This window comes from Domibacillus tundrae (assembly GCF_000970675.1).
GTDB lineage: Bacteria > Bacillota > Bacilli > Bacillales > Domibacillaceae > Domibacillus > Domibacillus tundrae.
Window position 1 is genome coordinate 115,344 of record NZ_LAJA01000006.1, and the last position, 56,640, is coordinate 171,983.

Consider the following 56,640-nt stretch of genomic DNA (forward strand, 5'->3'; position numbering starts at 1 on the left):
ATCCAAAATAAAAAGTACGTACTTTTTTGTATCATAGGAACTTTAAAGTACCTATAGTCATTTATGATCTTTTGTTTCATTCCTGTGTATGCTATTATGAAAGCAATCAAACAAAAAGAGAAGTACGTACTTTAAAGTAATGCAGGTACTTTTTAGTGCCTATAAGGAGGAAACAGCGTGGCTTACAACATTCCGGTTGAGGCGACACTCGACGTCATCGGCGGTAAATGGAAAGTCGTCATTATGTGCCATTTAATTAAAGGAGAAAAGCGTACGAGTGAGCTAAAAAAGTTAATGCCTGGCATTACGCAAAAAATGCTCACGCAGCAGCTGCGTGAGCTTGAATCAGACGGCGTCGTGAATCGAACCGTATTTGAACAGGTGCCGCCAAAAGTTGTTTATTCATTAACCGAATACGGCTGGTCGCTCCGCCCGATTTTAGATGCGATGTGCGCCTGGGGTGAAGGGCACATTGAATTGACTGGTGAGGAAGTTGTTCAATAATATTCACCTGAAAAAAGGCTGTCTCAAATACAAATTGAGACAGCTTTTTTCTTTACCTTCATAGCACATCCGCAGACTCGCCGCCCGTATAAACGGCAATAAGCACAATCGCGGTACCTTCTCCAACGTTTTGAACAAAATGCGGCACGCACGCATTCCAGCTGAAGGCATCGCCTTCCTCAAGTACAACCGAGTCTTCTCCCTGCTCCGCTAAAATCTTTCCTTGCAGTACAAGGTGGCATTCTTCTCCTTCGTGGGCATGGGAGGCATCTCCCGTTGAGGCTCCTGGCGGAAATTCAACCCGCTGCATCGTCAATCCCCCTTTAGACGTTAAATGCTCTACTTTAATTTTTTCTTTTGAATACGTTGTATATTGGCGCTCTTCTTTACGGACTACCCTCATCTTCTGTTCTTTTTCTAAAAGCAGATAAGGCAGTGGAATGTTAAGAAACTGCGCCACTGCCTGCAGCGATTGAATGGAAGGTGACGTATTGTTGTTCTCCATATTGCTGATAAACCCTTTGGATAAGCCTGTTCCTTCGCTCATCTGGGCAATAGTAATATTTTTTCTGTTACGAATGGCGCGAATAGTTGATCCAATGTCCATGAATATCTCCTTCTTTGTTTACTAATAGAAAACTTAATTACATATTAACAAAAAAACGCTTGACTTTCTATAGCGAAAGTTGTTATCTTATAATAAATAATTATTCATATCAGAAAACAAAGGAGGTTTGTATGATATGAATTATGCGCTTCGCACACCGGCTCATGTGGAAGAAGGAAAACAATATCCAGCTATTTTTTTAATGCATGGTCTTGGAAGCAATGAGCAGGATCTTTTGCCTCTGCTGGATGAACTTGAAGATGTTTACGTGTTTAGCATACGCGGTCCGCTTTCACAGCCGCCCGGGTTCGCTTTTTTCACCATTCAAGGGTTTGGCAATCCACATCGTCCCGTATTTGAAGAAACGGTAGAAAAGATTACGGATTTTATTGATTATGCCTGCAGTCATTATCCGGTTGATCCGGGGTGCCTTTATACGATGGGCTTTAGCCAGGGGGCTATTTTAGCGATGACACTCGGTCTTTCATTAAACGGGCGCATTAAAGGCGCAGCGGCGCTGAGCGGGTATATTCCATCTTTCGTTCAAGAGGCATATCCGGAGAAGCTAGCCTATCCGCTGTCACTATTTATTTCACATGGCGAAACAGATCCGATTTTCCCACTGTCTTGGGGAGAAGCGAATACCAAATTCTTCGAGAAACGCGAAGCTGATGTGGTCTTTCACATCGATCCGTCTGGCCACGCTGTGTCACAAGCTGTACAAAAAAATCTTATTCAATGGTTTCAAGCCATTAATGATGGAGGAGAAAATTAATATGAATCGTTATGCAGAATGGAGCACTTTTATTATTCGTCTTGTTTTAGGAATTACGTTTTTTGTTCATGGAGTGGTGAAATTTCAAGGGGGAATCGCCAACACAGCGGGCTGGTTCGACAGTATCGGACTGCCCGGCATGCTTGCTTATGCTGTTGCTTTTATCGAAACAGCTGGCGGTTTGGCGCTTATTTTAGGCGTCGGCACGCGTGTTTTCTCCGCACTATTAGCGGTTGTGATGGTTGCCGCTATCTTTAAAGTAAAACTTGCAGCCGGTTTTCTCGGAAATGGACAAATGGCCGGTTATGAACTAGATCTTGCTTTGCTTGCGATGTCGGTTTCTCTTGCTTTGACAGGCAGCTCTTTCTTGGCGCTTGATCAGTTTTTTGGCAAAGACAGTGATGAAACAATTGAAGCTCGCTAACTAAAAGAAAAACAACCGGAATCAGCATTCCGGTTGTTTTTTCGCTTTCATAAAAATCGGCCAAACAATAGTGAAAAGACATGCGATAATACTCACTGCGGCACTACCGTATAAAATGGTTTCCTCATTCGCATTAATCCGCTCCATAAAAAATGCCGGCCCAAACATAACAAGTGGAATGATGATACTGAACCACGTTTTACTCCAAATGGATGCAGCGATAAATATAAGTACAAATTATCGATAAGTTGCTCGCTTTTCGCTGACAGTACATCCATCCCATTAAAATAACTGGTTCATAGCCGATGAAAGCTCAAACCATTTTTCTTTAAACTCCACCAGCTCTTCCTGTCCTTTTCCGGTAATCGTATAATACTTTCGCTTCGGGCCGCTTGGCGATTTTTTCATCGTCGTCTCCACCAGCCCCTCTTTTTGCATCCGGATCAGCACCAGGTAAATAATTCCTTTATCTGGTATAACAAAATACCGGGGTTATCGTTTTTGAATGCGTCATGCCTCTGTTACACTAAAAGAAACAAATAGAGGAGGAATTTTGATGCGGCTACAGGATAAAAAAGTCATTGCGCTTGTCGAAGAAGAATTTGAAGATTTAGAGCTGTGGTACCCGATTTTGCGGCTTCAGGAAGAAGGAGCAACGGTGCATCTTGTTGGCAAAAAAGCCGGGAAAAAATACATTGGCAAGTACGGGGTGCCGGCGGAAGCGGAGTATTCATTTGAAGAGATCAACGTGGATGATTACGATGCGATTCTTGTGCCAGGCGGCTGGGCGCCGGATAAATTGCGCCGCTACCCAGAAGTTCTTGATTTTGTCCGTTCAATGGATGCAGCGAAAAAGCCAATCGGGCAAATTTGCCATGCAGGATGGGTATTGGTTTCAGCAAATATTTTACAGGGTAAACGAGTAACTAGTACCCCGGGTATTAAAGATGATATGACAAATGCTGGCGCTACATGGCATGATGATCCGGTAATCGTTGACGGCCATATTATCTCCAGCCGACGCCCGCCGGACCTGCCTCCTTATGTAAAAGCATTTGCCGATAAATTGGCTGAGTGACCGGCTTGTTCATACTATACTTTTCAACTAAATGAAATAACTGCTTTTTATTTGTATACCTTTTCACAATTATTGTTAGATAATCTAACAGAGAAGGCAACATTTCTTATCTGTTACTTTATGATAATGAAAGACAAAAATTATATAAAAGGCGGGGTTAGATGAAGAAGTTAAAGTGGATTAGTTTATTTCTGGTTTTCACTCTCTTTTTAGCTGCTTGTGGCAATAGTGAAAGTGAAACTTCAGACGAAGGTTCAGGTTCAAGCGGCGAAAACACTGTGTATAAAGTAGGGATTGACACAACCTATCCTCCATTTGAATTCGAAGAGAATGGAGAATACACAGGTATTGACATTGATTTAATTACTGCCATTGCGGAAAAGCAAGGCTTTGAAATTGAATTTTCACCGATGGACTTTGGAGGGATTATTCCCGCTATGCAGGCAGGTCAGCTTGATGTGGCCATTGCCGGAATGAGTATTACCGATGACCGCAAGAAAGTTGTGGACTTTTCAGACCCTTATTTTGATGCAGGTCTTTCTCTCGTTGTCCAAGAAGGCAATACAGATATTGAGTCGGCAGATGATTTAAAAGGCAAAAAAGTTGCTGTTAAAAAAGGCACAACAGGTGCTACTTATGCAACAGAAAATACGGAAAAACTGGGCATTGAAGTTGTTCAATTTAATGACAGCCCGGCGATGTTCCAGGAAGTAGCGAATGGAAATGCAGATGTTCTGATTGAAGATTATCCGGTTATTGCCTACGCGATTGCCCAAAAAGACCTTGGTTTGAAAATCGTTGGGGACCGCTTGAATGGTGATCAATACGGAATTGCTGTACTAAAAGGTGAAAATACGGAATTGCTCGAAAAAATCAATACAGGTCTTGCAGAAATGAAAGAAGACGGATCATATGATGAAATTATCAACAAATATTTAGGTGAATAAATGATTTTAAAAAGTTGGGCGCGCAGTTCCCTTGCGCGTTTTTCTTATGAAAGGAGCTGAAGTACGTGGATACAATTATTACAATCCTTCCGTACTTACTGGAAGGTCTTAAAACCACCCTTTATATTTTCATCGTCGCTGTTATTCTTGGATTTGCTATTGGTCTCGTTATCGCTTTGTTTCGTTTATCCCCAATTAAAATTTTAAATTGGATCGCTAAAGCATTCGTTAATATTATTCGTGGAACACCGTTTATTGTTCAGTTGTTTTTCATTTATTTCGGATTAAATTCGCTGCAAATTTTTTCAATGGATAATACAACAGCCGGTATTGTCACAGTAGCCATAAATGCAGGTGCTTATTTTGCGGAAATTATCCGGGCTGGGATTCTATCTGTTGATAAAGGCCAGACAGAAGCAGCCCGTTCGCTTGGAATGACCAGCACGCAAAACATGGTTTCTATTATTCTCCCACAGGCGTTTAGAAGAATGCTTCCAACCATTACGAACCAGTCCATCATCAGTTTAAAAGATACTTCCCTTCTTTCAGTCATCGGTATTGCCGATTTAACCCAAAGAGGGCAAATTCAAGCTTCTGCTACCTTTGAAGCATTCAGTGTCTGGATTACAGTCGGTGTCTTGTATTTTATTATTATTTATTTGTTAACACTGCTGGCTAATTTCCTGGAAAGGAGATTTGAATTAAGATGAGTATAATCTCAGTGAAAAACTTAAAAAAGTCATTCGGTCCCAATGAAGTGTTGAAAGACATTAATGCGGAAATTCAAGAGCGAGAAGTAGTGTGTGTCATTGGTCCTTCCGGATCAGGCAAAAGTACATTTCTGCGGTGCTTAAACCGTCTTGAGGATATAACCGGCGGACAGGTTATCATTAACGGACAGGATATTACCAGTCCAAAAATCAACATTAATAAAGTCCGGCAGCAGGTCGGCATGGTATTCCAGCAATTCAATTTGTTTCCGCATAAAACAGTGTTAGAAAATGTCATGATTGCTCCTATTAAAGTTCATTCTCTTTCAAAAGAAAGCGTGAAGGAAAACGCGCTCGCCTTGCTTGGAAAAGTAGGTTTGCGTGAAAAAGCGCAGCAGTATCCCGGGGAATTGTCCGGCGGCCAGAAACAGCGTGTCGCCATCGCGCGTGCACTCGCCATGAATCCAAAGATTATGCTGTTTGATGAACCAACATCGGCCCTTGATCCTGAAATGGTTGGAGATGTACTTGAAGTAATGAAACAACTCGCAAAAGAAGGAATGACGATGGTTGTCGTCACACATGAAATGGGGTTTGCCCGTGAAGTAGGCGATCGCGTCCTTTTCATGGACGGCGGGTATATTGTGGAGGAAAATGAACCGATCCAGTTATTCAGCAATCCACAGCATGAACGTACAAAAGCCTTTTTAAGCAAAGTGTTGTAAGGCAGTAGGAATAAGAAAGTGTAAAACTGGTCGTTCACTTTTACCGGCTGAGATTTTTTATTTTTAAGAAGGTTCCCTCGACTCTTCCATTACGTCAAGAAAAGAAGACTATGTACAAATAACTTCTCATTTCCCGAAAAAAAAAGCAGCATGCTTGATTCCCGGAAAATGAGAAGTTTAATCGTAATAGCGTTCTGCCAAATCAAAAAATAGACTTATTTTTATTTGTTAAAATAAGATTTTACCTTATCGTTCATTGTCCACGATTAAAAAGTTGTTCCTCTCACAATTAACTCCGATGGAAGGACAACTTTTTTCGCAATCCGCTCTTCTTTCAGCTTCTCGACCAGCAGTTCGACGGCCGTTTCACCCATAAACTCAGTATGCACTTTGACCGTTGTAAGCGGAGGATACACGTATTTTGATACACTAATATCGTTGACCCCGATGATGCTTACCTGCTCCGGAATGCGAATTTGCGCTTCATTCAGTGCACGCAGCGCGCCAATGGCAAGCGTATCACTTGCCGCAAAAAATGCTGTTGGTAAATCGTTCAGGTGATGCTCAATAAACGTCTTCATCATCTTATAGCCATCGGATGCACTGTATGTCCCGACAAGCATATCTCCGCGATTCAGCGCCTCTTTTTCTGTCATATACTGCTCGTACGTCTGCTCACGCATATCCGTAATCGGACCGGATTTATCTTGAAATCGTTCGTGTCCACCAATATAGCCGATTCGGCGGATTCCTTTGTTCCAGAGGTAATTCAATGCTTTTTCCGTTACTTTGGCAAAATCCGTGACCACACTGTCAAATGCTTCACTTTCTGGCGAAAAATCGACGAATACAAGCCGTCTTGCCAGCTTATTAAGTACTGCTACCTGTTTCTCGCTATATTTCCCGACTGCGATAATGCCTGTTATCTTCTCCGTCTCCAGGCTGTCTAGTTCGTCATAAAGCACTTTTTGCAGATAAAGCCCTCTTTGCTGACAGCTGTTTTCAATACCGAGACGGATTGACATATAATACAAATCATTCAGCTCTTCTTCTTCCGTATACCAATGAACGAGAGCCACCGTCTCCTGCGCTGTTTTTTTAACGGTCCGTTTTTTCTTGTACTCCAGCTTCTCGGCAGCTTCGAAAATTTTCTGCTTTGTTTCCGCGCTCACCGACAACTGTGGATCATAATTGAGAACCCGGGACACCGTCGCGATCGAAACACCTGCCTGTGCCGCGATATCTTTTATCGTCGCCATTTTTTTCATTCCAATCGTTTAAAGTCTTTCTAAAAAACGGACGAATCCAGCTTTGCCTTCTTTCGTTTGCTTGAAAACGCCGCAGTCTTCCAGGCCACGTAAAAATTTCGCGGCGACCGCTTGACGGACGAATTCTTCTGCATTCTCTTGCCCATCATATACACTGCGCAGCTCTTCCGCCCATTCTTGATGTTCTTCTTTCACTTGCCCAATTCCACCAGAAACAAAAGCTTTCACTGCGGCTAAATCTTCTTTTAAGCGAGCTGGCAGGACCGCCAGCCCCATGACTTCAATTAACCCAATGTTTTCACGCTTAATGTGATGAATGTCCGCGTGTGGATGAAATAATCCCAGGGGATGTTCGTCCGTTGTCCGATTGTTGCGCAGCACTAAATCTAATTCATACAGCGAGCCGCGCTTTCTCGCAATCGGTGTAACCGTATTGTGGCGGGTCTCCCCAGTGAAAGACTCAATGCCACACGCTTCGTCATCATGCGTTTTCCAGCTCGTTAACACATGATCTGCGGCAGCCGCCAGCTCGCTTTGGTCTTCACTTTTCAGCCGGATAACAGACATTGGCCAGTATAATGTCACGCCTTCCACGGTCGGAAAATGTTCCATTGAAAACGACATATCTTCTCTCGCTCTCGCCATTGCGAATTCGTACCGGCCGCCTTGATAATGGTCATGGGTCAAAATAGACCCGCCGACAATCGGCAAGTCGGCATTGGACCCCGCGAAATAATGTGGAAATTGACGAACAAAGTCAAGGAGGCGGTCAAATCCAGCCCGGTCAATTTTCATATCGCGGTGTTCACCTGATAATAAAATACAATGTTCATTGTAATACAAATAAGGAGAGTATTGAAGAAACCATTCTTCACCGCTAAGCGCAGCCGGAATAATCCGGTGATTGGCACGAGCGGGATGATTCGCATGACCTTCATATCCTTCATTTTCCACACAAAGCAGGCACTTCGGATAATTTGTTTCTGGTTCCGGGCGCAATTTTGCCCGGGCGATTTCAGCTGGATCTTTTTCCGGCTTCGACAAATTAATGGTAATATCAATCTCTCCATAATCCGTTGAGGCTTTATAAGAGACATTTTTGGCAATCCGCTTTGTTTGAATGTAATTAGACGATTTACTCATGTTGTAAAAAAAATCGGTTGCCTGTTGTGGAGAAGCTTGATAGCTTTCCCAAAACATATCGGCAATTTGGGACGGCTTGGAAACAAAAATATTCATGATGTCCGCCGCAAAAATCTCTTTATCTTCTAAAAATGGCTGTACAATCCCGCGTTCAATTGCGTCATCAGTCAGCCCTTCCACAAGATCCGGAATTGATAAATCAGACACATCCTTAACAGGTTCCGTAAAATCATCTCTCTTTAATAAAGCGAGCAGCTGATTTCTTGTGTACATATGATCACGCTTTTCAATTAATCCCGCTTTTTGCGCTTTATAAATAAGCTCCTCCACATAAGCAAAGATCATCCTTGATTCGTCCCTTCATAGCCATGTGGATGATGTTTGTGCCAATTCCAGGCGTGTTCAATAATCGTTGTAATGTCTGTTCGGGATGGAGACCAGCCTAACGTCGTCCGGGCTTTTTCGGAAGAAGCGATCAAAACCGCCGGATCGCCCGCGCGTTTTTCACCGATGACAACCGGAATGGTCTGTCCGGTAACCGTGCGGGCTGTTTCCACAATTTCTTTTACTGAAAAGCCCTGGTTGGAACCCAAATTGAAAATGTTGCTTTCGCCGCCTTCTTTTAAATAATCAAGCGCCAAAATATGGGCATCGACTAAGTCTTCAACGTGAATGTAATCACGAATGCACGTCCCATCTTCTGTCGGATAATCTTCGCCAAAAATCGTAATATGCTCGCGCTGCCCGTTGGCCACCTGCAAAACGACCGGAATTAAATGGGTTTCCGGATTATGGTCTTCTCCGATGACACCGGATTCACTCGCACCAGCCACGTTAAAATAGCGGAGTGAAACAAACTTTGTTCCATGCGCTGCATTACACCACTTCATCATCCGTTCCATCGCCAGCTTCGTTTCGCCATATGCACTTGTCGGATCGGTTTGCGCTTTTTCCATAATAGGCATCTCTTTTTGCTCGCCGTATGTCGCAGCAGATGATGAAAAGACGATGTGCTTCACACCATGTTTAGTCATCGTTTCAAGCAAAACCTGTGTGCCAAATACGTTATTATCATAGTATTTCAACGGATTTTCCATCGACTCGCCAACAAGTGAGTTCGCTGCAAAATGAACAATCTGCTCAATTTGTTCATGTTCGAATACTTTATTTAAAAAGTGACGGTCCCGAATATCCCCTGTGTAAAACTGAACACCATCCGGTACCGATTCCGCGTGTCCTGTTTCGAGGCTGTCGATCACAACTACGTCACGATTTTGTCCTATCAGTGCTCGAACCGCATGAGATCCGATATACCCTGCTCCACCTACAACTGCAATACTCATTCCATTTCCTCCCTCATCAATTCACGAGCACCGCCACCGATGTTCGCCATGTAAAATTCCGCTTCGATTCCGCACTTTTCTTTATACCGGTTTCCAACTTCCCTGATAAACGATTCCACATTCTCATCTTTCACAATTGCAATGGCGCAGCCGCCAAATCCGGCCCCAGTCATACGGGCGCCGATAACGCCAGGCTGTTCCCAAGCTGCGTAGACAAGTGTGTCAAGCTCTTTTCCCGTCACTTCATAGTCCCGCTCCAATGAACGATGTGATTCATTCATGAGCTGGCCGACTGCTTCCACGTCTCCTTCTTTCAGCTTGTCCAGTGCTTCAATCGTCCGGGCATTTTCATAAACCGCATGCTGCGCTCGTTTCTCTAAAACGGCATCCCCGATTGCTGTCCGGTGCTGTTCAAATTGCTCTGGTGTCAGCTCGCCCAGCGACTTTACATTTACTTGCTTTTGAAGTCTGCTTAACGCTTCTTCACACTCACCGCGCCGTTCATTGTATTTGGATGAAGCAAGCTCGCGGCGCTTGTTTGTATTCATTATAACAATGCTAGCGTCCGGGAGCTCGATTGGCGCATATTCATATTCAAGTGTTTCGCAGTCCAGCCAAATCGCCGCCCCCTCTTTTCCCATGCCAATCGCAAACTGGTCCATAATGCCGCTGTTCACACCAATGTAGTCATTTTCAACTTCCTGCCCGATTTTGACCATCTCGATCCGGTCTATCGCCAGCCCAAATAATCCTTCAAGCATAACACCCGTAGCAAGTTCAATGGATGCGGAAGAAGAAAGGCCTGCCCCATTCGGAATATTACCGTAAAATAGTACGTCATAACCTGAATCAATCGGAAAACCTGCTTCGATCATCAGTTTCGTCATCCCTTTCGGATAGTTCGTCCACCCATCCGTCCCTTTGTATTCGAGCCCTTGAAGCGAGCCTTCTATAACACCCTGCTTGTCAAAATTAATTGAATAAAAGCGAAGCTGGTCATCTTCTCGCTTTGCTGCCAATGCATACGTGCCAAATGTGATCGCGAGCGGAAAAACATGGCCGCCATTGTAATCCGTATGCTCCCCGATTAAATTAATCCGCCCCGGCGCAAAAAAGATCCGGTCTGCCAGTCGTCCAAAGACCTCTTCAAATGTTTGTTTTAATTGGTTCAGTTTCATGAAAGCGCCTCCTGTTTTACTTATATTTTAAATTATTTTTACTAAAAGTCAATTTGTTTTTAGTAAAAATAAAAAAGGATTTATCCCGCCTCGATGACGAAATAAATCCCTTTCGTTAAAATCTAAACTTTTGAACCGTTTCCTGCAATTCAGACGCCATGTTGCTGAGCATTTCAGAAGAAGTGATTGTATCAACAAACTGTACCATTGATTGTGACCGAGCACTTACTTCCTCGATGACCGCCGACACTTCTTTAGACTGCATCGCCACGGCTTCCACCATTTCCACAATTTCTTTAAATGTATTGCCTGTCTAGTTTACAAGTTGAATGCTTGACAATGATTTTTAAAGAAAAAACCGTCTTTTAAAAAGACGGCTCTTACCATTACGGGTTCATAGTCGTCCAGCTGCCGACATGATGAACCGCTATTCCATTAAAACCTTTAGAAGGGGCATAGTAGTTTTGCACGGCTGATAATTCCTGATTCATTGAGGCTTCACCTTCTTCAAAAAAGGAAATAGCATCTCCTTCACTCGTTTGACCCGTCTCAACACCAATCACAATGGATTTTCCATATTTTTCAGCTATAACAATTTCATTCTTCACAACTTCGATAACAAGAGGCGCGCTGTCGCGGTACGCCATAATAGTAACGCTGTTTGTATTGGCGATCACCCATTCTGCCAGCTTCCCTTTTCCGTACGTATTTTTATAGGAAATTTCATCAAACCAGAATGGCATATCCGCTTCAAGAGGTAATGTTAAAGAAGCGGCGCTGCTTTTTGCTTTCGTTAAAAGCGATTGATACGACTTAATAGTCGCAGCTTGATTTGTCGTCCAGCCGCTGTATAAATAAGGCTCAACATCTAAGTGAATTCCTGTGAATTTTTGTGTGGCTGCTGAACCACTTTGATAACGGCTGAGCCAGTTCATAAGTTCATTCTGATTTATATACCCTTTTGGTGCCGCCCAATCCGGAGCGCCGTCCAGTGCATAAATACGTATCCCTTTCGCAGATGCTTTATCAATAAAGCTGCGGTATACATTCACAGGGATGTCCCGGTCAATTTGCACGTATACTTTATTTACTCCTTTGCTTTCCAGAAATGTGAGTGTTCCTGCTTCATCACTGACAATCACCCATGGATTCCAAAGCCATGTCGCCTGATCGTTTGGGACAGATGCTTCCGTCTCAACCTGCGGAATTCCTGCTGCCAAAAGCATGATCAGCAAAATCGAAGCACGTATTTTTTTCAACATAAAAAGCCCTCCATTCTGTCAGCCTGGACTCACAGAATGAGAGCCTGGCAGCCTGACGACCATATGCTTTTCAGCATTTAGGCTCATAGCTTTGCGTCCTTTCCTTTCGGAGAAGTTTGCCTTTTTCAGATTATTTTGTCCTTTTATTATAGTTTATAGAGTGCCTTTTTGCCCAGCGTTTTTTCAAAGCTGATAAAGAGCCAAAAAACACTGGCGGGACATTCCCGCCAGCTTATCTTCACATCCTATAATAGCTCTTATCAGCCATAACGGACTGCGGTGCGCTGATTGTTAAACTTCGCGGTGGATTTTGCGGATCCAGTGTAATAATACCCGCCGTATATAATTTAACTGTTACTAAAAACGTGATAAAAAATAATAATTTTTTTCGCCTATCTATGTCCAACTCTTACTTGTTCTTCCCTTCAAAATAATATTCATCATCAAAAATCAGCCCAATATCAGATCCGAAACACTCCTTTTTAATAAACAAAAAACCTTCACCGGATGCGGCAAAGGTTTTTTCATCTATTATCCGTTACCACGCAGGCAAAGGTCTCGCAAACAACATACCTGTTGCCAGTCAAGCCGGCGGCCAAAAGACCACGTATTGTCGACATAACTGTAAGCTACTCCCCTTTGGAGTTCTATAAGCCCCGAAAATGAGCAATAGTTTTAACTCTTAAACTATATATCTTCATTATATCCCAGCTTAAGTCAGCCCGCTACTATTTCACTCAAGACAAAAAAAAGCTTCCTGTATTTTTTTAAAAAAGCAATAAAACAGCTGCTGTCGGCGTTAAAATAATGGCCGATTTCAGCACAGGCTTTGGCACAATGTTCGTAAATTTCGCCCCGATGTATGCGCCGCATGCGGTGCCGATCAGCACTTTCAGCAATAAGAAGACATCAATAAACCCTTCGGAAAAATAACCGATTCCGCCGCCAATCGCAAGCGGCACAATCACAAGCATCGTCGTCCCGACCGACTGCCGGATGGTTAAATGAAGCAAAATCATCAGGCCAATTTGAATAAAAGGCGCTGATCCGATTCCGAATGTGCCAGACAAGGTACCTGCCAGCAGGCCCAGAAAAATACCCTTAATCCAGATTACATGGCTTTTTTCATCAACCGGCTTTGATGTATCTTTCAAAAATAATAATTTTATAAACAGCAAAAAAGCGGATAAAAACAGCATACCCGCAGTAAGCCAGTGCAGGGATTCTTCTGGTATGACTGCCGCCAGTTTAGCACCGCCAAATGAACCGGCCGCCGCAAATCCACCGACAATCAAGCCTATTTTCACATGGGTATTTCCTTCACGGTAATGGCTATATGCACCAGATATGCTTGTAAACGCCATTGCCGCAAGCGATGTGCCGAGCGCCATATGAATCGGCACGCCAAAAAAAACGGTCAGTACCGCAATCACAAAACCTGCTCCGCCCGCACCGATAAAACCGAACAGCGTGCCCAGCAAAAACATCATCAATACAATTAACATACTTTCAACTCCAGCCTCTTGCCTCTTCCTTCTATTGTAACAAAGATTGACTATTTTATTTTTAAAAAAGGGCTGTGCCAAAAGTGAGTTCCTTTTGCACAGCCCCTTCATTTTGGATTCCCCTTTTTATCTTGCTTTCAGCCGGGCGATAATCTCGTCTGTTACTTCTTTCGTCGTATGCTTACCGCCGATATCACGCGTTAAGAACCCGTCGCTTGTTACACTTTCTACTGTATCAAGCAGCACGCGTCCCAATTCTTCTTCGCCAAAATGGTCGAGCATCATTTTGGCTGTCCAAATTTGCCCGATTGGATTGGCCATTCCTTTACCCGCAATATCCGGTGCGGATCCATGAACCGGTTCGAACATGGACGGGTATTTTCCGTTCACATTAATATTAGCGGCCGGCGCAATGCCAATGCTGCCCATAATCGCCGCGCCAAGGTCGGTTAAAATATCTCCGAATAAGTTGCTGGCGACAATGACGTCGAACCGGTCCGGCTGCGTCACAAAAAAGGCCGCCAATGCGTCAATATGCCGCGAGTCGGTCTCGATGTGCGGATAGTCTTTTGCCACGTCTTCAAACACACTGTCCCAGAACGGCATCGAGTAAATAATCCCGTTTGATTTAGTTGCACTCGTCACATGGCTGCTCCGTTTTTGCGCTAGTTCAAATGCAAAACGCATTGCACGCTCGGTTGCTTTTCGTGAAAAAACTGCATTTTGAATGGCGATTTCGTCGTCGCCCTGATACATGTTGCCTCCAATTGAACTGTACTCGCCTTCACTATTTTCCCGGACGACCATAATATCAAAGTCTTTAGGATTGAGAAGGGGCGAGCGAATGCCTTTTATCACTTTCGCGGGACGGAGGTTAATCGACTGTTCGAATTCTCGACGGATTTTAATAAGCAAACCCCATAGTGATACATGATCCGGCACTAGATTCGGATCGCCAATTGCTCCCAGGAAAATACCATCAAATTGAGTAAGCTGGTCCATCCCGTCTTCCGGCATCATCGCCCCATGCTTCAAATAATAGTGGCAGTTCCACTGGAAATCTGTAAATTCAAACGTCAATCCTCCGTGAATTTCTGATACCGCTTTCAAAACATCTGTTGCGGCTGTCACAACTTCCGTGCCAATCCCATCGCCAGGAATGTTGGCTATTTTCAATTTTTCCATTTATGTATTCCTCCCTTTTTCTTCTTTATTATAGAGTTTTTTCATTTTTAATGACATTAATATTCTTTTTCAGAAAATTATGGTATAGTATTAGTATCTAGTACTAATCCTTTCATGCAGGAGGAAACAATATGCAGCGATACCGGAGAAGAAATACCCCAGCTTTTACGTTTTTGGCCTATTTTACATTGATTGCAGGTGTTGCCTTGTTTTCGATCGGTCTTTTCAACGCGGACATGGAGCTTAACGAAAAAGGTTATTATATTGCCGTTATGATTCTTGTGGCGGTTGGTGCTATCTTAACGCAAAAAGTAACACGTGATAATGCGGAAGACAATGAAATTATTGCGGAAGAAGAAGAACGAAGACGCGGAAGCATAAAGCCGCCTTCTGAATAATATTTATAAAAGATGCCATCTGCGCATCTTTTTTTTGTTTCACGTGAAACAATTTATCCAAAGCAGATGGTTAGACGGAGACGCGCCGCCGCTATATAATCAACTGCAAGGATTAGGAAAGGAGAGGTTCATTTTGACTGTAAAAATCAATGTGTACTCCGATTATGTCTGCCCATTTTGTTTTTTGGCGGAACAGCCGCTTTATGAGGCAATTGAAGGAAAAGACGATATAGAAGTCGAATGGATGCCGTATGAACTGCGTCCGTATCCAAATGAAACACTTCGTCCGGAAGACAGCTACCTGCAGACGACATGGAAGCAGTCCGTATACCCGCTCGCAAAAGAAATGGGGATTCCAATCGTCCTGCCGAATGTATCACCTCAGCCTTACACGCACCTTGCGTTTGAAGGCTATCAATTTGCGAAAGCAAACGACAAAGGAAATGAGTACAACGATCGGATGCTGCGTGCTTTTTTTCAGGAACAACAGAACATTGGCGATGTAGATGTGCTGACAAAGCTTGCCGGTGAAATTGGCTTAGATGAAGGAGCATATCGTGCAGCAATTGAAAATCGTACGTATAAAGAGGCGCACGAAAAAGCGTTGGATCATGCTTATAATGAAGCAGAGATTACAGCTGTGCCGACATTTATGATCGGAAGCACAAAGGTGTCTGGTATTCGCTCAAAAGAAGCACTGGAGCAAATCATTGAACAAGAACGAAAAAAACAAACGAAAAAAGTGACACTGCTGATGGATGGCCAGTCTTGCGGCATTGATGGCTGCTCATAAGAAAAGCGCAAGGCGCACAGCTTTAGACGAGCGCTGGCGGAGGCGTTTTGTGCCTCCAGAAGGGCTTGGCTTTTTGAAGCAAAGACTAAGAGCACAGCATCCTGCTGCAATGCCTTCTTGACTCACATCCTGTGAGCCCTCGAGCCAATGGCGCCTGAAGCTGGACACTGTCTAAAGGTATACACTTTCTTAATTTCATAAAAAAACCGTCCAATTCAGTTTGGACGGCTGCGCCACTTGTGTCCGACCCTCCGTATGCGGTGAGTCGTTCATGGCGTTCTTTTTTTTGATTAAAAACATGATAAACTCTCCTGTTTGTTATCTATTAACCGGCAAGCGAATATAGAAGGTTGTGCCTTCTCCAAGCTTGCTGTCAACCGAAATATGGCCGCCATGTTCGTGAATAGTTGTATATACCTGTGTCAGGCCAAGTCCCGTCCCGTCCGCTTTGCTTGAGAAAAAAGGTGTGCCCAGCATATTCAACTTCTCTTTCGGAACCCCGACTCCTGTGTCCGTGACTTGAATATGAATCCACTGATTCTCGCAGTAATGAATAATTTTAATTTTTCCTTTTTCACTAATCGCTTCCAGGGCGTTTTTTATTAAATTAAAAAATGCTTTTAAATATAAGTTCTTTTTGCCAAGAATCCATTTTTCGGGATCCCGCAAGTCCATTTCCACTTCTACATTATACAGTTTGTCTTGAAACAACAGCATTAACGATTCCAGTTCCTTGTAAAAATAAATCGGCACGAGCGGTTCATCCTGCAGGTCCGGTTTCGATACTTGCAATAAATTTTGCAGTGTCATGAGCGCTTTGTCCAGTTCATTTTCCATCGTTTGCAGATACGGGTGTGAATGAGATTCTTTCAATAATTGCAAAAATCCTTTCACCGCTGTTAGCGGGTTTTTCACTTCATGTGCAATCCCTGCTGTAATTTGCCCAATTGAAGCAAGTTTTTCCCGGTCGCGCAGTATTTTTTCCGTTTCTTTGCGGATGGAAATATCCCGGAAGACCGTTTGCATGGCTTTTCTATCGCCAAATATGACTGGACGACAGTAAAGCTCCACTTCCACCGTTGTACCGTCAGCCCGAATCACTTTCTCTTCGATGAGCGGTGCCAGTTCATTGCCAGTCATGCCTTTTTGAATACGCTTTTTAATCATCTCATGTGATGCCGGCTGGAACACAGAAAGAACATCTCTGCCGATTAACAATTCTTTTGACGCACGAAAAAAAGCAGCACCCGACTCATTAATATACACAATCTCATAATCAACATGAATAACAATCGCCTCGACCGAATATTCAACAATATTTCGATACATTTCTTCTTTTTCTACGATGGCCCGATTGGTTTGGTTAGGTAATACATCTGTCAATTGCCTCCCTCCTCTTTCTCCAGATTCCCCTGTTTCTTTCTTCAATTCGCTGTTGATAGCGCTTTTTCCTTTTTGAACAGAAAAAAACCATGCTTAGTCTATGACCGCATGGCAGTTAACAACATATTTAATTGGTTAGATAAACGTATCTTCTCCTAGAATATCCGGGATCTGAAGTAAATCAAAGACGATTTGAACATTTTCTTTTACATTCACAATTTTCCTTGTTCGTTGAGTGAATGCACGATATTTAATAACAAACTCATACCAGAAGAATCTACAAAACGATGATAGAGATAAGTTTATTATTGACTGCTGCTTTTTCAACCGCAGGAAGCAGCTAGTAGATGGCGGCTGTTCCGCGCATTTCTTTCCGAAATGAATATTAATTGAATAAAGAGGAAATTTTAAGATTTGTTATAAACGCTGCTTTTCATAACGTTTAAATTTAGTCATCGACACCATTCCTAAAACTGGACCGATTCCAAGTAGAATAAATACCCACTCCCATCCCATATAAGGCTGCAGGAAAGAAATAAGGTTAATAGATAGAATCGTGATCAGAAATCCGATACTCATTTGAAATGTCAGCGCGGTGCCAACACATTCCGTTTCTGCAAATTCAGAAACTGCTGCGGAAAACTGAGCGGAGTCCGCAATAACAGAAAAACCCCAAATCATCGCAATGATGATCGTTAAAACGACCGATTGTCCAAACACTAATCCAATTAACAGTGAACAGGCAGCACTAATGCCCATTGACCATATTGTTAAACGGGCTCGTCCTACTTTGTCTGCTAATACACCTCCGACTATACAACCAGCTGCACCAGCGATGCCAATCGCCAAAAATGAAAGCATGGATGAATGAACCGAGCCGCCCGCTGCCAAAAAAAGCGGCAGCCACGTCCACATCGCATACAATTCCCACATATGGCCAAAATAGCCGTAGTTCGCCAGCATGACAGGCTTATTGCGAACAACTTTGCTGATCATGTTGAACGAAAAAATAGATGGTGTTCCTTGCTGAGGCGCATCTTTGACAAAACCGATCATGATCATCGCTGCAAAAGCGGATAACCCTGAGCTCATACCAATCACAATTTCCCAATTTACATCTGACGCGATCAGCGCAAGCATGTGAGGCAGCGCCGAACCGAGCGTTAACGCACCGATCACAAGACCGATTGCAAGACCCCGCCGCTTCGGAAACCAAAGCGTCAGCACTTTCACAGCGGTCGGATAGACGCCCGCAAGTGCCGCACCGGTCAAAAAGCGCAGAGACACACCTTGAAAGGCATTGTCCGCAAATAAAAGCATGCTATTGAGCACTGCCCCGGCCAAAGCGGATACCATAAATAACTTTCGCGCATTAAAGCGGTCTGCCAAGCCAAAATAGGAGCTGGTTAACGCGCCTGCCGTAAATCCCGCCGGCACGGCCGCGGATATCCAAGGTTTCGCTGCATCTGTCAGCCCCCATACCTTTGTTAATTCATCAATAACGACTGAGGCGCTGAACCAAAGGCTTAAGGCAAATAAAACCGCGGTCGAAATCCAGCCCAATGCGCTCCATTTTGATTGTTTCATTTCGTTCATCCTCCGTGTAAGTACCATATATTCATTTTACACACAAAAAAGATATGGTGTTGAGCAGAAATGGTTTTCGTCAAAATATTTTGTTATAAAATCTAACATGTTTATTGCACCACTTCTTTTTTCACCGTATACTCCGGAATATCAAACACATACAGGCTCTCATTATCGTAATCGAGAACAAAATTGCTCTCTAGGGTTCCGGTTGAAAAACGTCTGGTCCGAGAGAGAGCGTACAGTTTTACTGTATACACGGAGGGATAAAAGCCCGGGAGAATTTTTTTATAAAATTCTCCCGGTTTTTTTATTTTTCCGACAAATCCGGAAAAGAGGGTGAATGAACATGAACGAACAACCGGCACTGGTCAAATCACTAAAGCTGCACCAAGTCGTTTTTATGGGTCTTGCTTGGATGACACCGATGATTTTCTTTACGGTGTATGGCGTCGCATTTGAAGCGGCAGGTGGAATGATGGCTGCTGCATATGTGACAGCATTTATCGCAATTTTCTTTACTGCCTATAGCTACAGCCGTATGGTTAAAGCATATCCAACCTCAGGTTCTGCTTACACATACACGAAAAAAGCGATTCATCCGAAAGTTGGATTTTTAGTCGGCTGGGCTTTGTTGATGGATTACATTTTTTCACCGATTATTGCCGTTTTGACATTCGGCATTTTTATGAATACAGAGTTTCCAGCAATCCCGATTTTCGTCTGGATCATCGTCATGAATGTTGTCCTTGCCATTGTGAATATTGTCGGCATTAAATCTGCTGCACGTGTAAGCGGAATATCTGTCCTCGTGCAGATCGGCTTTATTCTTCTCTTTTGTACGCTGATTGTTAAAGATGTTATCATCGGCGACACTGGAACAAGCTCTTTATTCTCGCTTGCACCATTTTTCGGAGACCATGTCGCATTTGGCGCTGTATTTTCAGGCGCAGCGCTCATTTGCTTCTGCTTTCTCGGGTTTGATGCGGTTACGACTATGGCAGAAGAAACAATTGATGCCAAAAAAACGATTCCTAAAGCGATTTTCCTGATTGTATTAATTGCCGCATCGATGTACATTGCCATTTCATATTTAACACAAATTGCTTATCCTGATTTCACCTTTACAAATCCAGATAATGCGGCGTACAGCCTTGTACAGCTTGTTGGTGGAAACATGCTAAGCTCGCTGTTTATTATGGTTCTGATGGTCGCGACATTTACACAAGGTGTTTCATCTGTAACAAGTGTCAGCCGATTCCTTTATGCTCTTGGACGCGAATCCATTTTGCCGGAAAAATTTTTTACATCTCTTCATCCGAAATATAAAACACCGGTTGCGAATATCCTATTTGTTGCCGCTGTATCATTATCTGCTGTATTTATTAATCTCGATACAGCTGTTATGTTTGTCAGCTTCGGTGCCCTGACCGCTTTTACATTTGTCAACTTATCAGTCATCGCTCATTACTATGTAAAGCTGAAAAAACGTTCGTTGAAAGAAACATTTTTGTATCTAATCTTCCCGCTGATCGGCGCTGGTTTTATCGGCTGGCTGCTCACTCTTTTGGATAAACATACCCTTATGTATGGAGTCACTTGGGTAATCGTCGGATTTATTTATCTAGCCTTCAGAAAATCATGGAGTTCATTCAAAGAAGATAAATTAGAGGTTCCAGCAGAATCATTGGCTCAAAGAAAAACAATGTAAGATAATCTAACATAATGATTGTTTTCAATTTTTCCAGACTGTTATACTTTATTTATAAATCAATAAAGGTTTCCACACTGCGTTGGAAACGAAAAGCTGTCTAGGGTTCCGTTTAAAGAGTCATTCTTTAAAGTCTGGTCCGAGAGAGAGCGTGCAGCTGCTGTTGCATACACGGAAGGATAAAAGCCTGGGAGACGACAATCTCTCATGCTTTTATCCTTTTTTATTTTCCAGCTTTAGGCGGACGGCCGCCTTGCGCTTTTCTAATTTTAAAAGGAGGCTGTTTAACATGACTGCTATTTCAACAAAACTAATTCCTGCCGGGGGCAAATGGTCCGGCCGGATCAGCCGCGGCAAATCGATCACGTTTACCGCAATGGAAGACGGCGCCAACATTTCTCTTCTTTTATATAACGCACACGATACAGCTGAACGATACAATATGCCTGATACGTTAAAAGCACAGTATACCGCTCACTTGACGAAAGGAAATGTCCTCATGAGCGATAATGGCCGTGTACTGGCAAGCATTGCAGATGACTCGCTCGGCTGGCACGATGCGATTTCCGGCTACACATCCCGCAACATGATCGATGCACGCTACGGAAAGACGACGTATCAGGAAAAACGAAACGACTGGTACCGAAGCGGCGAGGAAAACTTCGCAGTCGAGCTGTTTCGAAATGGACTAACGACGCGTGATCTCGTTCCCGTTATTAATCTTTTTTCAAAAATATACTGCACAGAAGACGGCGCCATGCATTTTGTTTCCGGTCACTCAAAAAAGGGCGACACGGTTACTCTACGGACCGAAATGGACGTCTTGCTCATTTTATCGAATACACCGAATCCGCTTGATCCGAGCACTTCTTATCCATCCGTGCCTGTTGAAGTAACGATTACGGATGCAGCTCCGGTTCAGGAAGACGACTTTTGCTTGAACCACCGCCCGGAAAACCGGCGCGCGTTTGAAAATACGTGGGATCACACACTGCTCACTGAAGGAGGCGTTCGATAATGGCTGTTTTACATCATGTTGTAAGCGAACGAAAAGCGGAAGCGGCTTTTTATAACGAAATCATTCCTGCCGGCGATGGCTGGACGTATACGTTAGAACCCGGCCAAGTGCTTCGCATCGTGGACCTTGAAGGAAATCAAGCAGCAGATACGCTCTTTTATGACGCAGATAATCCTGCTGATCATTATAGTGCAGTAAATACCATTCAGCGTCAGGGCAATGTTTATTTAACAACCGGGTCTGTCCTTGTCTCTGAGTCAGGCAAAGAGCTGGTAAAAATTGTGGCCGATACGTGTGGAAACCACGATACAATCGGCGGTGCCTGTTCTGCACAAAGCAATACTGTGCGTTATTCACACGATACACTGCCAATGCACAACTGCCGTGATACGTTCATGCTTCAGCTTTCGAAGAATGATCCGCTCTTTACAAAGCGCGACCTGGCACCAAACGTCAACTTTTTCATGAATGTACCAGTTACGCCAGACGGCGGTCTGACATTTGCGGACGGCGTATCCGCTCCCGGCTACTACGTAGAAATGCAGGCAGTGCGCCGCACACTCGTGTTAATCAGCAATTGCCCGCAGTTAAATAACCCTTGTAACGCTTATAACCCGACACCGATTCAGCTATTGGTCTGGGACAACTATTAAAGGAGCGATGACAATGTTTACAAAAGTATTAATTGCCAACCGCGGGGCCATCGCGGTCCGTATCGAACGTACCCTTCGCCGTATGGGCATCGCTTCTGTTGCCGTATATACAAAAGCCGATCAGGACAGTCTGCATGTGGACCTGGCGGATGAAGCGATTTTGATCGGTGAAGGCGCAGCGAAAGACAGTTATTTAAATACAGACCTTATTTTGAAAACGGCCATTGAAACAGGTGCACAGGCGATTCATCCCGGGTACGGATTTTTAAGCGAAAACGCGGATTTCGCCCGTGCCTGCCGCGAAAATGGCATTTCCTTTATCGGTCCGACGCCTGAACAGATGGAATTGTTTGGCTTAAAGCATTCTGCCCGCGAAATGGCAGAAAAAGCCGGGGTTCCTCTCCTATCCGGGACAGCTCTTATCACTGAACTAGAAACCGCTCTGTCAGAAGCGGGGCGCATCGGCTACCCGGTTATGCTGAAAAGCACAGCGGGCGGCGGCGGAATCGGCATGCGTATTTGCGCAGATGAAAAAGCGCTTCGGGATGCGTTCCCTTCGGTCTGCCGGCTGGCCGAAACGAACTTTAACAATGGCGGCGTATTTTTAGAAAAATACATCCAAAAAGCGCGGCACGTAGAAGTGCAAATTTTTGGAAATCGATTTGGCGAGGTTGCGGCACTCGGTGAACGGGACTGCTCGATTCAGCGGCGCAATCAAAAAGTCGTGGAAGAAAGCCCCGCTCCCTGCCTCTCTTCTTCTATTCGTGAACACATGCTTTCGTCTGCGAAACGGCTGGCGGAGGAAGTCGGCTACCGAAGTGCTGGAACCGTTGAATTTTTGTACGATCCGGAAGCGGAACAGTTTTATTTCCTTGAAGTAAACACACGTCTTCAAGTGGAGCACGGTGTTACGGAGGAAGTGCTGAACATCGATTTAGTGGAGTGGATGGTTCGCGAAGCAGCTGATGAACTGCGGGGTCTCGATCAATTGTACGAAGCACCAAAAGGACACAGCATTCAGGCACGCCTTTATGCGGAAGACTGCTTAAACGATTTTCGTCCAAGCGGCGGACAGCTTGACCACGTCCGCTTCTCTGAACAAGCCCGGATCGAAACATGGGTGCGGGATGGCCTGACTGTTACGTCTCTTTATGATCCGATGCTCGCCAAAATTATCGTTCATGCGGAAACACGCGAGGAAGCGATTGATAAATTACATGAAGCATTAAATGAAACGCGCCTTTATGGTGTAACAACGAACTTGCAATACATTCAAGCACTGCTGCAGGAAGAAAATTGCCGAAGCGGTCTCGTTCATACACGTATGCTGGAGAATTTTGCACCGGCTGAACGCGCCATTGAAGTACTTGACGGCGGCATTCAAACAACGGTGCAGGACTGGCCTGGACGTGTCGGCCATTGGGACGTTGGCGTACCGCCATGCGGACCAATGGATCCTTTTTCATTCCGAATTGGCAATAAGCTGCTTGGCAACGATGATCAGGCAGCGGGACTTGAGCTTACATTGCGCGGCGGATCCTATCGTTTCCGTGGCGATACTGCTTTTTGCCTGACGGGTGCGGAGATGAATGCTTTATTAGATGAAGAAACGGTACCAATGTACAGCGTCATCCAGGCAAAACGCGGACAAGTGCTGACATTTGGTGAAGCCGAAACAGGCATGCGGGCTTATTTCCTTATCGCGGGCGGATTGGATATGCCGCTTCATCTTGGCAGCGCGGCAACCTTTACGCTTGGCGGATTCGGCGGACATGGCGGACGGGCACTGCGCACTGGTGACGTATTGCAGATAAATGCTGCGGACATCCCTTCTCACGCAGCACTCAAATTCGACGAACAGCCCATCTTAACAAAAGAGTGGACGATCGGTGTTATTCCGGGACCTCACTGCACAAATGAATTTTTACTGCCGGCGTATTTGGATCAATTAACCCAAACAAGCTGGGAAGTCCATTTCAACAGCTCACGCACAGGCGTCCGTTTAATCGGTCCTGCGCCGCTTTGGACACGTGAAGATGGAGGTGAGGCCGGTCTTCACCCTTCCAATATTCACGATAACGCCTACGCCATTGGCACGCTTGATTTAACGGGTGACATGCCGATTCTGCTCGGGCCGGATGGACCAAGTCTCGGTGGATTCGTTTGCCCGGTTACGACGGCTTCAGCTGAGTTTTGGAAAATCGGCCAGCTTCATGCCGGCGACCGCATCCGTTTTCAGCTGCTGACGCTTGAAGAAGCAGACGCCCTTCGTCAGGCACAGGAACAGCACTTGAACGCTATCGGTTCAAAAACAGCTGATTATTCTCTTCCATCTCTTCCAAAAGAACCGGCCCGGCTGTCACCGGATTATCCGATTCTCGTTGAGCATTCAACAAGCCGCTTTCCGATGACAATCCGGGCAGCAGGGGATGAGCATGTCTTAATTGAATATGGCGATATGGAATTGGATCTTTTGCTTCGATTCCAGGTCCACGCTTTAATGGAGGCTATTCAAGCGCGTCCGGATATTCCAGTATTGGATTTAACACCGGGCATCCGTTCCTTGCAGGTTCATATCAACGCATCGCAAATGTCGATTACCGATCTTTGCAATGTAATTGCTTCGATCGATGAAGGCCTGCCCCCGCTTGAAGAAATTGAAGTCCCGTCCCGTGTCGTGCGCCTTCCCCTTTCTTGGGATGATCCGGCGACGCAGCTGGCCATTGACCGATACCAGCAAAACGTTCGTCCAGACGCGCCTTGGTGTCCTAGCAACCTGGAATTCATTCGCCGGGTAAATGGCTTAAAAGACATTGAAGACGTGAAACGCATTGTATTTGATGCCAACTATCTCGTCCTTGGCCTTGGCGACGTGTATCTCGGCGCACCGGTCGCGACACCGGTGGATCCGCGACACCGTCTCGTGACAACAAAATACAATCCGGCTCGTACGTGGACACCGGAAAATGCCGTCGGAATCGGGGGCGCGTATATGTGTGTGTACGGTATGGAAGGACCTGGCGGCTACCAGTTTGTCGGACGTACCGTGCAAGTATGGAATCGGCTGCGTGAAACGGAAAGCTTCCAGCCTGGCAAGCCGTGGCTGCTTCGCTTCTTTGACCAAATTCAATTTTATCCAGTCAGCGCAGATGAGCTGCTTGACATGCGGGAAGATTTTCTGCGCGGACGTTTTGAAGTAGATATTACCGAAACAACATTTAAGCTCGGCGAATATTTATCTTTCCTCCATTCAATCAAAGAAAGTGCGGGCAGCTTCCGCGAAACACAGCAGGCGGCTTTTCATGCCGAACGTGAAAGCTGGCGTGAGCTCGGGCTTGCAGAATATGTATCAGAACATGAGACCGCAGAGCCAACTGAAGAAGTTCTTGCTGAAGGAGCTGAGGCAGTCCGCTGCACAATGCCCGGAAGTGTTTGGAAAGTCCTTGTGTCCGAGGGCGATAAAGTGAAAAAAGGCGATATATTGATCATCGAAGAAAGCATGAAAATGGAGTTTCCTCAGCCGGCGCCAAATGGCGGGTTTATCGAATCCGTTCACGTGTCACCGGGTGATGAAGTCCATGCCGGTCAGCTTATTGTCTCGATTACAAAAGAAAAGCGGGGTGCATCCAATGCAAACGATGAACGTGCCGAAAACATTGTCCATTCTTGAATTAAAGGAAAACTATCAGTCGGGTGCTTTAACGCCTGAAATGGTCATCGAACAAATTATTAAACGCGCTGCAGCAGACAAAGATATGAACATTTGGATCACGCCGCCCTCATGGACATTTATTCGTCCGTACGTAGAACGGCTAAAAACAATAAACCGTGAACAGGCCCCGCTTTGGGGCATTCCTTTCGCTATTAAAGACAATATTGACCTCGCCGGTGTGCCGACAACAGCCGGCTGTGCGGAGTTTGCTTATACGCCTGATGAGCATGCAACTGTTGTTCAGCGCTTAATCGATGCCGGTGCCATTCCGGTCGGAAAAGCGAACCTGGATCAATTTGCAACCGGTCTTGTCGGCACAAGAAGCCCATATGGAGAAACGAAAAATGCGCTGAATCACGATTTGATCAGCGGCGGCTCAAGTGCAGGATCCGCCGTCTCCGTCGCGCGCGGCCAGGCTGCTTTTTCACTTGGCACCGACACAGCGGGGTCCGGCCGTGTGCCGGCGGGACTTAACCGCCTCATCGGCTACAAGCCAAGCCTTGGTGCATGGTCGGTAAAAGGGGTCGTTCCAGCTTGCGCAAGCCTTGATTGTGTCACTGTTTTCGCAAACGGTCTGCATGATGCGGACCTTGTTGATCAAGCCGCCCGCGGTTTTGATGCCAATGACCCGTGGTCCAGAAAGATTACACGCCAATCGGCGGCACTTCCGAAAAAAGTATACGTACCAAATGAACTTCCCCTCTTTTATGGTCCTTTTGCTGACGATTACAAACAAGCATGGCAAAAAGCCATTTCAAAATTGAATGAGCTTGGTATACCAGTTGAGACGTTGGACGTCAACTATCTATCCGAAGCGGCTTCTGTTTTATACGACGGGCCTTGGGTGGCAGAACGCTGGGCCGATCTGGGCGAATTTATTATGAAACATGAAGATGTCGCTTTCCCGGTAACCGAAGCCGTGCTTCGTTCCGGCGCAAAACCTGATTACAACGCTGCTTCTGTTTTTAAAGCAATGCACTCATTACAGATTTTCAAACAAAAAGCGCACCAGCAGTTGGAAAACGCGGTATTGATCATGCCGACAGCCGGCGGTACGTGGACACGTGAAGCTGTTCGGGAAAACCCGATTGAAACAAACAGTCAAATGGGTCTTTACACAAATCACTGTAACCTGCTCGATTTATGCGCCATTAATATTCCAGCTGAAGACGCCGCAGAAAATATGCCGTTCGGTATTACACTGTTCTCCGGAAATGAGGATGAACATTTGATTACCGGGCTGGCGGATCTTTTCCTGTATGGACATCGGGCGCCGGAGCGCAAAAAGACAACGCTTGTTGCGGTCTGCGGCCTTCATATGAGAGGGTGTCCGCTTGAAAAACAAATGAACGAACATCGCGCCGTTTTCATTCGTGAAGCAAAAACGGCTCCGCATTATCAACTCATTCAGTTAAACACAGCGCCGAAAAAGCCGGGATTAATCCGAATGAACAAAAACGGCTCATCCATTGAACTCGAGTTATGGGAAATGCCAATTAGTGAATTAGGGTCATTCGTTTCCCTTATCCCTGCTCCACTAGGATTTGGCACAATTGAACTCGAAGATGGTACGCACGTGCAAGGATTTCTTTGTGAAGCCAGTGCAGCAAAAGACAGCGAAGATATTTCCTCACTCGGCGGATGGAAATATGTATAACATAGAAAAGGGGGCTATTTTAAAAGCCCCCTTTTCTATGTTAACTGGCTGGATTTTGCGCAAAAATCCAGCCGCCTTATCTTTTTGCAGGTTATTTTTCTTTAACGAGAAAACAGCTCTCGAATATAAGCTCCCAGCTGCTCATTTGTTAAATTACTGTCGGAGGCCCCGCGAATCATCTCAACAGTAATACCCGTCTTCTTTTTTGAATGAAGAATGTCGGTCATCCAGAGCGTTTTATATTTTGCATGTTCTTTTTTCACAAGGTTCATCGCCTGCTCAGCGGTTGCCACGTTCATTCTGCTCCAGTGCATGGCAATCTTAAAAAGAGAGGGATGGCTTAATGATAAGGACGCCAGCAAAATATATTGGACAAGAACATTCACTACTTCATCCGGCAAGTGATATCGCTTATTCAAATCTGCTATGACGGTCATGTCCATTTTTGATACTGATTTTTTCCCTGTCGTGTGCATAATCATCTGCCGGGGATGAATGCTTTTAAAGTATGCAGCAGCACTGTGGCTGGTCATAGAAAAGACCCTCCTTTTAAATAATGGTTACCTTCTTCCTTTCCCTGCCTTTTAGTTTCTGAAGCCTTATTTCCAGTAAAAATGTTTGAATTTTTCTATTCCCGGCTAATGTAGACTAACAACAATCATTTAAATTTTAAAAAAGAAAGGGTTTTTCACATGAGTACGACACACGATCTTCACCATACAGATGAAACGGTACAAGAAACAGGCACATATGTTTGTGCAGCTGGGAAAAGAGTAGAGCTGCAAAAAGGCGAACAATTTCCGGTTTGTCCGGATATGAATGAGCCCACAACGTGGCGGCACGCCAATCACGTACACAATACAGGAGATCAAGTAACAGAGGCGGATACGTACGTCGATGAAGACGGCGATCAAGTGGAATTAGTACCGGGCGATACGTTCCCTTCCTGTCCGAAATCTGGCGAATCAACGCAATGGAAACATGCGTAATCAATACCACTGTCTCACTCACTGAGGCAGTTTTTTCATACAAAAAAGCTGTCCTCATTTCGAGGACAGCCTACGCTGAAAATCAGCGATTGTTTTATATTCCGGCTCTAAAAATCTGGCGATCCGGATGAAAGACGGAATTAATTCGCGATAGACATCGCTGTTTGCTTTATTTGGTACATGCTCAAACACAGTACCGCTTGCGTCTGCGGCAACGTCGAGTGAATCAATCTCCCCAAGTCCATATAATCCAAGCAGTACCGCGCCAAAGCAGGAGCTTTCAAAGCTTTCCGGCACAATTACCGGGTGGTCAAACACATCGGCCATCATTTGGCGCCAAAAGTCCGACTGCGCAAAGCCGCCGGTCGCCAGAATGCGCTGCGGCTCGCCGGTCAGCTCTTCAAGCGCAAGAAGCACCGTATAAAGGTTGTACAAAATTCCTTCAAGCACTGCGCGGATCATGTGCTCTTTTTTATGATGCAGCGCGAGCCCGAAAAATGATCCGCGTGCGTCCGCGTTCCAAAGCGGCGCGCGTTCACCGGAGAAATATGGATGAAACAAGAGTCCTTCGCTTCCCGCCGGAATACGCGCGGCAATTTCCGTCAGCACATCATATGGATCTTTTCCAAGCCGTTTGGCCGTTTCTGTTTCTGCAGCGCCCAGTTCATCCCGAACCCAGCGGAAAATCATGCCGCCATTATTCACCGGCCCGCCAATAACCCAATGATCTTCCGTCAGTGCATAACAGAAAATGCGCCCTTTCGGATCAGTGACCGGTTTATTCGTGACCGCCCGGATCGCCCCGCTCGTTCCGATCGTAACAGCAACGTCCCCCGGTTTAATGGCGCCTGTTCCTAAGTTCGAAAGCACCCCATCGCTCGCACCGATCACAACCGGCATATCTGTCCGAATACCGGCTTCCACCGCGAAGCCTGGCGCCATGCCGCGGACAACGTGTGTCGTTGAAACCGGCTTTGACAAACGTTTTGCGTCAATGCCGGCGATTTGAAGCGCTTCTTTATCCCAATCCAGCTTTTCCAGGTTGAACATTCCTGTCGCGGAGGCGATCGAATAATCGATTACATAATCACCAAACAGCCGATAAAAAATGTACTCTTTAATGGAAAGAAATTTCGCCGTCTGCCGGAAAAGTTCCGGAAATTCCTCGCGAAGCCAAATAATTTTCGATAAAGGCGCCATCGGATGAATGGGTGTCCCGGTCCGCAGATAAATCTCGTGCCCGTTCCACTCGTTTTTAAGCTTTTCCGTCCATTTCGTGCTGCGGCTGTCTGCCCACGTAATGGACGGCGTCAGCGGCCGCCCTTCTTCGTCCACCGCAATAACGCTGTGCATGGCGGATGAAAAGGATAAAAAGCCGATATCCTGTTCCGGTACGCCGCTTCCTTCTATACACGTACGGATCGACGTCAGCACGGCCCGAAAGATTACATTCGGATCCTGCTCCGCAGCGGAAGGCTCTGGCGTATGAAGCGAATATTCTACCCCGGCCCGGTGCACAAACGCGCCGTCCTTTTTAAAGATAACGGCCTTTGTGCTCGTCGTGCCAATATCAATCCCCATCGTATATAAAAATCCCATCATCCATTCACCCTTTCGTTAATAGCCAATAATCATGCCAATGATAAACCAAACCGTAAAACTGACAAGGCCAATGCAGCTATCGTTAACGCCACAAACGGATGGCCAAGGAACGTTAAGACTAAATGAGCAATATTTCCTTCTTCTTAAGAATACACTTGAAACCCTATTTAACAAAATCGAGACAAGGGGAATCATATATGATCTGTTTGTAAAATTTTCCCCATAATAAAAAAGCCATCTCCATGCCGAAGCATCAAAACAGCTCTCTTTTCGAACAATTTTATGTCCACTCATACCGCTTCCGCTCTTATTCACCTAAATCGACATTATGATACACCTGCTGAACGTCTTCTAAATCTTCAATCACATCGATCATTTTTTCAAACTGCTCCTGATCGTCTTCTGATAATGTGACGTCATTTTGTGCAAGCATCGTCAGTTCTGCAACCGTAAACTCCGTCACACCTACTTCTTTCAGTGCTTCCTGTACTGCATGAAATTGATCGGGTTCCGCATAGACGATGACCACTTCATCTTCTTCAAGAACGTCGCGGACGTCAATATCCGCTTCCATTAATAGCTCTAATACTTCATCTGCATTTTTTCCTTCAAGACCAAACACAGCTGTCGCGTCAAACATATACGCTACCGAGCCGCTGACACCCATGTTGCCGCCGTTTTTCCCAAATGCAGCACGTACATCAGACGCCGTCCGGTTGACGTTATTCGTTAGCGCATCCACAATGACCATCGAGCCGCCAGGACCAAATCCTTCGTAACGAAGCTCATCATAGCTTTCTTCTGCGCCACCTTTTGCTTTTTCAATCGCCCGGTCAATGATCGTTTTCGGCACGCTGTACGTTTTCGCGCGCTCCAGCACCATCCGAAGCGCCTGGTTGCTTTCCGGGTTCGGTTCACCCTGCTTTGCCGCTACGTAAATTTCACGTCCGAATTTTGCATAAATGCGGCTTGTATTGGCATCTTTTGATGCTTTTTTTTCTTTAATGTTATTCCATTTACGTCCCAAACTGAACACTCGCTTTCCATTTTCAATCTATGTTTATTATACAATAAACGAAGAGTACCGTACAAAGCGGATTTACCGATCTTTAAATGCAGCCGGACGTTTTTCAATAAATGCGGTGACGCCTTCTTTTGTATCTTCTGTGCCAAATAGTTTACCAAAATGCTTTGCTTCAAGTGCCAGCCCTTCCTCAAGCGGCAGATCAATGCCGGTTAAAACAGATTCTAGCACTGCTTTTACGGATAAGCTGCTTTTTTGGGTAATGGATGCCGCAATTTCCGCTGCTTTTTGGAGAAGCTGATCTGCATCGACAGAATGATTTACTAATCCAATTTTTTCAGCCTCCCGCCCATCGATAAATTGACCGGTTAAAATAAGTTCCAATGCTTTCGCTGTGTTCGTTAACCGGGCAAGACGCTGTGTTCCACCGTATCCCGGAATAATGCCAAGCTTCGTTTCTGGAAGACCGAGTTTCGCTTCATTTGCTGCAATCCGCATATGGCAGCTCATCGCCAGCTCCAGCCCGCCGCCAAGGCACGCACCGTTAATTGCGGCAATGAATGGTTTCTCGGCCTGCTCAATTTTGTTGTAAAGCACCTGACCTTTTAATGCCGTTTGTTCCGCGAGTTCTTCCTGGCCGAACAAATGAGTGAATTCTTTAATGTCTGCCCCTGCAATAAAAAAAGTTCCTGTACCGGTTAAAATAACAGCCTTTACAGATGAATCACGATTTAATTGGTCGATACATTGTTCCATTTCCCGAAGTGCCGTCGTGTTCAGTGCATTCACCGGTGGATTTTCGATGGTTACATATGCCACATTTTCTCTTACCTGCAAGTTAATTAAAGAAAAGTTTTCCATTACAGCTTCACTCCTGTCAAAATAATAGCGCTTCTATTTTATTGTACAGGAAAATAAATGAGTATTCATTCATTATTTTAATTATCATAATTGACATGTATTTTAAATGTAAGACAAAATAAAAAGCGTTTGGACCGATTAACATTTCATTGGTCCAAACGCTTATTTTTAGTTTAGCGAATTCTTTTATTTCCCTGGAAATCCAGCCACATACTGCTTCGGAATATCGGCTTCTTTATTTAACTTCACTGCTGCTTCAAGCGTCCAGTACGGATTTCTCAGCATGCCTCTTCCAACTGCCACAAGGTCCGCTTCTTCATTGCCGATCACTGCGTTTGCCAGAACAGGTTCATCCAAACGGCCGACAGCGATGACCGGTACGTTAAGAGCCTCTTTAATTTCTCGTGCCAATGGTACCTGGTAAGCGGCATGCGTACCTGGACGTCCATGTGCCGCGATTGGACCTTCGCCGCCAGCACTAATGTGGAACATATCGACACCCGCTGCCTGGTATTCTTTTGAAAAAGCAATACTTTCCTCGATGCCGTAGCCACCATCAACGTATTCCTTAGCGGATACACGCATAATGAGCGGCATGTCAGCGGGCATTTCACTTTTTGCGGCTTCGATGACTTCTTTGCCGAATTTCGTTAACTCCTGTCCATATTCATCTGTCCGTTTATTTGTAAACGGCGACTGGAATTGATGAATGAGATAGCCGTGTGCCCCGTGAAGTTCGATCGCATCTACGCCCGCTTCGACAGCGCGGCGGACAGAAGCACGGAATTTCTCTACCATTTCTTTCACTTCGTCAGTTGAAAGAGCTCTTGGTGTTTTCGAATTTTCATCAAATGCAATAGCAGATGGAGCAACCGGCTCAGCCGCATCTTCTGCTTTACGTCCAGCATGTGCGATTTGAATCGCCACTTTCGCACCGTTGTCATGGATGGCGTCAATAATGCGCTTCAGCGCCGGGACTTGTTCATCTGACCATAAACCTAAATCATAATCGGTAATACGGCCGTCCGGCTCGATATCGGTCATTTCAATAATAATAAAACCGGTGCCGCCAATTGCACGGCTTACGTAATGGAAATAGTGCCAATCATTGGCGATTCCATCTTTTGCGGTTACTGAATATTGACACATCGGGGGCATCACGACACGGTTTTTCAGCTCAAGTCCTTTAATTGTATAAGGCGTAAATAAATGTTTCATTTTAATTCAGCTCCTTTAATATATGTATGCACATGCATATAAATTATCATCTTGTTTTGTAACTGTCAAAGAAACGAACTCGTACATAAAAAAAGCTTTCCCGGGTTGGAAAGCTTTTAAACATGCTTATCTTTTCAATTGCTGGATTGTTGACTGCAGATCGTTTTGAATGGATGAAGTAGAAAAAGCCGTTTCGAGTGTAGCACAAAATGTCTGTAAAACCGCTTTAAATTTTGCTTCTCCTTCTTTCGTAAGAGACGCGTAAATAGCACGTCGGTCGTCTTCGCAGCTATGCCTCCTGACAACGCGGCAGTTCTTTTCTTCCAATCGGTTCACGAGGCGGGACAGCGCACTTTGGCTTAAACCTACCATATCCTGCAGCTGATACAACTTCAATTTCCTCTCCGGTGCTTCTGATAAAAACAGCAGCACATAACATTCATTTAATGAAAGCTGGTGCTGCTCCTGCAGCGCCCGCTCCAATTCTCGCGCAACCGTGGCCTGAATGGCGGTCAGGCCAAGCCATCCTTTAAACAACAAGGCATTCTGATCATTTTCCATCTGACATTCACCTGTTTCTGTGTAAATAATCGTCCCGATGTGAAAGGTTTCTCCCATTATACTAGATTTAGTATGCTCTTTCATTATACGAAAGATTGTTTCTCCCGCAATCGGTTACAAGAAAAAAACCTTCACTCTTCTTTCCAGTTGTCATGCGGTCACCCATGAATAAAAAAAGGACTGCCTCTTTTCCAGAGGCAATCCATCTTGTTGCTGAGATTTTTTATATCCAATTTTTTTAATTATATCAGCGCATAAATTGTACTGATCCGCCAATTTATCAATTGGGCATCTACGCTGAAAAGCCGGTTTTGTTCATCCAGCTCTTTTCGGTCAAGCGTAAACGCCTTTTAGCCATTTATTTTCTGACAGAGTTATGTGGATCAATGACAAATTTCTTTGAAGCCCCTTGATCAAACTCTGCATAAGCTGCTGGTGCCTCATCCAGCGAAATAAGCGTGGCATTGACTGCTTTTGCGATTTGCGCCCTGCCGCTTAAGATAGAATTCATTAAATCACGGTGATACTGCATAACCGGTGTTTGACCCGTCACAAATGTATGCGCCTTCGCCCAGCCCAGTCCTAATCGAACCTTCAATGTCCCATGCTTTGCATCCTCAGTCGCTGCACCCGGATCACCGGTCACATATAAACCTGGAATGCCGAGACGCCCTCCTGCACGGGTCACTTCCATAATCGAATTTAATACGGCAGCAGGTGCCTCTCCAGCAGACGCCCCGTGCCCATGTGCTTCAAATCCGACACAGTCAATCGCACAGTCTACTTCCGGTACACCTAAAATTTGGGCAATTTGCTCATCCAGATTCGGGTATTCCTTTAAGTTGACCGTTTCACAGCCAAAGCTTCTTGCCTGTTCCAGCCGTTCACTGTTCAAGTCCCCCACAATGACAGCAGAGGCACCAAGCAGCTGCGCTGAATGAGCCGCAGCCAAACCAACCGGCCCCGCACCTGCGACATACACCGTTGACCCTGTTCTGACACCGGCGCTTACCGCACCGTGATACCCGGTCGGAAAAATGTCCGACAGCATCGTTAAATCAAGAATTTTTTCCATCGCCTGATCTTTATCCGGAAACTTTAGCAGTTGAAAATCCGCGTAAGGAACCATGACATATTCCGATTGGCCGCCAACCCAGCCGCCCATGTCCACGTAACCATAAGCTGAGCCTGGACGATCCGGGTTCACATTTTCACAAATATGCGTGTCCCGCTCCTTACAGCTGCGGCAGCGTCCACATGCGATATTGAACGGTACAGAAACAAGATCCCCTTTTTGGATAAATTCCACATCGCGGCCAACTTCAATCACCTCTCCGGTAATTTCATGTCCTAATATCAATCCACTCGGCGCAGTCGTTCTGCCCCTCACCATATGCTGGTCGCTCCCGCAAATATTGGTGGTGACTACTTTTAAAATAACGCCATGTTCGCACTTGCGCCCGACGTTAAGCGGATTAACCCCAGGACCATCCCGCAACACCAAATCAGGATACGCAATATCCTGGACCTGTACTTTGCCTGGCTCAATATACGCAATCGCCCGATTACCTGTCATCTGAAAGTCCCCTTTGTTATTGTAATTTTTCCGTGAAATCATTACACGAACGAACTTAAAAGCGCTTTCATTTCATCAATCATAAAACATGTAAGTGACCAGCAGCTTATTCACAATATTTTGGTGTAAAAACTGTTTGTCCCCCTCCTGAAACACTATTTTAAATTTCTCACCCTATTTGAATACCCACTTTTCTATAAATTAATGACAAAATAACTATTTTATTTCAAAAATTTGTTCTGATCATTCTGTCTGTCCAGCCTTTCGCAGCCAAAGCTGGTGTTTCCTGTCTCGCTGGCTTTCTTCATAGATTCTATATTTGCTATAATGAAATGTAAACAAAAAGAGAGGAATGGTTTACATGAATAGAGTGCTGCGTGGACACCACCTTTTGTGTGTTCATGGCTTCAGAGGAATGGGATATAGCGAAACTTTTGCCGATACGATGACTGAAATTGTGAAAGAAATACGTGATGAAACAATCGATTTTCCTATTCAAGTACAAATGTTACTAGACGATGCATGCGCCGCCTGTCCTCATAACGGCGGAACAGTATGTGCAGCAGGGCCCCAATCAGAAGATCATGTTACTTCAATGGATCGCCGGGTGCTGAACAAACTCGGACTCCAGCCAGGTGGTATCTACTCCCAATCTGAGCTGGTCCGATTAACGGCTGAAAAGATTCAGGCGGATGACCTCGATCATGTATGCGCAGGTTGTTCGTGGCTTTCATACGGCGTCTGTAAAGAAGGCATTGAAAATCTCCGCCGGGGGAATATTTCACAAAAATAAACACCGTCTGTTATTCCAAGACGGTGTTTATACGTTCTATACTTAAGCAGACAAGCTATTCAAAAACGCTTCAATTTCTTCCTGCGTTTTCCGGTCTTTGCTGACAAAGCGGCCTGCTTCTTCTCCATTGTGGTACGCCACAAAGCTTGGAATGCCAAATATGTCCAGTTTGCCGCACAAATCAATGAATTCATCCCGGTCTACAGAAATAAATTGATATTCCGGATAATCCGCTTCAATTGCCGGCAAGATCGGCTCAATGACCCGGCAGTCCGGGCACCAGTCTGCTGAAAACATAAATACGATCCGCTCTTCTTTTTTCAACTGCTCAAATTGTTCCATGGACTGTAATTTTTCCACTTTTGTTCCCTCCAGCTTTTTTCAAGTACAGCCTATTATACGCCTTTTTCGGATAAAGAAAAAAGAAGAGGACTTGGGACGATATTTTCATTTTAAAGGCGGTATTTGATACGGTTAGGGCGGTAAATCATTTTCCCGCCCCAAGCGCGCCAAAAACCGCCCTTATTGTAAATATACCGGCCCAATTAGCGCAAATTATAAATCCTGCGCGTTAAACGTATCGCCATTTTTTAAATTGCCTGACTGAAAGCCGCGGTAAAACCAATTTTTCCGCTGCTCTGATGTTCCGTGTGTAAAGCTGTCCGGCACGGCGTGTCCTTGCGCGCGTTTTTGAATCGTGTCATCTCCAACAGCGCTTGCTGCCGTCAGTGCTTCTTCTAAATCCCCTTCTTCAAGCACGTCCATCCCTTGAGCATGATGCGCCCACACACCCGCGTAATAATCAGCCTGCAGTTCAAGCTTCACTGAATACTCATTGTACTCCTCTTCACTCAGCCGATTGCGCATGGCGTGTACTTTCTGTGATGTACCAAGCAATGTTTGGACATGGTGACCGACTTCATGAGCAACAACATATGCCATCGCAAAGTCACCCGGTGCCTGGAATTGATTTTGAAGCTCTTCATAAAAGCTTAAATCAATATAGAGCTTTTGGTCGCCGGGACAATAAAACGGCCCGACCGCTGACGTCGCCGTTCCGCAGGCTGAATCCACACTGCCTGAAAACAGCACAAGCACCGGCTTCTCATATACCATGCCTTCTTCTTTAAACACTTCCGTCCAGACATCTTCCGTATCCGCCAGCACGACCGATACGAACTCGGCAAGCTCCTGATCTTGTTCGGTTTCCTGATATGGTTCATTGCTGCCCGTTCCAAGCAGCTGCGATGGGTCTCCGCCCATTAACGTAAAAATCAGAACAAAAATAAGACCGATTCCACCAATACCGCCGCCAAGAACGGCTTTGCCGCCCATGCCCCGGCGGTCTTCCACATTCGAGCTGCCTCTTCTTCCCTGCCATTTCATCGCATTCCCTCCTCGAGCCACACCTTATCGTACTAGTGTTATACCCAGTGGAGGATTTAATTAGACGGATGGAAGAAAAATATTTTCTTTCATTGCGGTGTCATTCGAATCATGACAGATTAAAAAGCAGCATGATCCATTTTTGTTTTTTTATGTACAAAAAAGTCCGTCACCTTTTCACATATGTGAAAGAATGACGGATTTTCTTTATGTTAATACGAGTATTATTCGCTTTGCTGTGCTGTATTTTCATCCATCCACATGACTTCCCACATATGACCATCGATATCTTGAAAACTCCCACCGTACATAAAACCTTCATCGATCAGATCATTTGCCGCTTTCCCGCCGGCTGCCAATGCTTTTTGAACGATTTCATCTACCTGCTCTCTGCTGCTTGCCGAAAGCGCGATAATGACTTCTGTGCTCGCGGATGTATCAGCAATCTTTCTCTTCGTAAAAGATTGAAAGAACTCTTCAACGAGCAGCATGACAAAAATATGATCACTGATTACCAGACATCCCGCGTTTTCATCTGTAAATTGAGGATTAAATTCAAAACCGATTTCCGAGAAAAACGCCATTGACTTTTGCAAATCTTTTACTGGTAAATTGACGAAAATTTTGTCTGCTTGCATGCCCATTTTTCACCCTCTGTTTATTTTTTGTTTCACGTTATATATTCTCTGTTTTCTTTATATTTCCTTTATTAACACCCTTCTTTTGTTTCAAGATATACGCCTCAAGCTGCGCAAGTGTCCCGGCAAATCCCTGTTTAATGCTTTCTTGCACGGATCGTCTTTCCTTTTGTATCCGCGAACGAATGAATGAAAACAAGTGTATTCGGCGATTCCACTTGCAGGTAAACATACTTCCCGTTTTCCGTTCTTTTCTGCTGTGAAAAACAGTATAATTGAAGTAGAATTCGAATAGAAATGAGGATGTGCAATGAAGCGAATTGCGGTTTTTTGCGGCTCGGCCGACGGGGCCTCGATAGAATATAAGGCTGGAGCTGCTTTACTTGGCCAAACATTAGCAGCGCAAGGGATTGGACTTGTATACGGCGGATCAAGCACTGGGTTGATGGGCACGGTCGCCGATGCCGTTTTACAGAATGGCGGCGAAGCAATTGGCGTTATTCCAACATTGCTGGAGGAGCGGGAAATTGCCCACACACAGCTAACCGAGCTGCACATTGTTGGCTCGATGCACGAGCGAAAAGCAAAAATGGCGGAGCTGGCCGACGCATTTATTGTGCTGCCAGGAGGCGCCGGTACGATGGAAGAGTTTTTCGAAGTTTTTACATGGGCGCAGATCGGCCTTCATCAAAAACCCATTGGCCTTTTAAACGTCGCGCGTTATTTTGACCCGCTCGTTTCCTTTTTTGATCATATGACGGATGAGCGTTTTTTGCAGGAGCAGTACCGGACGATGCTTCTTGTGGACAAGTCGCCCGAGCGATTACTGGAAACATTTCATACTTACACGCCGCCTTCAGTCAAAACACATGAAACAGAGACAACCGTATAAACGAAAAAGCATGCTCCCTGTGATGGAAGACATGCTTTTTCACTTTATTTCTTCAATAATCAACTATTCCTCATTCCCTTGAACCGGCAAAGACACCGTTACGGTTGTCCCTTTCCCTTCCTCACTTTCAAACAAAATGTCACCGCCGTGTTCCTTAATAATTCGCAGGCTTACCATGAGACCAAGTCCGGTTCCTTTTTCCTTATTTGTATAAAAAGGCTCCCCAAGCTTGGCGATCCGCTCTTGCGGCATGCCAACCCCGTGGTCCACAATGGCTATGGAAAACATGCCTTTTTCTTTTCTTGGGTAGATCATAATGATAGCGTTATCTGGAGAGGCTTCGATTGCGTTTTTCAAAATATTAATGAACACTTGCTTTAGCTGGTTCGCGTTTCCTGTAAGAAGCATATCTTCAGAAAAAGACTCCATTTGAATGGTTGCATCTTTTATCATTGCCTGCATATTCAGAAGCCCCACCACATCCTGCATTAAGTCCTTCAGTGAGATCGTTTTTTTGACCGCCATTTCAGGCTTCGCCAGCACAAGAAGCTCACTGGAGACAAAGTGGATGCGCTCTAGCTCATCCATCATAATCGTTGTATACATCGGATCAATTGAAGATTCCTGTTCAATCAATTGCACAAATCCTTTTAAGGACGTTAGCGGGTTTCGAATTTCGTGGGCAACACCCGCCGCAAGCTCCCCAACAATGTTCATTTTTTCCGTTCTGCGAATATACTCTTCTTTCTGTTCCATCTCGGTCACATCATTCGCTACACAGAGCAGTTCTTTATGACTTTCAGAAAAGAAAATTGGCTTTTTTGTCATTTGCACCGTGTACACGCGATCCTCATTAACGTATAAATACTGCTTTTCCTTTACTAGCCGTTTGTTGTGCTTAAGCAAAGAAAGATCTTCTTTTACCGCTTTTTCGGCATAATCAAGGAACGAACTAAAATCCTGTTCACTTTTCCCAATCATTTGCTCAGGTGTCGTATTATATAAATCGGCCAATGCAGCATTCACCATAGAATAACGGCCTTTTTGATCTTTTGCATAAATAAAATTCGGATTGGCATCAATCACCTTTCGCAGAAATAACTGCTGGATGAGCAGCTGCTCATTTACTTCTTCCATCCTGTCATAATTCATTTTCACATTAGCCGTAAAGATACCCATAACCAAAATGATGAGCGCTAAAGTTGCTTGAAACAATGGACTGTCCGGTGATAGATTTACAATGCCAAATGAGTAGGCCAAAAAAAGAGAAATAAAAAAGATCAGCAAAAATGTACGGCGGTGTTTATCCACTATCCTAGATGTTAAATAAATAGCCAGCAGATCAACTGCAAAAATAAGCAGCACATGAATGGAAAAAGTCCAACCAAGTGCACCAGGCAGCGGGTAATAAAAGACCTCTTTAAATGGATCGATGGAATGCCGCTCAAAGTCAGCAATGCCTAGTGATGTCCAGCCGATCAAGTATACACCTATACTCCATATTAAAAGACCTATATACGTAGAGCGATTCACAATCTTTTTTAAAAACCTTTTTTTGCGAGGCGATAATTTCAGCTCCTCAAAAAAAAGCAGCTGATAAATCATATAAAACAGCAGCGGCGCAAAAATAACTGTGCCAATTCTAAAAAAGCGGAATAAGCGCTCAATCGTTTCCTGCTCTATCCAGCCTTCTCCGTATAATACAGTAATGCTGAGCTGCCACATACAAACGGCACAATAAAAAATAGCAAGAGGGTATGTGATTCGCTGATGTTTTATCCGGAATAAAATCACAACAGCGGTCAGCGGAATAAGGCTGAAAAAGATCATGAGTAAAAATGCCATGCGATCACCTTTAAAATTTAATTAGTTTTTTTCATCGTACAGGAAAGAAGGCAATATTTCGAATGTTTTTCTAAAAAAATAAATGTCAGAATACTTAAATCATTATGTTTTTTGTAGAAAAAGAAAGGGAATGAAAGTAGGGGAAGATGTCCTATTGGGGAGCTTCCAATGAAAAGAACTCTCCCGCTTGCGGCTGCATTTGTTTTGTTTTTCAGCGCATTCATTATCGATTCAAAGGCAGCAAGCTTTCCAGATCTTCGGGCAACGAGTCCATTTTATGAAGAAATGATGTTTTTGAAAAACGAACGGATTATTTCCGGCTCTTCGGATTCTACCTTCAGGCCGGATGAACCCGTTATGCGCGGTCAATTTTCTGACTTCTTGGCCCGTGCTTTAGATGACCGATTCAAGGTCGAGAAGCCGAGTTACGCAATGGATCAAACCAAAGTATACAGATACAGCGCGAATGAGGTCGGCATAATTGTCTATTCCTTTTCGGACACAGAACCGAACGGATGGAATGTTTGGGAGACGTATGAAGGCAGTGTTAAAGCGGAAACTCCGATGGCAGAGCATGAAGACAGCGCCGAGCTATTTAACATCTGAAGGACCTGTTTCAATCGTACAGCTGCTCAAATATCCGATTACAGAAGGCCAGTCCTGGCCCCTCAATCCGAATGGAACAGGAGAATTAATTATTACTTCAACAACCAAAACGGCTCGTTGATCTACTATGCGCCAAACATCAGCAGAATTGAATCTTTGGTCCGCGGTGCAGTCATGCTTGAACTGACGGAACTGGAGCCCCGGTAAAAAGACAGATCATTGCAGCTTCTACTTTCCCATCGGCAGAAAAATTTTTTCGCCGGTCCAAACGCTCTTAGATACGCCCCAAAAGAAAAAAATCCGATCTCGTTTACGGAAGATATAGCGTAACGGTTAAATATGATCATTTATTATAGCTAAAAGTTATATCATTTTGCTAAATAAAGGTCGACGATCGCTTGGAGCTCTTTCAAATACACATGTGCCATCCGGCCAAGCTGTGTTTTTTCATGAACAATCCAGCCGACTGTAATCTTTTCTTCTGCTTGAAGCGGAACCGGTACAATGTCCGATCCGTTTAAATCTTCGCTTAAAATTCCTGTAGAAATCGTATAACCATTCAGCCCGATCAGTAAATTAAACAGCGTCGCCCTGTCGCTCACATGAATGCTTTTTTGACGTGGCAGTGTACTGAAGATTTCTTCGGCATAATAAAACGAATTGAACTCTCCTTGCTCAAACGAAAGCCGCGGGTACTCTTCCAATTCCTCAAGCGTCACCGATGATTTCCCAGCGAGCGGATTTTGCGCACTGACAAAAACATGCGGCTTCGCTTCAAACAGCGGATGAAACAGGAGACTTTCTTCCTTCAGCAGCTGGCGCATTACTTTTTCATTAAATGAGCTAATGTATAAAATGCCGATTTCACTGCGCAAGTTTTTCACGTCTTCGATAATTTCATACGTCCGTGTTTCCCGGAGCGTAAATTGATACTCATCCGCGCCATGCTTTTTAATCATTTCAACAAACGCATTGACCGCAAAGGCATAATGCTGTGTAGATACCGAAAAAAGCTGCCGTGACGGCGCCGAATTCAAATAGCGGCCTTCTAACAGCTCCGCCTGCTCCACCACCTGCCGTGCGTATCCCAGGAACTCGGCTCCATCTGTTGACAGCGTAATGCCCTTTGACGTCCTAATAAAAATGGTAATCCCAAGCTCCGCCTCCAGCTCCTTCACCGCTTTAGACAAGCTTGGCTGCGACAAAAACAGCCGCCGCGCCGCTTCATTAATCGACCCGCAATGCACAATTTCAATCACATATTTTAATTGCTGTAACGTCATTGTTTTATTCCTCATTTCTTTTACTTTTTATATTCATAAAACAGACATAATAGTCAGCGTTAAAAATTCCGCCAGTAAACTCCTAGTATACATAAAGATCACTTCCAAAGCATCGTACAACCAAAAGCCGCTAAGTACAGAAAAATTGGGATTTTCTCTTCCCGTGCCGCTTCATTACACTTAATCAAACTCTCCATTTTTTGTTAAATAATTTACAATAACCATTTCAACACAAAAAAACCGCTAATCATTCTTAGCGGTTTTCTTCCTGCAATATGCGGTTCATCGCTGCTTCGTAAATACGGTAGTCGTGATCGGAAAACAAGGTGAATGCCACGTAACCAAAGGAATGCTTCTCCAAAAAATCAACAACGGCCTGAAGCGCAACGACCGATGCCTTCTCAATCGGAAAGCGATACACGCCGGTTGAGATGGACGGAAATGAGATGCTTGTCACTCCATTTTCCACCGCGAGATGTAATGCGTTTCGGTAACAGCCAGCCAGTTTTCCTTCTTCCCCGTCCGAACCATCATTCCAAACCGGGCCGACCGTGTGAATGACATAATCAGCTGGAAGATCGTGTCCTTTTGTGATGACCGCTTCACCAGCCGGCAGCTCTTCTCCGTTCAGCTTTTCCATCCGTATTTTCTTGCATTCCTCCAGCATGGCACGTCCAGCTGCGTGGTGAATGGCGCCATCCACGCCACCGCCGCCAAGAAGAGAGCCGTTCGCTGCATTCACGATCGCGTCTGTTTCCTGTTCCGTAATGTCACCCACCACTAATTCCAGCGTATTTTCATTTATTTTTGTTTTCATCGTTTTCACTCCTCGAAATAATAGTAATATCGCGCACAACAAACCCGCTTTTCGGCACACTTGGCATGCTGGTCATACTGAAGCTGGTGTCCTGATCCGGAACGGTATATGACAGGCGGTTCACGAGAAAATTAACGCTCACTTTCATTAATTCAATCGTGATCCATTCCCCGGCACATCGATGCCCGGTATGATAATCACCGCCGCCTTGAGGGATAAAATCAAACGGGCTTTTATCCCAATCTTCAAATCGACCGGGTTGAAACAGATCGGGATTCTCCCAAAGCAGGGGATCATGATTCGTCCCATACAAATCGAGAAGGGCAAGTGTTCCTTCTTTAAAGTCCATGCCGTTCCATTCAAAATCCGTTTTCACTTTCGCCCCGGTAAATGGGAAAAACGGATAAAACCGGCGGACTTCCTGGACAAAATATTTCGTATACGACTCCTCTACAGAAGTCAGCTTCGGCTTTTCTTCCGGAAATTGATGCAGTGCCAGCGCCGTAAAGGCAAGGTAAATAGAGACTGCCGTGATCGGCCGTAAAACATTGATCACTTCCACCGCCGCCGTTTCGGTATCCAGTAATTCACCGGTCAGTTCTTTGTGATGTGAAAAAACATAAAGGGCTGATTCTTCCGGTGGATGAAGGTTATCTTCACGGACTTGCTCGATCAGGCCGCCAATCCATTTTTCCACTTTTCGTCTTGCGCGGCGTGTTTTCCAATAGGCCGGTCCGGCTGAAACAGACGATTCAAACATTGCGCTAAGTTCCGAAGTCCGCTGCCTCGCATCTTCTTCTAAGAGCGGCACACCGCCCCATTCGCACGCAATGCGGCATAGCAATTTTTTCGCTTCTTCATATAGAACAATTTCTGTTTGCTGCGCCCATTTTTCAGCTGCTTTCGTCCATTGCCGCTCTGCCACATCCGTCAGACGCATGATCTCTTTCGGTGCCATCAGCGACATAAACGCCGCTTTTCGATGCTGGTGCGCTTCCCCATCAAGCGTCTGCACGCCGCCTTCGCCAAACAATGTTTTCAATACTCTCTTTGGCGCGGCACCTTCCCGCTTGAATTTTTCCGGGTCGTAAAACAGCTTTGCTGCTTCTTTGCCGCCCATGCATACAGCCGGTTTGCCCATTAAGCGTGTTTCAAATATATCCGCCTGAAACGACCGGCGCCGGTTCGGTATGTACAAATACCCTTCTCTTAACAGACTCAGGCTTTGATCCAGTCCTTCTTCTTTTGGCATACCATTTTCACCAGACATAAAAACTTCTCCTTCTTTAGAAAGCTTTTTTGTTTGTTTTCCCTTTTCAGCTCAAAATATCTCTTTTTTTAAAGATTCTTCATGGAAAATATCTCACGAATGCTTCCCTGCCTTTTCTTACACATAGAGGCGGCGTTCTTCTCGTCTAAAATCGATAAATGAAGGAGTTAAAACAATGATTGTTTGTGCTGTTCTAGATCTAAAGAAGTATAATAAAGAAGAATAGCTGCAAGACTTGAGAAAAGAAGAAAAAATGACATGAATAGGAGCAATGAATAGTGGAAAAAAAGCAAAGCAGCTTAAAGCCTTTTATCTCCCTTATTTTATCATCTGACATCCCTAAGCTTCTGCTCGTTATCGGATTATCCGCGAGTGTGCTGACAACCATTGCGGGACTGCTTGTTCCAGTGCTGACAAAAAATTTAGTCGATGGGTTTTCAGTCTCATCTTTAAGCACTCCTCTCATTATTGCCATTGGAGGAGCTTTTATCGTCCAAGCAATCATTAGCGGGATCTCTATTTACTTATTAAGTGTGGTCGGACAAAAAGTAGTTTCGAGCATGCGGGACCGCATGTGGGTAAAACTAATCCGGCTGCCTGTCAGCTATTTTGATAAACAATCCAGCGGAGAAACTGTAAGCCGGGTTGTAAATGATACAAGCGTTGTTCGGGATTTAATTTCGAATCACTTTCCACAATTTGTTACCGGTGTGATCTCGATTATCGGTGCTGTCATCATCTTGCTCGTCATGGACTGGAAAATGACGATGCTCATGCTCATCTCTGTTCCCATCACACTGGCTGTTATGATTCCCCTTGGACGTCAGATGGCGAAAATTTCCCGCGGGCTGCAGGATGAAACAGCCTCTTTTACCGGGCACATTCAACAAACGCTCAGTGAAGTACGCTTAATGAAATCCTCAACCGCTGAACAAAATGAAGAAGTAAAAGGGTTAAAGGGCATCGAAAATCTGTTTCATTTCGGATTAAAAGAAGCACGGGTTTTTTCTTTAATCGGACCGATTATGTACCTTGTTGTGATGGTCGTTATCGTCATGATTATCGGGTATGGCGGTATGCGGGTAGCAAACGGAACGATGTCGACAGGTTCACTTGTTGCTTTTTTGCTTTACCTGTTCCAAATCATTATGCCAATCACCTCATTTGCCATGTTTTTTACTCAATTACAAAAAGCAATGGGAGCAACAGAGCGTATTATTGATATTTTAGAATTACCGCTTGAAGCCGGACAAGATGGGTTAGAGATCGACATTAAGAATGAGCCGATTCATGTCGAAGGCGTATCCTTTGCTTACAGCGAAGAAGAGCCTGTCTTAAAAAATGTGTCATTCCAAGCACAGCCGGGAGAAATGATTGCCTTTGCCGGACCAAGCGGCGGCGGAAAAACAACCATGTTTGGGCTGCTTGAACGATTTTACGAACCAACTGCAGGTGAAATACGTATCGGCCGTACACCGATTGCCGATTTGTCAATGGCGTCCTGGCGCAGCCAAATTGGGTATGTGTCTCAAGAAAGCGCCATGATGGCCGGAACGGTTCGTGAAAATTTGAGCTATGGGTTGAAAAACGGAGAAAGCATAACGGATGAACGTTTGTGGGAAGTAGCCAAAATGGCTTATGCTGATCAATTTATTAAAGCATTTCCGAAAGGCCTGGACACAGAAGTCGGGGAGCGCGGCGTGAAGCTGTCCGGCGGCCAAAGACAGCGCATCGCCATTGCCCGCGCTTTTTTGCGCGACCCGAAAATTTTAATGATGGATGAAGCAACCGCAAGCCTGGACAGTCAATCAGAAGGTATTGTCCAAGAAGCGCTTACGCGTTTAATGGAAGGCCGCACAACGTTCGTCATCGCCCACCGGTTATCGACGATTGTTGATGCGAATAAAATTATTTTCATTGAAAAAGGGCAGGTAACCGGAATTGGCACACATCACGAGTTAATACAGTCTCATGAACTTTATCGTGAATTCGCTGAACAGCAGCTGGCGTAATTACTGGCCAAAAAAATGAAAAAAGGCTAAAGCTTTGATTCAGCCTCTTTTTTATAATAAAACAGCAGGTGCCCGCTGTTAAAGAGAGTGCCCCACTATTCATCTGAATCTTCCCTGCTATTTTAATTGCTGCTGTAAATAAAATACTGCTATTGAATTTCCTTTTTTGTTTATTAAGTTGCATTTTTAGTTCTTTGTATCTCTTTTAGAAAATTTTGTTTTATAAAATGCCTGCAGTAAACTTTTCTCTTTGAAGAGATTACTGCAGGCATTTTTTACTTTTAAGCCACCTCCCTGGTGTGGTACGGCTCCAGTGACATATGCATAAGAAATTGTAAAAATTCATTGTCCGCATCTTGAAGAAGACGATTGGCATAATGCCATGCGTTTGTTTCGATCCGCAGGGCAATCCGCTTTTTCTGCAGCAGGTCAACTGTTTCATCAAGCTGATCAGCCAACCCCTTTAGCTGGGTGTCTTCTGCATGACCGAGCTCATGGGCGAAAACTGCGGCCAGATGCTGATCAAATGGTTTTAATGAGCCGTATAAGATGCGGCACTGCTCTTGAATGCCGTCCCAATAAAGAATGATTTTATGCTGGGCTAAGCTGTATTTACCGCCGACAATGGTCTGACGGTCCGCAGATTTATGAATCTCCACAGCAACAGTGCTGCCGGACAAATCAAGGAGGCGTTTTATAACAGCAGGAAGCGGGTCTGTCTCTATAATAGAAGAGCTGGTTACTTTCATCGGCATGTCTCCTAGTATTTAAATTGAAATTTTGTATATAAAAAAAGCACTTCCCTGAATCAATTTAGACAGTCAAAAAACGACAAAAAATTGAGGAATTACTTTCTTTTACTTATTATACGACAAAACAATTTGTTTAACATTTACCAAATACCAGGATTAAATAATGACATGCCCCTTTTTATTGCTTTTTAACAGTCAAGCCGATCAGCCTGGCAAATCCAATCGCCTGGTCAGGAGATACCACGCAGCCGTTCAAACAGTCCAAATCGACGTGAAGCTGGTCGAATATACAAGTGCTAATATCGATTCCTTTCAGTGACATTTGTTTAAATTGAACGTCATCGAGATCACATTGATCGAAATACACATGCTGAAGTGAACTGCTATAAAAATTAGCGCCTTTTAACGAGGAGTCGTTAAACGTCACATTTTTTAAATGGGCATCCACAAAATCACTTAAACGAGCCACAGACTCGTCAATTGTTATATGACTGAGGTGTGCTTCCGAAAAATCTGTTCCCATCAGCTTGCACTCTTTAAAGACTATTCGATGAAAAAGTCCTTTATGAAAGCTGGCATTCGAAAGGTCACAATTCTCGAATAGGACATCCACCATGTCCACCCGCTCAAAACAAGCATTCACAAACGTTCCATTTTTAAAGACCACTTTCGAAAAGACTGCTTTCTCAATCGCAACGCCTTCGGCCTGTGCACCTGTTATGATACATGCGGTTAATTCCGGCTCTTCTTCCTCATAAATCATATGAAAATGGGCTTCAATCATTTCCCGGGAAAACTTTGGTCCTTCAATCTTTACCTTTTTCGTCATTTAATCACCCTTCTCGTTTATCCTTGAATTTCTGTTATGCTTTTGCTGCTTGAAAAAACAAATAAACTCCCTTTCATCCTGTCTCTCCTTATTGTATGGTTTTTTATTATTAAAAGATAAATTCATACAGTTGAAAAGGATATATGTTTCGAACAAATGAAAAGAAAAAGAATTCATTTTGAAAAATGCTTCAAAACGAATTCTTCCAGTTAAATCTTCTTCACAAATTCCGCCTTCAGCTTCATCGCGCCAAAGCCATCGATTTTGCAGTCAATATCATGATCGCCCTCCACAAGGCGAATACCTTTTACTTTTGTACCGATTTTGATGACAGACGACGTGCCTTTCACTTTCAAATCTTTAATGACCGAAACAGAATCTCCATCGTTTAACACATTTCCATTAGCATCTTTGACAACCTTTGTTCCTTCGCTGCTTTCAGCTGTTGATTCCAGCGTCCACTCATGGGCACACTCCGGGCAAACGAACAAGCTCCCATCCTTATATGTATATGTCGACCCGCATTTCGGGCAGTTTGGCAATTCTGTCATCTTTTTATTTCCTCCCGTTACTGACATTTCTTTTTCAAGTATATAATGATTCCGACAGGATGGTAAGGCAGGATTTTGATCTTTCCCATCCATTAAAATATTGCAAAATCCCTCTTGACCTTTACGCAGCGTAAACGTTTATGATAATAACTATCAGGAGGGGCTGCTATGGAATATACGATCAACAAATTAGCTCAAATGTCAGGCGTGACGACCCGTACACTTCGCTATTACGACCAAATCGGGCTGCTGACGCCGGCCAGAATCAATTCATCCGGCTATCGTATTTATGGACAAAAAGAAGTGGACCGGCTTCAACACATCTTATTTTACCGCGAATTGGACGTCAGCCTGGAGGACATTACAGCAATCTTAAACAAGCCAGACTTTGACCAAACAGCTGCTTTGAAGAACCATTACAACAAGCTTCAGACAAAACGCGCCCGTCTTGACAAAATCATGGCGAACGTTGAAAAAACGATCGCTCATAAAGAAAGAGGGATATCGATGCAGGACAATGAAAAGTTTGAAGGATTAAAAGAAAAAATGATTGAGGAAAATGAACAGAAATATGGGGACGAAATCCGTAAAAAGTATGGCAACGAGACAGTAGATGCAAGCAATGCAAAGCTAATGGGCATGTCGCAGGAAAATTACGTGGCGATGAACAAATTAGGCGCAGAAATCCTTTTAGTGCTTAAGGAAGCATACGCAACTGGCGATCCCTCATCTGAAAAAGCACAAGAGCTTGCGGCCAAGCATAAAGAGTGGCTTATGTTTTCATGGCCAAGCTATTCAAAAGAAGCACATGCCGGTCTTGCGGAAATGTACATGGCGGATGAACGCTTTACTGCTTATTATGATAAACATGTCAAAGGCGGAGCTCAATTTCTGCGTGATGCGATTTTGATTTATGCAGGAATAAAATAATAGAAGAAGTTAAAAATAATGAATAACAAAATTGTCTCCTTCCCTCTCTCTGCATCAATCGTTTAAAAGCAGAAACAATGACACAGTAACAGTCAGAGCGGGAGGAACAATTCATTTTAGTTGTACCATACTGTTTTTACTCTACTCTTGCAGTGGATGGTTTTGAGAAATCATCCTGCCTCCATTACTTTTGCCATTGCGAAGAGCTTATTAATCGTTTTCCAGTTACGTATGGTCATAGGACTACCCAGCTTTTGAAGATTGGCTGCCAGCTTGGAATTTCGAATGCTAGTGTGAAATAAAAGATAGACCTCTCGACCTTCAATTCGGCATTCTTCACTTTCGGTTATGAAAGCGCCTATCCACGTGAGCCCTTCTTCTTTAGGAAAGTCTTTCATTAATGAAACATACAGACTTTCTCCTTCTGCCGAGGCACTCGCTTTCAATATTGCTGCTTCCGGGAATGGACAGTCTTCGATAATCCGGCTTAACTCAGCGGCTGTTCTCAAAATAACGGAGATTGAAAAACCGAAAACCGTTTCTATTTCATTTTCAATTCGTTTACAAAGTAATTCTCTATCGTCCTCTGATTCGAACAGGACATTTCCGCTTTGAATATACGTTTTCACCTGACTGAGACCAGCCATTTCCAACGTACGCCTTAATTCGGCCATCTTAATCCTATTCTTCCCGCCTACATTAATACCTCGAAGCAGTGCGATGTAAATTGTCATTTCGATCCTAACTGAAGCGCTTTGAGAAGGTCATCCAGACCGTCAAATTGAGAAGAGAACCCTTGGACAACACCCATGTCCATCACTTGCTGAAGCGCCTCTGCAGAAGCGAATTGAGAACGAACAATCAGTTTCGTGTTGTCTTCGTGCTCCACAAACAGGATCGTTATCTGGATAGATGGCATTTCTTCCATTGTATTTCCTTCCGCATCCGAAAATGAATCCGTGTACACAATCTTCTCAGGTTCAACGATTTCATGAAAAACCGCTTTTCCCCACGACTCCTGTCCATAAAGATCTCCCTGATTTTTGTCTGCACACCGCATGCAAAAGTGCCAGACACCGCCAGGCTCGAATTCGAATTGCCGGTTTTCGGTTTCCCATCCTGCAGGTCCCCACCATGCTGCCAAATGCTCCGACTTTGAAAACGTCTTAAACACGAGGTCCCGAGGTGCATCAAAAATTCGCTCCATGACAAGTTCACGGCCTTCTACTTTCGTGTTCATTTTGTTATCAGACATTTCAATTCCTCCTCATTAAACTGTTTTTATAAATGGGAAAACAGGTCCCTTTCTTACACTTTAGAATAGTACCTCACTTTTCCATCAAGGTACTATTCTTTATTCGTCTTGCTTCTCGTCTTTTCCTTGCAGTTCCAGCAGATAATTATCCAATCTTTCATCCCAGACGCGGCGGAACGAATCCAGCCAGGCGCCCAGTTCCATTAATGGCTGAGGCCGCAGCTTGTAGATCCGGTGATTGGCCAGAGGATTCTGATCACACTTTATTCAAACCTGCAATAAAGACAAAATAGGAAAAGGACAGAAAGCCCCGTATAATGGAAAAAGAAAAACTATACTTATTCTTCCGATGAATGGAATGTACCGTTTCACATAGCCAGCATAGGCAAAGTTTTTACGGCCTCTCTCATCATGATACTCACTGAAAAAATAACATCTCGTTGCAGGATCCCCTCTTAAAATATTTCACAAGCAGCGAGCTTGAAGGGCTTTTTGTTGTTGAGGGCAAAGACTATGCTAAGAACGTTACGGTGGAACAATTGTTAGCTCATACGCCAGGAATTGGCGATTATTTTGAAGATCCGGTCCAATCCGGTGCACCCATGACAAAATTGATCATTTCTGAACCTAACAAAAAATGGACACCGCCTGAACTAGTTGACTTTACACGAAAACGTCAGCAGGCAGTCGGTGTGCCCGGCCAGGTGTTTCATTACTCGGACACTGGCTACATCCTGCTTGGGCTGCTCATCGAGAAAGTGACCGGCAAGCCATTTCACGAAAATCTTCATGAACGCATTTTTCAGCCGCTTAACATGAATGATTCTTATTTGCTGTATTACTCTGAGCCTTCCAATCCGAAAAAAGCGATCCAGGACATTTGGCTGAACGGCTCAAAGCTTTAAAGCGTTGATCGAAATTGTTACTCACATAAAGAAAATAGAGTGACAGCTGAAGACATAGGTTAATCCTGCTTCCAGAGGATCCATTGCTTATTGTGCTGGCTGGCGGAATCTTTCTTGGCGTCGGCATTGGCATCGTGCTTCGCAACGGAGGCGCTCTCGATGGCTCGGAAGTGCTGGCTGTTCTGCTTTCACGAAAAATTCCGTTTTCAGTCGGCGATATTATTTTATTTTTAAATGCCTTTATTTTTATCGGAGCAAGTTTTATTTTTGGATTGGAAAGCGCCTTATATTTTGCGATTACCTATTACATTCTGAAGTACGCGGCGCCAATTTCAAAAAACGCGACATTCATTAACAAACAGCCATCCTTCCATACAAAAGGGGCTGGCTTCACTTCACAAGAGAATAAATGTTACCCTTTCCCAAATAAGTGCGTGAAAAACGGGTAAAAAAGAATAAGGAGATGATGAATGTGAGAATCCGTAAACAGAAAAAAGAAGAAACAGCAGGAAACCTCCAGCAGCAAATTGAAGGAAAAGAACAATACTATTCAGAAGAAAAGTTCACAGAAAAGCTCGCAAAGTCCGGGGGAAAACTTGGCCACAAAGCGATGTATGCCGCCCTTCTTTTATTTGAAGCATTGAAAAGTCCGAAGCTGCCAAACAAAACCCGCATGACCATTCTCGGTGCGCTGGGCTATTTAATTTTACCGGTCGACGTCATGCCTGATTTTCTGCCGGCGGTCGGGCTGGTGGATGATGCCGGCCTTCTGATCGCAGCGCTTGTCAGTGTGTACAACATGGTTAATGACGAGATGCGGCGCGCGGCGCATCAACGGATGAAAAAATGGTTCGGAGAGAAATATGACGCCGAATTAGTGGATGAGGAGATAAACAAATCATTATAGTTCTTATCAAAAAAACACATGACCGTTGCGGCCGTGTGTTTTTTCATTTTTTCTTATGCAGTTTGCTTATTCTATAGCTGTATCCTAAATAAGGCAGTCCCGTATAAACTAGTCCTTATATTCCATAAAAGCACACTTCTCAAAAATCCAGCCTTCTTTTGCAAGTCTGGCCAGCTTTTTCATATCTTTTTCTTCATCAGCAATCAAAAATGCTCAAAATAAAAAGCCTTTAGATTTACAAATCTAAAGGCTGATTCAACATAATATTTCGTATGCTGCATAACGTGATTACATATGAATACAATCAATTTTATACAAACCGAGGTGAAACATGGATTTTTATCCTTTTCATTATCTTGCATTAGGGGATTCCTTGACTGTTGGTGTCGGTGTCCCAGCTTTTGACCCGGGATTTGTAGAACATTACGCATGTTTAAGTAAACGATCCTTAAAAAAGTGTATTCACTATAAGAAAAATGCACGGCGGGGAGCAACAACCGGCGATGTTCTAAATATGCTTCACTCTCCAATTGTTATAGAATATGTAAAACATGCAGATATCATTACTATAACTGCTGGAGGGAATGATCTATTAAATGCCGCTAAAGCATTCATACAAAATAAAAATGAAAAAATTTTTTCTAATGTTCTTGAACAATCTCAGAATAACTATTCCAGCATAATGAAAAGAATTCACAACATGGAGAAACAAAAAGAATTTATAATCCGACTAACTAATTTGTATAATCCATTCCCAAATATCCCCATAGCAGAGGAAGGTATTAAAACATTCAATTCACTTATTTACAATTTCAGTAAGGATAAACATGTAAAAGTAGCTGATATCTATAATATAGTTAAAGGAAATGAAAGAGCTTTATTAACAAGGGACGGAATCCATCTTAATAGTAGAGGATATTATCAAATGGCTTTAGCTTTTCATAAATTGGGGTATTTTCCACTGGCACGTTAAGGAACTTGGATCAGCATAGATCTATCGAGTTCCTTAGCTGTTTTTAAACCCAAGTACCCGTTGCAAGAGGTAATTCTTTTGACGGCATATTACCTTCGAATTACACACCAAACCAATTGTAAGTACATAACCTATAAAGGTGATTTTATAGCTAATGTAAGGCGGTGAAGAATATGGATTACACATCACCATCAACTCAATACACTTTTGACTTAAATAAAAGTCCCTTATTTAAAAAAGATAACAACAACTATATTAACGTATTAGGTGTGAAACAGTTGAATACATTGGAAAATGTTTCTCTGCTAGACATTTTCTTAAGTGCCGATAATGTCGTAGAACCTCATTATCACCAAAACGCAGCCGAGCTTGTTTATTGTATTTCCGGCGCTGCTACTGTATCGATGCTGAACCCATTTACAAAAAAAATTCTCAGTTACTCTATTACACCCGGACAGGTGGCAAATGTTCCTCAAGGCTGGTGGCATTATGAAGTAGCTTCAGTTGATAACACTCATCTTTTAGCCATTTTTAATGCACCAACTCCAGAAGTGATTTTAGGCTCTGACATCTTAAAACTTACTCCTGCAAATATCATGTCGCAAACGTATTGTATGGATGAAAATCAATGGAAACAAGCAACTGCACCAGTTAAACCCTCAACATATATAGGTCCATACAAGGACTGTAATAAAGGAAAGGAAAACATGCCTCATCACTATTTAAGTCATCATTATCACCAGCCGCAATATATTCCTCAATACCCATATATTCCTTACATTCCTCATTATCAGCAATATCGGGGCTGACAATTAAACAAATACAACATAAAAGAGAGATGAATTTTCATCTCTCTTTTTATTAGTCAACCGCCAACGCCTTCTTCTGTATCAAACACGATACGTCCCGCAACAACGGTTTTGACCGCTTTTACAGCAAGCATATCTTCGGAGGTTCCGGCAAATAAATCCCGATCAAAAATCGAAAAATCCGCAACGTAGCCGGGTTTAATAAGCCCGCGCTCATGCTCTTTGCAAATGGCTTTTGCACTGCCGATTGTGTACATCTGGATGGCTTCAAAACGAGACAGCTTTTGTTCCGGCAAATAACCGTCATGCGTTTCATATGGTTTTTTGCGTTCGACCGCTGCATAAATAGAGGCAATAGGGTTTATATCCTCTACAGGTGCATCCGTTCCAGCAGCACACATAATCCCACGGTCCAACAGCGTTTTCCAAGGATACGCATGAGCCAGCCGTTCTTTACCAAGACGATCCTCTACCCAGGGGAAATCAGATGAAACAAATGCCGGCTGAATATCTACGACAACAGGCAATTTGGTTATCCTCTCGATCAATTCTTCACTTAGAACACATCCATGAATAAGACGGTCTCGTTTGCCGTTTGGCGCTGGATATTTTTCAATCAAGCGAAGTAATTGTTCAGCCGCTGCATCTCCAATGATATGAACAGCAACTGCTTCATTATAGGTACGTGCAAGCTTTACCAATTTCCCTAGTTCTTCATCTGTATGAATCAGCAGCCCGTGATGATCCGGCTGATCCGCATACGGCTTTAATAACGCAGCCGTTGAACCGCCCAATGCCCCATCCGCAAAAATCTTCATTGCCCCCGGTTCAATAAAAGGTTCATCGAATTGCATATTTGCTTTCATCATGTCTTGGAATATAGCATGATGGCGCAGCACATTCACCCTGAAGTGATGTTTTTCCCCAATAACACGCTGGAATGCGGTCAGCGGATTCATATAATCTCCAAAGTAGTGCATATCCTCAGTATGACCGCCTGTTAGCCCATAAGACAGCATTTGATCAACCGCCAGATTCAGCACCTCCGTGAGATATTCAATATATGCTTCCCCTTTTCTCGGAATCGCTTCTGTTACCGGATCGATGGCTTTATCATATAAAAGGCCATTTAATTTACCTTCCGCCGTTCGCCCGATTTCACCGCCTGCCGGTGCTTCACTTTCTTCTCGAATGCCGCCCGCTGACAGGGCCGCCGCATTGCCGAGCGCCGCATGATGACAAACTCTCGTTAAGAGGATCGGTTCTTTCCGAATCGCGTTGAGCTCCTCCAGCGTCAGGATGCGTCGGTCAGCAAAGTTCTGTTCATTCCACCCTTCACCAAACAGCCATTTATCCGCAGGCGTTGTCTTCGCCGCCTCTTTCACCATCTCCAGCATTTCCTCCGCTGAAGACGCATTCGATAAATCAAGCCGCACGAACGTTTCTCCTTGAAAGATCATATGAAGATGGCTGTCAACGAAGCCAGGATACATCACCGCTCCCTGCAAATCCAGTTGTTCTTCTGCTTGTTCAATTAGATCATTAACAAAGCCTGTTGCAATAATTTCCCCGTCTTCCACAAGAACTGCTTCTACCGTTTCATTTTCTTGTTCCATAGTGTAAATGATTCCGTTATGCCAAAGTTGTTTCATGAAGAAGATCCCTTTCTCTGCCTTTTTCACCCTATTCTAACTCAAATCCGTAAGTGTTGCGCGAGACCCGTTTTATCTTATTTAATTAAGTTTCGTTATAAATTAAACAAAAAAGAACCTGCTTTTATTGAAGAAACG

Annotated in this window: 57 protein-coding genes, 1 pseudogene and 3 riboswitches; of the genes and pseudogenes, 26 read left to right on the forward strand and 32 right to left on the reverse strand. The window is 44.2% G+C overall.

Annotated features, from left to right (window positions below):
• Nucleotides 1–177 precede the first annotated feature (177 nt).
• Nucleotides 178–504, forward strand: a complete 327-nt coding sequence (locus VQ00_RS07570) for a winged helix-turn-helix transcriptional regulator (RefSeq protein WP_046179548.1) — start codon at nt 178–180, stop codon at nt 502–504.
• Nucleotides 505–562: 58 nt separating this feature from the next.
• Here the strand turns inward: VQ00_RS07570 and VQ00_RS07575 are convergent, their stop codons facing one another.
• Entirely contained in the window at nt 563–1,111 is a 549-nt protein-coding gene (locus tag VQ00_RS07575) for a helix-turn-helix domain-containing protein (protein WP_046179549.1), read from the reverse strand.
• A 136-nt stretch (nt 1,112–1,247) separates the two neighbouring features.
• On the opposite strand from VQ00_RS07575, the gene VQ00_RS07580 reads away from it, so the two are divergent.
• Together VQ00_RS07580 and VQ00_RS07585 are read left to right on the forward strand one after the other, a co-directional pair.
• Nucleotides 1,248–1,886 carry an alpha/beta hydrolase gene (locus VQ00_RS07580; RefSeq protein ID WP_046179550.1) on the forward strand — a complete coding sequence of 213 codons (639 nt, stop codon included), beginning with the start codon at nt 1,248–1,250 and terminating at the stop codon, nt 1,884–1,886.
• Nucleotide 1,887: 1 nt separating this feature from the next.
• Complete coding sequence (locus VQ00_RS07585) at nt 1,888–2,310, forward strand: DoxX family protein (RefSeq protein WP_046179551.1); 423 nt, start codon at nt 1,888–1,890, stop codon at nt 2,308–2,310.
• 282 nt (nt 2,311–2,592) lie between these two features.
• On the opposite strand, the gene VQ00_RS18070 is transcribed toward VQ00_RS07585, so the two are convergent.
• Nucleotides 2,593–2,787: a PadR family transcriptional regulator gene (locus tag VQ00_RS18070; protein ID WP_281175914.1), complete on the reverse strand. Its 195-nt coding sequence runs from the start codon at nt 2,785–2,787 to the stop codon at nt 2,593–2,595.
• 79 nt (nt 2,788–2,866) lie between these two features.
• Here VQ00_RS18070 and VQ00_RS07595 point away from each other — a divergent pair, with 79 nt between their 5' ends.
• From VQ00_RS07595 to VQ00_RS07610, 4 genes are all read left to right on the forward strand, one after another.
• Nucleotides 2,867–3,388 carry a type 1 glutamine amidotransferase domain-containing protein gene (locus VQ00_RS07595; RefSeq protein WP_046179552.1) on the forward strand — a complete coding sequence of 174 codons (522 nt, stop codon included), beginning with the start codon at nt 2,867–2,869 and terminating at the stop codon, nt 3,386–3,388.
• Between the two features lie 161 nt (nt 3,389–3,549).
• Complete coding sequence (locus VQ00_RS07600) at nt 3,550–4,335, forward strand: transporter substrate-binding domain-containing protein (RefSeq protein ID WP_046179553.1); 786 nt, start codon at nt 3,550–3,552, stop codon at nt 4,333–4,335.
• A 65-nt stretch (nt 4,336–4,400) separates the two neighbouring features.
• Complete coding sequence (locus VQ00_RS07605; RefSeq protein ID WP_046179554.1) at nt 4,401–5,045, forward strand: amino acid ABC transporter permease; 645 nt, start codon at nt 4,401–4,403, stop codon at nt 5,043–5,045.
• The gene (locus tag VQ00_RS07610; protein WP_046179555.1) at nt 5,042–5,770 is read left to right on the forward strand and encodes an amino acid ABC transporter ATP-binding protein; all 729 of its coding nucleotides are present in this window, start codon (nt 5,042–5,044) and stop codon (nt 5,768–5,770) included. Before VQ00_RS07605 ends, VQ00_RS07610 begins: the two co-directional genes overlap by 4 nt.
• Before the next feature lie 266 nt (nt 5,771–6,036).
• On the opposite strand, the gene VQ00_RS07615 is transcribed toward VQ00_RS07610, so the two are convergent.
• The 8 genes from VQ00_RS07615 to VQ00_RS07645 form a co-directional block, all read right to left on the reverse strand.
• Nucleotides 6,037–7,029 carry a LacI family DNA-binding transcriptional regulator gene (locus tag VQ00_RS07615; RefSeq protein WP_046179612.1) on the reverse strand — a complete coding sequence of 331 codons (993 nt, stop codon included), beginning with the start codon at nt 7,027–7,029 and terminating at the stop codon, nt 6,037–6,039.
• Between the two features lie 18 nt (nt 7,030–7,047).
• Complete coding sequence (galT, locus tag VQ00_RS07620) at nt 7,048–8,526, reverse strand: UDP-glucose--hexose-1-phosphate uridylyltransferase (RefSeq protein WP_046179556.1); 1,479 nt, start codon at nt 8,524–8,526, stop codon at nt 7,048–7,050.
• Nucleotides 8,523–9,524: a UDP-glucose 4-epimerase GalE gene (gene galE / locus VQ00_RS07625; RefSeq protein WP_046179557.1), complete on the reverse strand. Its 1,002-nt coding sequence runs from the start codon at nt 9,522–9,524 to the stop codon at nt 8,523–8,525. Before galE ends, galT begins: the two co-directional genes overlap by 4 nt.
• Nucleotides 9,521–10,702, reverse strand: coding sequence for a galactokinase (locus VQ00_RS07630; protein ID WP_046179558.1), 1,182 nt, complete (start codon nt 10,700–10,702; stop codon nt 9,521–9,523). Before VQ00_RS07630 ends, galE begins: the two co-directional genes overlap by 4 nt.
• A gap of 115 nt (nt 10,703–10,817) precedes the next feature.
• Nucleotides 10,818–10,985: a hypothetical protein gene (locus VQ00_RS18545; RefSeq protein ID WP_156154011.1), complete on the reverse strand. Its 168-nt coding sequence runs from the start codon at nt 10,983–10,985 to the stop codon at nt 10,818–10,820.
• Nucleotides 10,986–11,088: 103 nt separating this feature from the next.
• Nucleotides 11,089–11,964, reverse strand: a complete 876-nt coding sequence (locus tag VQ00_RS07635) for a hypothetical protein (RefSeq protein ID WP_046179559.1) — start codon at nt 11,962–11,964, stop codon at nt 11,089–11,091.
• Nucleotides 11,965–12,007: 43 nt separating this feature from the next.
• A riboswitch (cyclic di-GMP riboswitch) is annotated at nt 12,008–12,095 on the reverse strand.
• A 636-nt stretch (nt 12,096–12,731) separates the two neighbouring features.
• Nucleotides 12,732–13,469 (reverse strand): sulfite exporter TauE/SafE family protein, encoded by a 738-nt coding sequence (locus VQ00_RS07640; protein WP_046179560.1) that lies wholly within the window; start codon nt 13,467–13,469, stop codon nt 12,732–12,734.
• A gap of 126 nt (nt 13,470–13,595) precedes the next feature.
• Entirely contained in the window at nt 13,596–14,654 is a 1,059-nt protein-coding gene (locus VQ00_RS07645; protein ID WP_046179561.1) for a tartrate dehydrogenase, read from the reverse strand.
• Nucleotides 14,655–14,785: 131 nt separating this feature from the next.
• On the opposite strand from VQ00_RS07645, the gene VQ00_RS07650 reads away from it, so the two are divergent.
• Nucleotides 14,786–15,052 carry a YiaA/YiaB family inner membrane protein gene (locus VQ00_RS07650; protein WP_046179562.1) on the forward strand — a complete coding sequence of 89 codons (267 nt, stop codon included), beginning with the start codon at nt 14,786–14,788 and terminating at the stop codon, nt 15,050–15,052.
• Between the two features lie 133 nt (nt 15,053–15,185).
• Nucleotides 15,186–15,845, forward strand: a complete 660-nt coding sequence (locus VQ00_RS07655) for a DsbA family oxidoreductase (RefSeq protein ID WP_046179563.1) — start codon at nt 15,186–15,188, stop codon at nt 15,843–15,845.
• Between the two features lie 318 nt (nt 15,846–16,163).
• Here the strand turns inward: VQ00_RS07655 and VQ00_RS07660 are convergent, their stop codons facing one another.
• Together VQ00_RS07660 and VQ00_RS07665 are read right to left on the reverse strand one after the other, a co-directional pair.
• Nucleotides 16,164–17,228 carry an ATP-binding protein gene (locus VQ00_RS07660; RefSeq protein ID WP_245618078.1) on the reverse strand — a complete coding sequence of 355 codons (1,065 nt, stop codon included), beginning with the start codon at nt 17,226–17,228 and terminating at the stop codon, nt 16,164–16,166.
• A 417-nt stretch (nt 17,229–17,645) separates the two neighbouring features.
• On the reverse strand, nt 17,646–18,815 hold the full coding sequence (locus VQ00_RS07665) for an MFS transporter (RefSeq protein ID WP_046179564.1): 1,170 nt from the start codon (nt 18,813–18,815) through the stop codon (nt 17,646–17,648).
• Nucleotides 18,816–19,003: 188 nt separating this feature from the next.
• A riboswitch (guanidine-I (ykkC/yxkD leader) is annotated at nt 19,004–19,098 on the forward strand.
• 66 nt (nt 19,099–19,164) lie between these two features.
• Here VQ00_RS07665 and VQ00_RS07670 point away from each other — a divergent pair.
• The 5 genes from VQ00_RS07670 to atzF all read left to right on the forward strand — a co-directional run bounded on the left by VQ00_RS07670 (nt 19,165) and on the right by atzF (nt 27,566).
• Nucleotides 19,165–20,526: an APC family permease gene (locus VQ00_RS07670; RefSeq protein ID WP_046179565.1), complete on the forward strand. Its 1,362-nt coding sequence runs from the start codon at nt 19,165–19,167 to the stop codon at nt 20,524–20,526.
• A gap of 89 nt (nt 20,527–20,615) precedes the next feature.
• Nucleotides 20,616–20,722: riboswitch (guanidine-I (ykkC/yxkD leader) on the forward strand.
• A gap of 93 nt (nt 20,723–20,815) precedes the next feature.
• On the forward strand, nt 20,816–21,544 hold the full coding sequence (locus VQ00_RS07675; RefSeq protein WP_046179566.1) for an urea amidolyase associated protein UAAP1: 729 nt from the start codon (nt 20,816–20,818) through the stop codon (nt 21,542–21,544).
• Nucleotides 21,544–22,197 (forward strand): urea amidolyase associated protein UAAP2, encoded by a 654-nt coding sequence (locus VQ00_RS07680; protein WP_046179567.1) that lies wholly within the window; start codon nt 21,544–21,546, stop codon nt 22,195–22,197. The genes VQ00_RS07675 and VQ00_RS07680 overlap by 1 nt, the downstream gene beginning before the upstream one ends.
• Before the next feature lie 13 nt (nt 22,198–22,210).
• Nucleotides 22,211–25,867, forward strand: coding sequence for an urea carboxylase (uca, locus tag VQ00_RS07685; protein WP_046179568.1), 3,657 nt, complete (start codon nt 22,211–22,213; stop codon nt 25,865–25,867).
• Nucleotides 25,827–27,566, forward strand: coding sequence for an allophanate hydrolase (atzF, locus tag VQ00_RS07690; protein ID WP_046179569.1), 1,740 nt, complete (start codon nt 25,827–25,829; stop codon nt 27,564–27,566). The genes uca and atzF overlap by 41 nt, the downstream gene beginning before the upstream one ends.
• Before the next feature lie 101 nt (nt 27,567–27,667).
• Here atzF and VQ00_RS07695 read toward each other — a convergent pair whose 3' ends face one another.
• Nucleotides 27,668–28,099: a DnaD domain protein gene (locus tag VQ00_RS07695; RefSeq protein ID WP_046179570.1), complete on the reverse strand. Its 432-nt coding sequence runs from the start codon at nt 28,097–28,099 to the stop codon at nt 27,668–27,670.
• 159 nt (nt 28,100–28,258) lie between these two features.
• Here VQ00_RS07695 and VQ00_RS07700 point away from each other — a divergent pair, with 159 nt between their 5' ends.
• Nucleotides 28,259–28,555 (forward strand): hypothetical protein, encoded by a 297-nt coding sequence (locus VQ00_RS07700; RefSeq protein ID WP_046179571.1) that lies wholly within the window; start codon nt 28,259–28,261, stop codon nt 28,553–28,555.
• A 54-nt stretch (nt 28,556–28,609) separates the two neighbouring features.
• On the opposite strand, the gene gntK is transcribed toward VQ00_RS07700, so the two are convergent.
• The 6 genes from gntK to fdhA all read right to left on the reverse strand — a co-directional run bounded on the left by gntK (nt 28,610) and on the right by fdhA (nt 35,397).
• Nucleotides 28,610–30,157 (reverse strand): gluconokinase, encoded by a 1,548-nt coding sequence (gene gntK / locus VQ00_RS07705; protein WP_172645552.1) that lies wholly within the window; start codon nt 30,155–30,157, stop codon nt 28,610–28,612.
• Between the two features lie 307 nt (nt 30,158–30,464).
• Nucleotides 30,465–31,184 (reverse strand): YebC/PmpR family DNA-binding transcriptional regulator, encoded by a 720-nt coding sequence (locus VQ00_RS07710; RefSeq protein ID WP_046179573.1) that lies wholly within the window; start codon nt 31,182–31,184, stop codon nt 30,465–30,467.
• Nucleotides 31,185–31,256: 72 nt separating this feature from the next.
• Nucleotides 31,257–32,042 carry an enoyl-CoA hydratase gene (locus tag VQ00_RS07715; RefSeq protein ID WP_046179574.1) on the reverse strand — a complete coding sequence of 262 codons (786 nt, stop codon included), beginning with the start codon at nt 32,040–32,042 and terminating at the stop codon, nt 31,257–31,259.
• 186 nt (nt 32,043–32,228) lie between these two features.
• Complete coding sequence (locus VQ00_RS07720) at nt 32,229–33,260, reverse strand: NADH:flavin oxidoreductase/NADH oxidase (protein ID WP_046179575.1); 1,032 nt, start codon at nt 33,258–33,260, stop codon at nt 32,229–32,231.
• Nucleotides 33,261–33,386: 126 nt separating this feature from the next.
• Nucleotides 33,387–33,821, reverse strand: coding sequence for a MarR family winged helix-turn-helix transcriptional regulator (locus tag VQ00_RS07725; RefSeq protein WP_046179614.1), 435 nt, complete (start codon nt 33,819–33,821; stop codon nt 33,387–33,389).
• A gap of 358 nt (nt 33,822–34,179) precedes the next feature.
• A complete protein-coding gene (gene fdhA / locus VQ00_RS07730) occupies nt 34,180–35,397 on the reverse strand; it encodes a formaldehyde dehydrogenase, glutathione-independent (RefSeq protein ID WP_046179576.1) in 1,218 nt (405 codons plus the stop codon).
• A 361-nt stretch (nt 35,398–35,758) separates the two neighbouring features.
• On the opposite strand from fdhA, the gene VQ00_RS07735 reads away from it, so the two are divergent.
• On the forward strand, nt 35,759–36,190 hold the full coding sequence (locus tag VQ00_RS07735) for a DUF1284 domain-containing protein (RefSeq protein ID WP_046179577.1): 432 nt from the start codon (nt 35,759–35,761) through the stop codon (nt 36,188–36,190).
• 42 nt (nt 36,191–36,232) lie between these two features.
• Here VQ00_RS07735 and VQ00_RS07740 read toward each other — a convergent pair whose 3' ends face one another.
• The 3 genes from VQ00_RS07740 to VQ00_RS07750 form a co-directional block, all read right to left on the reverse strand.
• A complete protein-coding gene (locus tag VQ00_RS07740) occupies nt 36,233–36,550 on the reverse strand; it encodes a thioredoxin family protein (RefSeq protein WP_046179578.1) in 318 nt (105 codons plus the stop codon).
• Nucleotides 36,551–36,745: 195 nt separating this feature from the next.
• Nucleotides 36,746–37,576: a KPN_02809 family neutral zinc metallopeptidase gene (gene ypfJ, locus VQ00_RS07745; RefSeq protein ID WP_046179579.1), complete on the reverse strand. Its 831-nt coding sequence runs from the start codon at nt 37,574–37,576 to the stop codon at nt 36,746–36,748.
• Between the two features lie 224 nt (nt 37,577–37,800).
• Nucleotides 37,801–38,220, reverse strand: a complete 420-nt coding sequence (locus VQ00_RS07750; RefSeq protein ID WP_046179580.1) for a VOC family protein — start codon at nt 38,218–38,220, stop codon at nt 37,801–37,803.
• 304 nt (nt 38,221–38,524) lie between these two features.
• Here VQ00_RS07750 and VQ00_RS07755 point away from each other — a divergent pair, with 304 nt between their 5' ends.
• Nucleotides 38,525–39,106 (forward strand): LOG family protein, encoded by a 582-nt coding sequence (locus VQ00_RS07755; protein WP_046179581.1) that lies wholly within the window; start codon nt 38,525–38,527, stop codon nt 39,104–39,106.
• Between the two features lie 63 nt (nt 39,107–39,169).
• Here the strand turns inward: VQ00_RS07755 and VQ00_RS17690 are convergent, their stop codons facing one another.
• Nucleotides 39,170–40,951 carry an ATP-binding protein gene (locus VQ00_RS17690; protein WP_052728406.1) on the reverse strand — a complete coding sequence of 594 codons (1,782 nt, stop codon included), beginning with the start codon at nt 40,949–40,951 and terminating at the stop codon, nt 39,170–39,172.
• A 168-nt stretch (nt 40,952–41,119) separates the two neighbouring features.
• On the opposite strand from VQ00_RS17690, the gene VQ00_RS07765 reads away from it, so the two are divergent.
• Entirely contained in the window at nt 41,120–41,557 is a 438-nt protein-coding gene (locus tag VQ00_RS07765; RefSeq protein ID WP_046179582.1) for an S-layer homology domain-containing protein, read from the forward strand.
• Nucleotides 41,526–41,678: a hypothetical protein gene (locus VQ00_RS18550; protein WP_156154012.1), complete on the forward strand. Its 153-nt coding sequence runs from the start codon at nt 41,526–41,528 to the stop codon at nt 41,676–41,678. Before VQ00_RS07765 ends, VQ00_RS18550 begins: the two co-directional genes overlap by 32 nt.
• 247 nt (nt 41,679–41,925) lie before the next feature.
• Here VQ00_RS18550 and VQ00_RS07770 read toward each other — a convergent pair whose 3' ends face one another.
• The 3 genes from VQ00_RS07770 to cypC form a co-directional block, all read right to left on the reverse strand.
• Nucleotides 41,926–42,840, reverse strand: coding sequence for a LysR family transcriptional regulator (locus tag VQ00_RS07770; protein ID WP_046179583.1), 915 nt, complete (start codon nt 42,838–42,840; stop codon nt 41,926–41,928).
• Nucleotides 42,841–43,093: 253 nt separating this feature from the next.
• Entirely contained in the window at nt 43,094–43,657 is a 564-nt protein-coding gene (locus tag VQ00_RS07775; protein ID WP_046179584.1) for an O-acetyl-ADP-ribose deacetylase, read from the reverse strand.
• On the reverse strand, nt 43,638–44,927 hold the full coding sequence (gene cypC, locus VQ00_RS07780; RefSeq protein ID WP_046179585.1) for a CYP152 family fatty-acid peroxygenase CypC: 1,290 nt from the start codon (nt 44,925–44,927) through the stop codon (nt 43,638–43,640). The genes VQ00_RS07775 and cypC overlap by 20 nt, the downstream gene beginning before the upstream one ends.
• A gap of 278 nt (nt 44,928–45,205) precedes the next feature.
• Here cypC and VQ00_RS07785 point away from each other — a divergent pair, with 278 nt between their 5' ends.
• Nucleotides 45,206–46,939, forward strand: coding sequence for an ABC transporter ATP-binding protein (locus VQ00_RS07785; RefSeq protein ID WP_046179586.1), 1,734 nt, complete (start codon nt 45,206–45,208; stop codon nt 46,937–46,939).
• A 281-nt stretch (nt 46,940–47,220) separates the two neighbouring features.
• On the opposite strand, the gene VQ00_RS07790 is transcribed toward VQ00_RS07785, so the two are convergent.
• From VQ00_RS07790 to VQ00_RS07800, 3 genes are all read right to left on the reverse strand, one after another.
• The gene (locus VQ00_RS07790; RefSeq protein WP_052728407.1) at nt 47,221–47,688 is read right to left on the reverse strand and encodes a hypothetical protein; all 468 of its coding nucleotides are present in this window, start codon (nt 47,686–47,688) and stop codon (nt 47,221–47,223) included.
• A 181-nt stretch (nt 47,689–47,869) separates the two neighbouring features.
• On the reverse strand, nt 47,870–48,520 hold the full coding sequence (locus tag VQ00_RS07795; RefSeq protein ID WP_046179587.1) for a pentapeptide repeat-containing protein: 651 nt from the start codon (nt 48,518–48,520) through the stop codon (nt 47,870–47,872).
• Between the two features lie 209 nt (nt 48,521–48,729).
• Complete coding sequence (locus tag VQ00_RS07800; protein ID WP_046179617.1) at nt 48,730–49,071, reverse strand: zinc ribbon domain-containing protein YjdM; 342 nt, start codon at nt 49,069–49,071, stop codon at nt 48,730–48,732.
• Between the two features lie 168 nt (nt 49,072–49,239).
• On the opposite strand from VQ00_RS07800, the gene VQ00_RS07805 reads away from it, so the two are divergent.
• On the forward strand, nt 49,240–50,001 hold the full coding sequence (locus VQ00_RS07805; protein WP_046179588.1) for a MerR family transcriptional regulator: 762 nt from the start codon (nt 49,240–49,242) through the stop codon (nt 49,999–50,001).
• A gap of 170 nt (nt 50,002–50,171) precedes the next feature.
• Here the strand turns inward: VQ00_RS07805 and VQ00_RS07810 are convergent, their stop codons facing one another.
• Both VQ00_RS07810 and VQ00_RS07815 read right to left on the reverse strand, forming a co-directional pair.
• Entirely contained in the window at nt 50,172–50,735 is a 564-nt protein-coding gene (locus VQ00_RS07810; RefSeq protein ID WP_046179589.1) for a DUF1697 domain-containing protein, read from the reverse strand.
• Nucleotides 50,732–51,256, reverse strand: a complete 525-nt coding sequence (locus tag VQ00_RS07815) for an SRPBCC family protein (protein ID WP_046179590.1) — start codon at nt 51,254–51,256, stop codon at nt 50,732–50,734. Before VQ00_RS07815 ends, VQ00_RS07810 begins: the two co-directional genes overlap by 4 nt.
• A gap of 440 nt (nt 51,257–51,696) precedes the next feature.
• On the opposite strand from VQ00_RS07815, the gene VQ00_RS07820 reads away from it, so the two are divergent.
• The 5 genes and pseudogenes from VQ00_RS07820 (at nt 51,697) to VQ00_RS07840 (ending at nt 54,850) form a co-directional block, all read left to right on the forward strand.
• Nucleotides 51,697–52,161: a serine hydrolase domain-containing protein gene (locus tag VQ00_RS07820; RefSeq protein ID WP_052728408.1), complete on the forward strand. Its 465-nt coding sequence runs from the start codon at nt 51,697–51,699 to the stop codon at nt 52,159–52,161.
• A 77-nt stretch (nt 52,162–52,238) separates the two neighbouring features.
• A pseudogene (locus VQ00_RS19435) lies at nt 52,239–52,472 on the forward strand (YitT family protein); the annotation flags it as partial.
• A gap of 161 nt (nt 52,473–52,633) precedes the next feature.
• Entirely contained in the window at nt 52,634–53,068 is a 435-nt protein-coding gene (locus tag VQ00_RS07830) for a YkvA family protein (protein ID WP_052728409.1), read from the forward strand.
• A gap of 331 nt (nt 53,069–53,399) precedes the next feature.
• On the forward strand, nt 53,400–54,041 hold the full coding sequence (locus VQ00_RS07835) for a GDSL-type esterase/lipase family protein (protein ID WP_046179593.1): 642 nt from the start codon (nt 53,400–53,402) through the stop codon (nt 54,039–54,041).
• Nucleotides 54,042–54,214: 173 nt separating this feature from the next.
• Nucleotides 54,215–54,850 carry a cupin domain-containing protein gene (locus VQ00_RS07840; protein ID WP_046179594.1) on the forward strand — a complete coding sequence of 212 codons (636 nt, stop codon included), beginning with the start codon at nt 54,215–54,217 and terminating at the stop codon, nt 54,848–54,850.
• Between the two features lie 56 nt (nt 54,851–54,906).
• On the opposite strand, the gene VQ00_RS07845 is transcribed toward VQ00_RS07840, so the two are convergent.
• Nucleotides 54,907–56,502 carry an amidohydrolase gene (locus VQ00_RS07845; protein ID WP_046179595.1) on the reverse strand — a complete coding sequence of 532 codons (1,596 nt, stop codon included), beginning with the start codon at nt 56,500–56,502 and terminating at the stop codon, nt 54,907–54,909.
• Between the last annotated feature and the right edge of the window lie 138 nt (nt 56,503–56,640).

Excerpts from the sequence above, each read along its gene's own strand:
- VQ00_RS07575 (WP_046179549.1), bottom strand. The coding sequence starts at position 1,111 with ATGGACATTGGATCAACTATTCGCGCCATTCGTAACAGAAAAAATATT.
- VQ00_RS07580 (WP_046179550.1), top strand. The coding sequence starts at position 1,248 with ATGAATTATGCGCTTCGCACACCGGCTCATGTGGAAGAAGGAAAACAA.
- VQ00_RS07585 (WP_046179551.1), top strand. The coding sequence starts at position 1,888 with ATGAATCGTTATGCAGAATGGAGCACTTTTATTATTCGTCTTGTTTTA.
- VQ00_RS07595 (WP_046179552.1), top strand. The coding sequence starts at position 2,867 with ATGCGGCTACAGGATAAAAAAGTCATTGCGCTTGTCGAAGAAGAATTT.
- VQ00_RS07600 (WP_046179553.1), top strand. The coding sequence starts at position 3,550 with ATGAAGAAGTTAAAGTGGATTAGTTTATTTCTGGTTTTCACTCTCTTT.
- VQ00_RS07610 (WP_046179555.1), top strand. The coding sequence starts at position 5,042 with ATGAGTATAATCTCAGTGAAAAACTTAAAAAAGTCATTCGGTCCCAAT.
- VQ00_RS07615 (WP_046179612.1), bottom strand. The coding sequence starts at position 7,029 with ATGGCGACGATAAAAGATATCGCGGCACAGGCAGGTGTTTCGATCGCG.
- galT (WP_046179556.1), bottom strand. The coding sequence starts at position 8,526 with ATGATCTTTGCTTATGTGGAGGAGCTTATTTATAAAGCGCAAAAAGCG.
- galE (WP_046179557.1), bottom strand. The coding sequence starts at position 9,524 with ATGAGTATTGCAGTTGTAGGTGGAGCAGGGTATATCGGATCTCATGCG.
- VQ00_RS07630 (WP_046179558.1), bottom strand. The coding sequence starts at position 10,702 with ATGAAACTGAACCAATTAAAACAAACATTTGAAGAGGTCTTTGGACGA.
- VQ00_RS18545 (WP_156154011.1), bottom strand. The coding sequence starts at position 10,985 with ATGGTGGAAGCCGTGGCGATGCAGTCTAAAGAAGTGTCGGCGGTCATC.
- VQ00_RS07635 (WP_046179559.1), bottom strand. The coding sequence starts at position 11,964 with ATGTTGAAAAAAATACGTGCTTCGATTTTGCTGATCATGCTTTTGGCA.
- VQ00_RS07640 (WP_046179560.1), bottom strand. The coding sequence starts at position 13,469 with ATGTTAATTGTATTGATGATGTTTTTGCTGGGCACGCTGTTCGGTTTT.
- VQ00_RS07645 (WP_046179561.1), bottom strand. The coding sequence starts at position 14,654 with ATGGAAAAATTGAAAATAGCCAACATTCCTGGCGATGGGATTGGCACG.
- VQ00_RS07650 (WP_046179562.1), top strand. The coding sequence starts at position 14,786 with ATGCAGCGATACCGGAGAAGAAATACCCCAGCTTTTACGTTTTTGGCC.
- VQ00_RS07665 (WP_046179564.1), bottom strand. The coding sequence starts at position 18,815 with ATGAAACAATCAAAATGGAGCGCATTGGGCTGGATTTCGACCGCGGTT.
- VQ00_RS07670 (WP_046179565.1), top strand. The coding sequence starts at position 19,165 with ATGAACGAACAACCGGCACTGGTCAAATCACTAAAGCTGCACCAAGTC.
- VQ00_RS07675 (WP_046179566.1), top strand. The coding sequence starts at position 20,816 with ATGACTGCTATTTCAACAAAACTAATTCCTGCCGGGGGCAAATGGTCC.
- VQ00_RS07680 (WP_046179567.1), top strand. The coding sequence starts at position 21,544 with ATGGCTGTTTTACATCATGTTGTAAGCGAACGAAAAGCGGAAGCGGCT.
- uca (WP_046179568.1), top strand. The coding sequence starts at position 22,211 with ATGTTTACAAAAGTATTAATTGCCAACCGCGGGGCCATCGCGGTCCGT.
- atzF (WP_046179569.1), top strand. The coding sequence starts at position 25,827 with ATGCAAACGATGAACGTGCCGAAAACATTGTCCATTCTTGAATTAAAG.
- VQ00_RS07695 (WP_046179570.1), bottom strand. The coding sequence starts at position 28,099 with ATGACCAGCCACAGTGCTGCTGCATACTTTAAAAGCATTCATCCCCGG.
- VQ00_RS07700 (WP_046179571.1), top strand. The coding sequence starts at position 28,259 with ATGAGTACGACACACGATCTTCACCATACAGATGAAACGGTACAAGAA.
- gntK (WP_172645552.1), bottom strand. The coding sequence starts at position 30,157 with ATGATGGGATTTTTATATACGATGGGGATTGATATTGGCACGACGAGC.
- VQ00_RS07715 (WP_046179574.1), bottom strand. The coding sequence starts at position 32,042 with ATGGAAAACTTTTCTTTAATTAACTTGCAGGTAAGAGAAAATGTGGCA.
- VQ00_RS07720 (WP_046179575.1), bottom strand. The coding sequence starts at position 33,260 with ATGAAACATTTATTTACGCCTTATACAATTAAAGGACTTGAGCTGAAA.
- VQ00_RS07725 (WP_046179614.1), bottom strand. The coding sequence starts at position 33,821 with ATGGAAAATGATCAGAATGCCTTGTTGTTTAAAGGATGGCTTGGCCTG.
- fdhA (WP_046179576.1), bottom strand. The coding sequence starts at position 35,397 with ATGACAGGTAATCGGGCGATTGCGTATATTGAGCCAGGCAAAGTACAG.
- VQ00_RS07735 (WP_046179577.1), top strand. The coding sequence starts at position 35,759 with ATGAATAGAGTGCTGCGTGGACACCACCTTTTGTGTGTTCATGGCTTC.
- ypfJ (WP_046179579.1), bottom strand. The coding sequence starts at position 37,576 with ATGAAATGGCAGGGAAGAAGAGGCAGCTCGAATGTGGAAGACCGCCGG.
- VQ00_RS07750 (WP_046179580.1), bottom strand. The coding sequence starts at position 38,220 with ATGGGCATGCAAGCAGACAAAATTTTCGTCAATTTACCAGTAAAAGAT.
- VQ00_RS07755 (WP_046179581.1), top strand. The coding sequence starts at position 38,525 with ATGAAGCGAATTGCGGTTTTTTGCGGCTCGGCCGACGGGGCCTCGATA.
- VQ00_RS17690 (WP_052728406.1), bottom strand. The coding sequence starts at position 40,951 with ATGGCATTTTTACTCATGATCTTTTTCAGCCTTATTCCGCTGACCGCT.
- VQ00_RS07765 (WP_046179582.1), top strand. The coding sequence starts at position 41,120 with ATGAAAAGAACTCTCCCGCTTGCGGCTGCATTTGTTTTGTTTTTCAGC.
- VQ00_RS18550 (WP_156154012.1), top strand. The coding sequence starts at position 41,526 with ATGAAGACAGCGCCGAGCTATTTAACATCTGAAGGACCTGTTTCAATC.
- VQ00_RS07770 (WP_046179583.1), bottom strand. The coding sequence starts at position 42,840 with ATGACGTTACAGCAATTAAAATATGTGATTGAAATTGTGCATTGCGGG.
- VQ00_RS07775 (WP_046179584.1), bottom strand. The coding sequence starts at position 43,657 with ATGAAAACAAAAATAAATGAAAATACGCTGGAATTAGTGGTGGGTGAC.
- cypC (WP_046179585.1), bottom strand. The coding sequence starts at position 44,927 with ATGTCTGGTGAAAATGGTATGCCAAAAGAAGAAGGACTGGATCAAAGC.
- VQ00_RS07790 (WP_052728407.1), bottom strand. The coding sequence starts at position 47,688 with ATGAAAGTAACCAGCTCTTCTATTATAGAGACAGACCCGCTTCCTGCT.
- VQ00_RS07795 (WP_046179587.1), bottom strand. The coding sequence starts at position 48,520 with ATGACGAAAAAGGTAAAGATTGAAGGACCAAAGTTTTCCCGGGAAATG.
- VQ00_RS07800 (WP_046179617.1), bottom strand. The coding sequence starts at position 49,071 with ATGACAGAATTGCCAAACTGCCCGAAATGCGGGTCGACATATACATAT.
- VQ00_RS07805 (WP_046179588.1), top strand. The coding sequence starts at position 49,240 with ATGGAATATACGATCAACAAATTAGCTCAAATGTCAGGCGTGACGACC.
- VQ00_RS07810 (WP_046179589.1), bottom strand. The coding sequence starts at position 50,735 with ATGACAATTTACATCGCACTGCTTCGAGGTATTAATGTAGGCGGGAAG.
- VQ00_RS07815 (WP_046179590.1), bottom strand. The coding sequence starts at position 51,256 with ATGTCTGATAACAAAATGAACACGAAAGTAGAAGGCCGTGAACTTGTC.
- VQ00_RS07835 (WP_046179593.1), top strand. The coding sequence starts at position 53,400 with ATGGATTTTTATCCTTTTCATTATCTTGCATTAGGGGATTCCTTGACT.
- VQ00_RS07840 (WP_046179594.1), top strand. The coding sequence starts at position 54,215 with ATGGATTACACATCACCATCAACTCAATACACTTTTGACTTAAATAAA.
- VQ00_RS07845 (WP_046179595.1), bottom strand. The coding sequence starts at position 56,502 with ATGAAACAACTTTGGCATAACGGAATCATTTACACTATGGAACAAGAA.